46 protein-coding genes are annotated in these 51,456 nt (G+C 58.1%); 23 read left to right on the top strand and 23 right to left on the bottom strand.

What is annotated here, in order from left to right; translation table 11 throughout:
• Window positions 1-242: hypothetical protein (locus WKI89_RS13855; RefSeq protein WP_337870584.1), on the top strand; the 242-nt coding region annotated here is incomplete at its 5' end.
• Window positions 243-445: 203 nt separating this feature from the next.
• Here WKI89_RS13855 and WKI89_RS13850 read toward each other — a convergent pair.
• The 8 genes from WKI89_RS13850 to WKI89_RS13815 all read right to left on the bottom strand — a co-directional run bounded on the left by WKI89_RS13850 (window position 446) and on the right by WKI89_RS13815 (window position 11,448).
• The gene (locus WKI89_RS13850; RefSeq protein WP_337870583.1) at window positions 446-1,414 is read right to left on the bottom strand and encodes a response regulator; all 969 of its coding nucleotides are present in this window, start codon (window positions 1,412-1,414) and stop codon (window positions 446-448) included.
• A gap of 112 nt (window positions 1,415-1,526) precedes the next feature.
• The gene (locus WKI89_RS13845; protein WP_337870582.1) at window positions 1,527-2,264 is read right to left on the bottom strand and encodes a DUF4388 domain-containing protein; all 738 of its coding nucleotides are present in this window, start codon (window positions 2,262-2,264) and stop codon (window positions 1,527-1,529) included.
• A gap of 109 nt (window positions 2,265-2,373) precedes the next feature.
• Window positions 2,374-5,151, bottom strand: a complete 2,778-nt coding sequence (locus WKI89_RS13840) for a response regulator (protein WP_337870581.1) — start codon at window positions 5,149-5,151, stop codon at window positions 2,374-2,376.
• 8 nt (window positions 5,152-5,159) lie between these two features.
• Window positions 5,160-7,478, bottom strand: a complete 2,319-nt coding sequence (locus tag WKI89_RS13835) for a methyl-accepting chemotaxis protein (RefSeq protein WP_337870580.1) — start codon at window positions 7,476-7,478, stop codon at window positions 5,160-5,162.
• A 14-nt stretch (window positions 7,479-7,492) separates the two neighbouring features.
• Window positions 7,493-9,763, bottom strand: a complete 2,271-nt coding sequence (locus tag WKI89_RS13830) for a methyl-accepting chemotaxis protein (protein WP_337870578.1) — start codon at window positions 9,761-9,763, stop codon at window positions 7,493-7,495.
• Window positions 9,760-10,515, bottom strand: coding sequence for an MHYT domain-containing protein (locus WKI89_RS13825; RefSeq protein WP_337870576.1), 756 nt, complete (start codon window positions 10,513-10,515; stop codon window positions 9,760-9,762). Before WKI89_RS13825 ends, WKI89_RS13830 begins: the two co-directional genes overlap by 4 nt.
• Window positions 10,516-10,568: 53 nt before the next feature.
• Complete coding sequence (locus tag WKI89_RS13820; RefSeq protein ID WP_337870575.1) at window positions 10,569-11,039, bottom strand: chemotaxis protein CheW; 471 nt, start codon at window positions 11,037-11,039, stop codon at window positions 10,569-10,571.
• A gap of 46 nt (window positions 11,040-11,085) precedes the next feature.
• Window positions 11,086-11,448, bottom strand: a complete 363-nt coding sequence (locus WKI89_RS13815) for a response regulator (RefSeq protein ID WP_337870574.1) — start codon at window positions 11,446-11,448, stop codon at window positions 11,086-11,088.
• A gap of 327 nt (window positions 11,449-11,775) precedes the next feature.
• Between WKI89_RS13815 and WKI89_RS13810 the strand changes: the two genes are divergently transcribed.
• The 3 genes from WKI89_RS13810 to WKI89_RS13800 all read left to right on the top strand — a co-directional run bounded on the left by WKI89_RS13810 (window position 11,776) and on the right by WKI89_RS13800 (window position 13,453).
• Window positions 11,776-12,192: a universal stress protein gene (locus WKI89_RS13810; protein WP_337870572.1), complete on the top strand. Its 417-nt coding sequence runs from the start codon at window positions 11,776-11,778 to the stop codon at window positions 12,190-12,192.
• A 71-nt stretch (window positions 12,193-12,263) separates the two neighbouring features.
• A complete protein-coding gene (locus WKI89_RS13805; RefSeq protein WP_337870570.1) occupies window positions 12,264-12,638 on the top strand; it encodes a universal stress protein in 375 nt (124 codons plus the stop codon).
• 200 nt (window positions 12,639-12,838) lie between these two features.
• Window positions 12,839-13,453 carry an MFS transporter gene (locus WKI89_RS13800; RefSeq protein WP_337870568.1) on the top strand — a complete coding sequence of 205 codons (615 nt, stop codon included), beginning with the start codon at window positions 12,839-12,841 and terminating at the stop codon, window positions 13,451-13,453.
• Window positions 13,454-13,561: 108 nt separating this feature from the next.
• On the opposite strand, the gene WKI89_RS13795 is transcribed toward WKI89_RS13800, so the two are convergent.
• Complete coding sequence (locus tag WKI89_RS13795; RefSeq protein ID WP_337870566.1) at window positions 13,562-15,208, bottom strand: dynamin family protein; 1,647 nt, start codon at window positions 15,206-15,208, stop codon at window positions 13,562-13,564.
• 842 nt (window positions 15,209-16,050) lie between these two features.
• Here WKI89_RS13795 and WKI89_RS13790 point away from each other — a divergent pair.
• Entirely contained in the window at window positions 16,051-16,362 is a 312-nt protein-coding gene (locus tag WKI89_RS13790) for a hypothetical protein (RefSeq protein ID WP_337870565.1), read from the top strand.
• A gap of 228 nt (window positions 16,363-16,590) precedes the next feature.
• Here the strand turns inward: WKI89_RS13790 and WKI89_RS13785 are convergent, their stop codons facing one another.
• A complete protein-coding gene (locus WKI89_RS13785) occupies window positions 16,591-18,516 on the bottom strand; it encodes an AMP-binding protein (RefSeq protein WP_337870563.1) in 1,926 nt (641 codons plus the stop codon).
• A 241-nt stretch (window positions 18,517-18,757) separates the two neighbouring features.
• Here WKI89_RS13785 and WKI89_RS13780 point away from each other — a divergent pair, with 241 nt between their 5' ends.
• Both WKI89_RS13780 and WKI89_RS13775 read left to right on the top strand, forming a co-directional pair.
• Window positions 18,758-19,132 (top strand): hypothetical protein, encoded by a 375-nt coding sequence (locus WKI89_RS13780; protein WP_337870562.1) that lies wholly within the window; start codon window positions 18,758-18,760, stop codon window positions 19,130-19,132.
• A gap of 55 nt (window positions 19,133-19,187) precedes the next feature.
• Window positions 19,188-19,517 carry a hypothetical protein gene (locus tag WKI89_RS13775; protein ID WP_337870560.1) on the top strand — a complete coding sequence of 110 codons (330 nt, stop codon included), beginning with the start codon at window positions 19,188-19,190 and terminating at the stop codon, window positions 19,515-19,517.
• 10 nt (window positions 19,518-19,527) lie between these two features.
• Here WKI89_RS13775 and WKI89_RS13770 read toward each other — a convergent pair whose 3' ends face one another.
• The 4 genes from WKI89_RS13770 to WKI89_RS13755 all read right to left on the bottom strand — a co-directional run bounded on the left by WKI89_RS13770 (window position 19,528) and on the right by WKI89_RS13755 (window position 22,016).
• Window positions 19,528-20,385: a serine/threonine-protein kinase gene (locus WKI89_RS13770; RefSeq protein ID WP_337870558.1), complete on the bottom strand. Its 858-nt coding sequence runs from the start codon at window positions 20,383-20,385 to the stop codon at window positions 19,528-19,530.
• A 40-nt stretch (window positions 20,386-20,425) separates the two neighbouring features.
• Window positions 20,426-21,103, bottom strand: a complete 678-nt coding sequence (locus WKI89_RS13765; RefSeq protein ID WP_337870556.1) for a metal-dependent hydrolase — start codon at window positions 21,101-21,103, stop codon at window positions 20,426-20,428.
• A gap of 149 nt (window positions 21,104-21,252) precedes the next feature.
• Complete coding sequence (locus WKI89_RS13760) at window positions 21,253-21,684, bottom strand: DUF3809 family protein (protein ID WP_337870555.1); 432 nt, start codon at window positions 21,682-21,684, stop codon at window positions 21,253-21,255.
• Window positions 21,685-21,812: 128 nt separating this feature from the next.
• Window positions 21,813-22,016, bottom strand: coding sequence for a DUF3248 domain-containing protein (locus tag WKI89_RS13755; protein WP_337870553.1), 204 nt, complete (start codon window positions 22,014-22,016; stop codon window positions 21,813-21,815).
• Between the two features lie 62 nt (window positions 22,017-22,078).
• On the opposite strand from WKI89_RS13755, the gene WKI89_RS13750 reads away from it, so the two are divergent.
• The 12 genes from WKI89_RS13750 (at window position 22,079) to WKI89_RS13695 (ending at window position 36,356) form a co-directional block, all read left to right on the top strand.
• Window positions 22,079-22,792 carry an NTP transferase domain-containing protein gene (locus WKI89_RS13750; RefSeq protein ID WP_337870551.1) on the top strand — a complete coding sequence of 238 codons (714 nt, stop codon included), beginning with the start codon at window positions 22,079-22,081 and terminating at the stop codon, window positions 22,790-22,792.
• Window positions 22,793-22,951: 159 nt separating this feature from the next.
• Window positions 22,952-23,491: a hypothetical protein gene (locus WKI89_RS13745; RefSeq protein ID WP_337870549.1), complete on the top strand. Its 540-nt coding sequence runs from the start codon at window positions 22,952-22,954 to the stop codon at window positions 23,489-23,491.
• Between the two features lie 250 nt (window positions 23,492-23,741).
• Window positions 23,742-24,848 (top strand): type IV pilus twitching motility protein PilT, encoded by a 1,107-nt coding sequence (locus WKI89_RS13740; RefSeq protein ID WP_337870547.1) that lies wholly within the window; start codon window positions 23,742-23,744, stop codon window positions 24,846-24,848.
• A gap of 327 nt (window positions 24,849-25,175) precedes the next feature.
• Window positions 25,176-26,429 carry a flippase gene (locus WKI89_RS13735; RefSeq protein ID WP_337870545.1) on the top strand — a complete coding sequence of 418 codons (1,254 nt, stop codon included), beginning with the start codon at window positions 25,176-25,178 and terminating at the stop codon, window positions 26,427-26,429.
• Window positions 26,426-27,598, top strand: coding sequence for a glycosyltransferase (locus tag WKI89_RS13730; RefSeq protein ID WP_337870543.1), 1,173 nt, complete (start codon window positions 26,426-26,428; stop codon window positions 27,596-27,598). Before WKI89_RS13735 ends, WKI89_RS13730 begins: the two co-directional genes overlap by 4 nt.
• An 18-nt stretch (window positions 27,599-27,616) precedes the next feature.
• On the top strand, window positions 27,617-28,714 hold the full coding sequence (locus tag WKI89_RS13725) for a glycosyltransferase (RefSeq protein WP_337870541.1): 1,098 nt from the start codon (window positions 27,617-27,619) through the stop codon (window positions 28,712-28,714).
• Between the two features lies 1 nt (window position 28,715).
• Window positions 28,716-29,906 carry an O-antigen ligase family protein gene (locus WKI89_RS13720; RefSeq protein ID WP_337870540.1) on the top strand — a complete coding sequence of 397 codons (1,191 nt, stop codon included), beginning with the start codon at window positions 28,716-28,718 and terminating at the stop codon, window positions 29,904-29,906.
• 3 nt (window positions 29,907-29,909) lie between these two features.
• Window positions 29,910-31,064 (top strand): glycosyltransferase, encoded by a 1,155-nt coding sequence (locus WKI89_RS13715; RefSeq protein WP_337870538.1) that lies wholly within the window; start codon window positions 29,910-29,912, stop codon window positions 31,062-31,064.
• Complete coding sequence (locus WKI89_RS13710) at window positions 31,057-32,211, top strand: glycosyltransferase family 4 protein (RefSeq protein ID WP_337870536.1); 1,155 nt, start codon at window positions 31,057-31,059, stop codon at window positions 32,209-32,211. Before WKI89_RS13715 ends, WKI89_RS13710 begins: the two co-directional genes overlap by 8 nt.
• A 6-nt stretch (window positions 32,212-32,217) precedes the next feature.
• Window positions 32,218-33,168, top strand: a complete 951-nt coding sequence (locus WKI89_RS13705) for an MraY family glycosyltransferase (RefSeq protein WP_337870534.1) — start codon at window positions 32,218-32,220, stop codon at window positions 33,166-33,168.
• A 380-nt stretch (window positions 33,169-33,548) separates the two neighbouring features.
• Complete coding sequence (locus WKI89_RS13700; RefSeq protein ID WP_337870532.1) at window positions 33,549-34,739, top strand: DegT/DnrJ/EryC1/StrS aminotransferase family protein; 1,191 nt, start codon at window positions 33,549-33,551, stop codon at window positions 34,737-34,739.
• An 18-nt stretch (window positions 34,740-34,757) separates the two neighbouring features.
• Entirely contained in the window at window positions 34,758-36,356 is a 1,599-nt protein-coding gene (locus WKI89_RS13695) for an NAD(P)-dependent oxidoreductase (protein ID WP_337870530.1), read from the top strand.
• 401 nt (window positions 36,357-36,757) lie between these two features.
• Here WKI89_RS13695 and WKI89_RS13690 read toward each other — a convergent pair whose 3' ends face one another.
• The 5 genes from WKI89_RS13690 to WKI89_RS13670 all read right to left on the bottom strand — a co-directional run bounded on the left by WKI89_RS13690 (window position 36,758) and on the right by WKI89_RS13670 (window position 43,457).
• A complete protein-coding gene (locus tag WKI89_RS13690) occupies window positions 36,758-38,785 on the bottom strand; it encodes a M3 family metallopeptidase (protein WP_337870528.1) in 2,028 nt (675 codons plus the stop codon).
• Window positions 38,786-38,830: 45 nt separating this feature from the next.
• Window positions 38,831-39,967 carry a DegT/DnrJ/EryC1/StrS family aminotransferase gene (locus WKI89_RS13685; RefSeq protein WP_337870526.1) on the bottom strand — a complete coding sequence of 379 codons (1,137 nt, stop codon included), beginning with the start codon at window positions 39,965-39,967 and terminating at the stop codon, window positions 38,831-38,833.
• Between the two features lie 50 nt (window positions 39,968-40,017).
• Entirely contained in the window at window positions 40,018-41,151 is a 1,134-nt protein-coding gene (locus WKI89_RS13680; protein WP_337870525.1) for an LptF/LptG family permease, read from the bottom strand.
• A complete protein-coding gene (locus WKI89_RS13675) occupies window positions 41,148-42,740 on the bottom strand; it encodes a hypothetical protein (protein ID WP_337870523.1) in 1,593 nt (530 codons plus the stop codon). The genes WKI89_RS13680 and WKI89_RS13675 overlap by 4 nt, the downstream gene beginning before the upstream one ends.
• A 93-nt stretch (window positions 42,741-42,833) precedes the next feature.
• The gene (locus WKI89_RS13670; protein ID WP_337870521.1) at window positions 42,834-43,457 is read right to left on the bottom strand and encodes a hypothetical protein; all 624 of its coding nucleotides are present in this window, start codon (window positions 43,455-43,457) and stop codon (window positions 42,834-42,836) included.
• A gap of 303 nt (window positions 43,458-43,760) precedes the next feature.
• On the opposite strand from WKI89_RS13670, the gene WKI89_RS13665 reads away from it, so the two are divergent.
• Entirely contained in the window at window positions 43,761-44,849 is a 1,089-nt protein-coding gene (locus WKI89_RS13665) for an N-acetylmuramoyl-L-alanine amidase (protein WP_337870520.1), read from the top strand.
• Here WKI89_RS13665 and WKI89_RS13660 read toward each other — a convergent pair.
• Complete coding sequence (locus WKI89_RS13660; protein WP_337870518.1) at window positions 44,832-45,518, bottom strand: HAD family hydrolase; 687 nt, start codon at window positions 45,516-45,518, stop codon at window positions 44,832-44,834. The two genes, WKI89_RS13665 and WKI89_RS13660, sit on opposite strands and share 18 nt — an antisense overlap.
• Window positions 45,519-45,791: 273 nt before the next feature.
• Here WKI89_RS13660 and WKI89_RS13655 point away from each other — a divergent pair, with 273 nt between their 5' ends.
• The 3 genes from WKI89_RS13655 to phnE all read left to right on the top strand — a co-directional run bounded on the left by WKI89_RS13655 (window position 45,792) and on the right by phnE (window position 49,168).
• Window positions 45,792-46,667: a phosphate/phosphite/phosphonate ABC transporter substrate-binding protein gene (locus WKI89_RS13655; protein ID WP_337870516.1), complete on the top strand. Its 876-nt coding sequence runs from the start codon at window positions 45,792-45,794 to the stop codon at window positions 46,665-46,667.
• 120 nt (window positions 46,668-46,787) lie between these two features.
• A complete protein-coding gene (phnC, locus tag WKI89_RS13650; RefSeq protein ID WP_337870515.1) occupies window positions 46,788-47,546 on the top strand; it encodes a phosphonate ABC transporter ATP-binding protein in 759 nt (252 codons plus the stop codon).
• Window positions 47,543-49,168 (top strand): phosphonate ABC transporter, permease protein PhnE, encoded by a 1,626-nt coding sequence (gene phnE / locus WKI89_RS13645; protein ID WP_337870512.1) that lies wholly within the window; start codon window positions 47,543-47,545, stop codon window positions 49,166-49,168. The genes phnC and phnE overlap by 4 nt, the downstream gene beginning before the upstream one ends.
• A gap of 1 nt (window position 49,169) precedes the next feature.
• Here phnE and WKI89_RS13640 read toward each other — a convergent pair whose 3' ends face one another.
• From WKI89_RS13640 to WKI89_RS13630, 3 genes are all read right to left on the bottom strand, one after another.
• Window positions 49,170-49,889, bottom strand: coding sequence for an MBL fold metallo-hydrolase (locus WKI89_RS13640; RefSeq protein WP_337870510.1), 720 nt, complete (start codon window positions 49,887-49,889; stop codon window positions 49,170-49,172).
• An 81-nt stretch (window positions 49,890-49,970) separates the two neighbouring features.
• Window positions 49,971-50,450 (bottom strand): DUF4188 domain-containing protein, encoded by a 480-nt coding sequence (locus tag WKI89_RS13635; RefSeq protein WP_337870508.1) that lies wholly within the window; start codon window positions 50,448-50,450, stop codon window positions 49,971-49,973.
• A gap of 54 nt (window positions 50,451-50,504) precedes the next feature.
• A complete protein-coding gene (locus tag WKI89_RS13630) occupies window positions 50,505-51,164 on the bottom strand; it encodes a TetR/AcrR family transcriptional regulator (RefSeq protein WP_337870505.1) in 660 nt (219 codons plus the stop codon).
• Between the last annotated feature and the right edge of the window lie 292 nt (window positions 51,165-51,456).

Here is a 51,456-nt window from a genome sequence, read left to right as displayed (position 1 = left end):
ATTCGTACCACCCCACTACACCCCTACCGCTCACGCATATAGACGGCGTGCAGGATGGACTTCCTTCCTTCCTCTACTACCCCTTTTTCATGATCCTCGCGCCGGCCATTTTTATGGGGCGCAACGAAGAGAGTACCGAATACTCCTATTTCTGTCAACACCCCCGACTGCATAACTGCTGGGAAAATGAAGTGATACCGTTTCCGCTTGAATCCTTCACCGCCATGCGTAGTCAAAGGTGAAGGATTCAAGCCGACCGAAGGGAGTAGAAAAGCATTCCGGCAGTATCATTCACTCCGGCGAAGTCGCTTGCGCGATTCCGGCAGAGCCGGAACCTACACGTGCGGCAAGTAAGCATGATGCGCTGCTCACGTGCAGAGCATAGTTGGCGGGACAAAAAATATGCAGGAGGTTGGCAGCCTCCTGCGCATAGATGTTGTTTGAGCTATTCGCCTAACACAGCCTTGAGTTGTGGCATTTGTTTGAGTACCAGATAGCGAATAACGCCTGTTCCACCGGTACCACGCAGCATGAGTACCAGTGAAGACTTGTCGCTGATACGGTTCACCATGAGGGTTTTACCAAGATACTCGAGGCTCAGGCTTTGGACGGAGGAGAGGTGGTATTTTTCTCCCATGACGCTCGAGATGGAGAGCATGGTGTGAAGGTAGGTTGCCAGCAGGTCGGGTTCGTTAATGGTTTGGCCCACCCAGGCCAGCAATTGGCCCGTGTTGTTGATGACCAAAACGCTTTCGATCTCGGGTTTATCCAGGAAAGGCCGCAACTCTTGCAGGAGGGATTGGTTGTAATTCGGAGAGACGACCGTAGTTTGAGAGGTAGGTGGAATGGGGGCAGAAGCAGGTTGGGCAGGTTGAAAGGGTTCGGCGCGGCTGGGCGCAGCAGCGACTGGGGATGGCGGGCTAGAAGCAGGTGGAATGGGCGTTATGGGTGGAGTGGAGGTATAAGCGGGAACTGCGGTGGGAATGGGGGCTGGTGGTGGTGAGGCAGGCGCGGGTTCGCTGACAGCAGGGGTGACCTGTTTAGCTGCACTGAGTGCACGCTCGATTTTGGGGAAGAGATCGTCGGGGGTAAAGGGTTTGGAAACCACATCGAAGGCTCCCGCTTGTTGGGCTTGAGCGACCACCCCTTCATTGATGATGCCTGAAATCAGGATGACGGGCACGCTCTGGGTGGTTTTATTGAGTTTAAGCATCTGGCACAGTTCAAAGCCGCTCATGCCCGGCATTACCACATCGGCAATGACCAGGTTGGGTGTATTGTGCCTGACCGCCTCGAGGCCCTGTTCGGCTGTTTCGCTGGTTGTGACTACCAGACCGCGGGTGGACAGCAAGCGCTCCAACACCTTGCGCACGCTGGTGCTGTCGTCAACAACTAAAACTTTGGCTCCTTGCATAGTTACTCCAATGGTAGGGCTACAGACGGCTTTGTGCAGTGATGTGTGACCGTCAAAGCTTAATGAAGAGGAGCGAAGCGGGGACTAAAGACCCCCTCAGATTGTGTTTTGGTCAGTTGATACCGTGTTGCCGGTGATCCATCTCGACCGCCAGCGAGAGCAAGAGCTGATCGGTGCTTTTGCGGATGGTGACGGGTTCTAAGAAGAAATCGGCTTCGGTCAGGGGCTCGAAGTGAAAGTGGCCTTTTTGTTGATTTTCCGCCTGGAGCAGCAGATGTAGCACCGCATCCTCACCGCTCTTACCGGCGTACTCGGCGTGGATGAGCTGACCTTTGGTAAAGAGCCAACTGGCGCTACCCCCTTCAATTTCGACCCGCAAACGCCCGGTTTTGGCCGATTTGCCCAACCACTGGGCCAACTCGAACAAGCTCATATCGCCCAGTTGCCCCTGAATACCGTGTTGTGCGATGGGGTTAGCTGGCTCGGTGATATAGGTTTTGCGGGTGAGTTCGAGAATCAACTTATAAGCACTGCGTACCACCTCGGTTGCCGGGGTATCGAGGGGTAGGATCAGGTCGAGGTCGCCGGCATTGGGTGAAGAAACATCATCCAGCAGGACAAAAGGAACCAGGGCGAGCTGGGGGTCGGAGCGCACCATGTCGTAAAACTCCTTACCGCTCAGGTCGCTAAGGGAGGCTGTGCTCACGATCACCTCGGGGCGGCTACGCTCCAGCAGGGTCATGGCATAGAGGGCACTGTCCTCGACCTGGACTTCAAACCCCGACAGGGTAAAGCTGTCTTTGAGCGCGATACCCCGCTTGGGTTGACCGGTCAGAATCAGAGCCTTCATCGAAATATCTCCTTTACCAAGTTGCACTCCCGATAATACCTGTTCATTGCTTTGCCAAGGCAGATTTCTGTGGGGCGGCTGGACTGGGGATAATCACCCTTGGCACAAGCTATACTCCCTGCAAAAACTTGTCCAATTCTACCTCGTCGGCAGGCTTGGTCAGGTAGGCATTTGCACCAAGCTCGACGGCCAGGTCGCGGTGCTTGGCCGAAGCACGGGTGGTCAGAACAGCCACCGGCAAATGGGAGAGGTTAGGTCGGCGGCGCACTTCTTCCAGCAATTCGAAACCCGACATGCGGGGCATCTCGAGGTCGGTAACCACCGCCTGGAAAGCTTGCTGTTCCAAGAGCTCGAGGGCCTCCTGCCCATCTGCTGCCGTGACGACCTGGTGCCCGGCTTTGCGCAGCATCTGCGCTACCACCTTGCGCACCGAGAGCGAGTCGTCTACCAACAATACGGGGAACCGTTGGATGGTGGTGGTTTCGACGCGGGTCTGGATAGGCATGGCGCTATACAACGAGAGAAGGCCGTTGGGGCTCAGCACCAGAATAACCTCGCCCGTAGCCGAGACCGTCGCTCCGATTAGATGGGGCAGCTCGGAGAGGGGAGCGGTGAGGGGTTTGACCAGCGCTTGTTGAAGCCCTATAAAACGCTCGGCAGCCAGCGCGATCCACTCCCCGCCGCGCCCTTCAACCACCGCCAGGGCGTATTCGTCCTGTGCCACCTGGGGTAAGCCCAAAAGCGCGCTGAGTGGTTTGATGGGCAGGGTGTTGCCTTCATAGGTCACCTCCTGGCTGCCCGCAGGTGCAGCCAGGAGTGTAATGAGGCTTTCGCGCGGAAGAGCCACCACCTGGCCGCCGGTTTGTAGCAATAGGATATCCGAGACCACCAGGTTCTGGGGAATGCGCAGGCGTACGGTAGTACCCAGCCCACTCCGGGTTTCCACGGTCAGGTCGCCGCGTAGACGGCGAACCGTGGCAGCGACAGCGTCCATACCCACCCCACGCCCAGCCACATCCGAAACCACCGGAGCCGTCGAAAGACCGGAGAGAAAGATAAGCTGGATGGCTTCTTCTGGGCGCAGGGCATCTACCTGGGCCTGGGTTCGCAGGCCTTTTTCCACGGCCTTTTGCTTGACGGCTTCCAGGTCAATACCCTGTCCATCGTCGCTGATTTCCAGCACCAGCGTATTTCGCTGTTGCTGGGTGCGGATGGTCAGGGTGCCCTGGGCCTCCTTGCCTCTGGCAAGGCGCACCTCGGGGCTTTCCAGACCGTGGATGACGGCGTTGTTGACGATGTGTAACAAGGCCTCGGACAGGCCGTCAAGCAGTACCGAGTCAATTTCAATCTGCTCACCCTGGAACTTTAACTGGATGGGCTTTTCGCCGGCAATTTGCTGTACCTGGCGGGCCAGGCGCTGATAGAAACGGCCAATCGGGATCAGGCGGGCCCGGCCCACCTCGTTGCGCAAGTCCTGGGATAGCTTGCCGAAGAGCTCGGTTTCCTGGCGGAAGACCTTGAGTTGCTCGCTCAAGCTGTTGCGCACCTCGGCCAGATCGCTGGTCATCTCCTGGATGGAGCGTGCCAGGATGTTGAGGTCGTCATAGCGGTCGAACTCGAGCTCGGAGAATAGCTCTTGCACGGTTTTGCCCAGGGTGCTCTGGGTCTGGGGCGATTGCGCGGGGTTCTGGGCTTCCTGTGAAAGGGAGGGGCGCGGGTTGAGGTAGCGGGTCTCAAAATCGGCGGTGGTGCGCAGGAGGCGCTGGCGGGCACTCTCCAAGAGGTGGTCCATCTCCTCGAAGCGCTGGGCCAGGAGCTCTAAACGGGAACGGGTCACCAGAGTTTCGCCAGCGATATTGAGCAGGGCATCCAGGCGCTCGAGGCTCACCCGCACCGAGGCGGTGCTGCTGGACCGGGGGCGTTGAGGAGGGGAAGCCGGGGCAGCAGAGGGGTTGGATACGGCTGGGGTAGATGGGGCCACGGGCTGGGTGGGGGCTTCTTGCCCCAGCAAACCAGCCAGCCGGCTTTGTACATCCAACAGTTGGCCGGGCAGGTTTTGGGCTGCTTCGGGGTCTTTGCCTTCGGCCACCACGATCATCTTTCCCAGTACCCGGGACCCCTCCAGCACCACCTGGGCAATTTCGTGACTCCAGGCTTGACGGTCCTCGCGCACCTCCACCATCAGGTCTTCGAGCTGGTGCGCGAAGGCCCCAATGGGTTTGCAGCCCACCGAGTAGGCTGCCCCTTTGACCGTGTGCATGGCCCTGAACAGGGCCCGCAGGTGTTCGCCGGTCTCGTCGCCGGATTGTAGGCTCAGCAGCGCGTTGCCCACATGGTCGAGGTTTTCCAGGGTTTCGGGGGCGAAGAATTCCCAAAACTCTGCATTTTGCCGGTAGAACCCCTGCAGTTCCTCGACCACACCGGCCTGAGGGGTGGGTGGTTTGGGCAGGGTTTCATCGGGGCTGGGTTCAGGTGTTTTGCGGGCGAAGGCTTCGGGGTTGTCGGAGGCGAGTTCCTGGATGAGCTGGGCTGCGCCGAGACGGCCTAGCTCGAGGCCCACCCGGCCCTCCTTGCCGTGGATGGCAATGTTTTCCAGGGCGGTTATCAGCACGGCCGTAACCTGGCCCATAAACTCGACTACCTTGGCTTGCTGAACCTCGGTATAGTGTGGGGCGCCCTCCAGAATGCGCTCGGCCAAAGCCCCTAGGTTGGCGGTTTGGGGAAACCCGTACAACCCTGCCGAACCCTTGAGGCGGTGGGCCATCACAACCAAAGGTTCATGTCGCCCTATGGCTAGAAATTCGGGGGTCTGCTCAAAGACCACCACGGTTTCCCAGGCCTCGTCGAGAAAACTTTGTAGCAGATCGGGTATGGTCGTGGCGGACATGCGGGCTCCTAGTCGGGCAAGCGGAATCGGCCCAGGTTGCTCGAAAGCTGCTCGGCCAGATGACGCATGGCCTCGGCAGACAGACGGCCTTCCTGGCTCTCGCTCCCGGTTTGTTGCGCGGTGTGGGCGATTTTCTGCACGGCCTGATCTACCCGCTCCACCACCGACACCTGGTTATGGGCCAGGTTCGAGATTTCCTGGGCTAGGCTGGCAGACTGTGCGGCCAGTTGGGCGATTTCCTCGAGGCGGCTCCCTGCGGTAGTGGCAACGCTATAGCCGGTTTCTACCTCGCGTACCCCGTCTTGTACCAGGCCCACCACGCGGGCGATGTCGCTTTGCACCTGCTGCACCAGGCTGCTTACCCGGCTGGTCTCGTGGGCCGACTCCTCGGCCAGCTTGCGGATTTCATCGGCCACAATCGCGAAGCGGCGGCCTGCGGCGCCCGCACCCGCAGCCTCGAACGAGGCGTTGAGGGCCAGCAGGTTGGTCTGTGAGGCGAAGTCCTCGAGCACTTTGGTGATGGTCTCGATCTCGGCAGAACGTTGGGCCAGCGCGGTAATGTTCTCGGCGATAACCTGCATTTCCATGCGAATATCGCTCATGCCCGAAAGGGTCTGGGTTACGGCCTGGCGACCCAACTGGGCCGACTCGAGGGTCTGGCGTGCGGCCTGGGCGGTGATGCCGGCGCTCTGAGCCATCTGACGAATGCTACTGCTTACCAGTTGGGTCTGGTTTTGCACCTGGCTTACTTCCTGGGCTTGCGAGAGGGCCCCATCTGCGATCGAAGCAGTGAGTTGATCCATCTGGGCCGCGTTCTGGTTCACCGACTCGGCCGCTTGCCGAACTTCCTTGAGCAGGAGGGCAATCTCTTCAACGGTCAGGTTTACCGCATCTACCACGTTGCCCAGCGCATCATTGCTCACCTCGCCGCGCTTGGTGAGGTCGCCCTGGGCAATTTCGGTGGCGATTTCGAGGAAACGCCGCACGTTTTGCTGGAGTTGCAAGGCCCGCTGGCGCTCTTCCTCTTGCTGCTCGGCGAGGCTTCGTAGGGTAAGGATGGACTGGTTGAGCGTCTTGCTCACCAGGCCAAGCTCGTCGTTGGAGCGTAGCTTTACCAGGGAGGAAAGGTTCCCTTCCCCCAGAAGCCGGGCGGTTTTGGTGAGTTCCCGCACAGGCGCCAGGATGGAGTTGAGCACCCCTACGATCAGCCACAGGGCAAGAACGAGGGCCACGATCACGATGAACAAGCTGAGCACCTGATTGTTAACCAGTTGCCCCAAACGTTGATCGAGTACGGTATTGAGCTGAGATAAGCCTGCAATGTTGACGGCATGGTAGGCATCTATGGGGCGGCTGAGCTGTTCAAAATATATGACGGGTTCCAGCGCAAACTGTTTGCTCAGGACCTCCCGCCGGGTTAGGTCTACCGCCGACTCGGTAATGGCCCTGGCCGAGTTCACACGCTCGCTCAGGGTATCGCCAAGGATGGGGTTGGCGGCCAGGGCGTTTTCTACAGTCCGCCCTAAAGGAACTGTCAGCGAAGGAATCTCGCCTAAGTTGGTGCCTCGATTGGCAAGGGAGGCCAATAGACCGTTCAAGCGCTTTTCTTGTTCGGGGGAGAGCTTCTTCGACTGCAATATGATGGTGCCGAGACCCTGTAGCTGGCTTAGGCTTTCCATCACTGGAGGTAGGCGATATACCACCGCGTCTACCAGCCAGTAACTTTGCTTGGTTGGATCGAGGACGAGGTTGGAGCTCGAAGCGATCTTTTCGTTGATGGCATTAAGCTGCTGTATGAGGCGGGTGTGTCCGACAAAGCTTTGATTGGCACTGCTGTTCAAGGCCTGCAGGGTATTCCAGTTGACCTCGAGGGCCTTCAGGTCTTTTTCGAGACCAAAGGGATCGCCTTCGGAGCGGTTGATTTGCTGTAGGAGCAAAAGGTTTCGTTGTACTTCCTCGGCCTTTTTGCTCCGCTCCGTGGCCAGATCCTGATTGCCAGATAGCACTGCGGCGCTCATCCCACGGTACTCGGCAAGCGCCTTAATCAAGACGCTGGAGTGTTGCAAGAAAAGTACCCCCTGCTTTTCTGCTCTTACAAAGTTGATGTCGTTGCGCTGCTCGAAAACCAGCGAAAACAGCAGGTAAAAGATGGGAAAGAGCAGGGGAATAACCAGCAGGGCCAGTTTGTAGGGGATTCGGAGATTACCGAAAAAGCCGGTGTTGGGGGTCTCGAGAACTTCGGCATCCAGCCGTACCTTACGTGTTTGAGCGCCCAGGAGCCCCAACTGCTTGATCTCCACCTCTCGGAAGTCACGATGCAAAGCCATATGAGTTCCCTTGCTTACGCTGGCAGCCGGAAGCGGGTCAGGCTCTGGCTCAGTTGCTGGGCCAGAGCCCGCAGCTCCTCGGCGGTCTGCCGGCCGTTACGGCTTTCCTGGTCGGTTTGCAAGGCGGTGTTGTAGATGTCCTGCATCACATTGGTCACTTCTTCTACCCGGCCTACCTGCTCCTGCGCAGCCTGGGCCACGTAGCGGGCGGCATCGGCGGATTGCTGCGCGAGGATGGCAATTTGTTCCAGCTTGCTCCCGGCCTCGGTAGCGATGCGGTAGCCTTGCTCCACCTCGCGGGTACCGCCTTCTACCGAGATCACCACCCCTTGAATCTCAGTCTGAATACCCTTGACCAGCAAGCCTACCCGCTGGGCGGCGCGGGCCGAGTCCTCGGCCAGCTTGCGCACCTGGTCGGCCACCACCGCGAAACGGGCCCCGGCCTCACCCGCACCCGCCGCCTCGATGGCCGCGTTCAGGGCCAGCAGGTTGGTTTGCTTGGCGATGCGCGAGATGGTGTCCACCACTTCGGAAATCTCCAGGGATCGGTCAGAAAGGCCCTTGATGCTCTTGGAGATGCTCTGCACCTCGCGCCGAATGTTTTGCATGCCGCTGAGGGTGTTTTGTACCGCACCCTGGCCTTGTTCGGCGGCTTCACGGGCTTGCATCACCAGCTCGGAGCCCTGCACTACCTGGCTGGCCATGGTACGGATGGTTTCGGTGGCATCCAGGGCTTCGATGCGGGCTCGAGCCGAAAGCTCGGCCTGTGACTCGGCTTTTTCCTGCACAGCTCCCGAGCTTTGAGCCATCTGCGATGCACCCTGGTTGACCATCTCGGCAGCCGTCTGCACCTGCTTGAGCAGGTAAGCAATCTCCTCAACCGTCAGGTTCACCGCGTCTACCACGTTGCCCAGCACGTCCTCGGTCACGCGCCCGCGCTTGGTCAGGTCGCCCTGGGCGATGTCCATGGCCACGTTCAAGAAGGCCCCGATGTTTTCCTGCAAGAGCTGGCTCTGGCGAAGCTGCTCGGCGTCGGCCTCGGCTTTGGCTTTGAGCTGTACCACGGTATCGTTGAAGGTGCGGGCCAGCGAGCCCAACTCGTCGGAGGACACCACCTGCACCTGCACCCCCAGGTCGCCCTTGCGGAGGCGGTTGGAGGCTACAAACAACCGGTTTACCGGGCCGGTAATCGAGCGGGCTACCGCCCCAACCAGACCGAAGGTAAGGGCTAGAGCCAGGGCAAAGAGCACAAAGGTGATGAGCTGACCCCGTTGAAGGTAGAACATCCGCTCTTCCAGCAGGTTGTCGAGTTGCGCTAGCGAAGCGAACCCGTAGTTGGTAAGGCTGTCAATGGCTGTGCCAAAGGTGGTGTTGTAATCACGGGGCGAGAACGTGAGCTTGGTTGGGGCCACAATCTCGTTGATGGCCAGCACATACGCTTCACGAACAAGGCCCTGGGTCTGGTTCAGCGTCTCGGCTAGCGCAGCGCCCACCTTGGGGTTTTTCTGGGTGGCATACTCGAGATACTGCTTGAGCTCGGCAGAGCTTTGGCCGATTTTCACAGCCAGGGCGTTCACCTCGGCCCGCTCATAGGCGTTGGCCGAGCGCTTGTTGAGGAGGTTCGTTCCCAGGTTGTCCAGCCGGCTCATTTCCTCAAGCAAAATAGGAATGTTGAAAACTGTGGACTGCATCAGGTAATAGGTTTCAATCTCAGGGTCGTTCACCAACTGGGAGTTGTTGCCCACCTGCACAATCAGCTTTTGAATATCAAGCATCAAAGCGGCATGTTCCTCGAAGTTGCTGATGGAGTCCAGGCTTGCGGCCTGGGTTTTCAGCCGGTTCCAGTTTTGCCGCAGGGCAGCAATTTGCTCGCTGACGCCCATCTTGCCCTTGAGCCTCTGGTCGAAGGTTTGGAGGGCCTCGAGGGCGGCATCCACCTCGGCGGCTTTCTTCTGCACTTCTTCGCGGCTGCCCTGGCCGGTCAGCAAACGATCCGCACTGCGGCGGTGTTGCCCGACCTTTACCATGCTTTCGTAAATTTTGTTCAGGTACTGCGTTCCGCTGGCCTCGTTCCAGGCGAAGTTGATGCGGTATTGCTGGGTGTTGTACGTGGAGACCACCAAGAACAAAACCGGAATCAGAAAAGCAAGGCTAATCAGGAGCAGCTTCTGCCAGATTTTGAGCGATCCCAGCAGCCCACCGGCCTGCATCATCTGGGTGGGGGCCGCAGGGGTGGGGCGGCGTGCCGGGCGGGCTTGGAGGGGTTTGGGGCTGCGTCGGGTCATGCTTCCACCTCCTGGGGCTTTTCACCTGAGGTCTCGAGCAGCGAGGTCAGGAACATGGGTAGGCCCACCACCGCAATCGCCAGCAGCAGGAAGATGTTGAGTGAGAATAGGTTGCCAGCAGCGACCATGGTGTGGATTTCCTCACCACCGGTTGCGGTGAACTTTGCGGCCAACATCGCGGTGTAGTGCATGAACGGGATGGCCGAGCCGGTGATGATGGCGGTAACGAGGTAGCGAAAGGGAACTAAGTTAAACGCGGGACTGGTGAGGGTCCAGATCCCGAAAGTACCCAGCACCACTGCAACCAACACCGAGATGCCCACCATGACCAGATCGAACTCGAGCCTGGCATCCAGGCGCATGGCGAACATCCCCACGTAGTGCATCACACCGATACCAGCACCCAGAAAAAAACCAGCACCCAGCACTTGGGTTAAGCTTACCTGGGGTTTGCTAACCAACTGGAAAGCGGCCGCGGCGCCAAAGATGGCGAAGAAGACCGAAGCCAGGGTGATGAGGGGGTCGTAGGCTACCACCATATCGAGCTGAAGTGCGGTCATGGCGATGAAGTGCATGGCCCACACCCCCAGCCCGAAGGTAGCGGCGCCCAGCCAGAGCCAGCGCTTGCTGGCGTTGCCTTGCCGCGGATGGTTGATAGTAGCCAGCGCGGCATAAGCTGCGAAGATGGCTACCAGGAACGAAGCCCCCACCAACAGGGGATCGTGGTTCATGGTGAGATGTGTTTGTTCCATACTGACCGACTCCTTTGGGTGTGCGGGCCTTGGCGGCCCGTAAGAAGATCTATTCAGGCTTGTGGCACAGGTCTGTTGAGTACGCTGGGCGTTTGTGTGAGGGTAGACATTTGCTCGGAGAGGTGCGCAAAGAGGTGGCGCACCTCGAGGATTTGCACGGTCTTACCGCCTTCCTCGAGGACGGCGCTAAAAAGGGGGTTTTGGCTGGGGGTAATCCAGGCACCGCTCAGGTTGCTGTGCAGCCCGATCACCTCGTCCATCATGAAAGCCAGCGGCTGCCCCTCGAACTCGAGCAGGGCCGCAATGCCAGATCCGGCTGGAGGTATCTGCAAAACCTGACTCAAGTCGAACACCGGCACAATTTGGCCCTGGTTGCTCAAAAGCCCCAACAAAGGTTGGGGAGCCAGCGGGACAGGAGTGGGTTGGGTTACTTCCAAAACTTCTTTGAAAGCCCCTGGTTCCACCCCAAGAAAGGTGCTGCCCAAGCGCAGCACCCAGATTTTGCTGACAGTGGTATTGATCATGGATAAGCCCTAGTGCCGTGGGGTATGGTTCAACTGGTCGGTCTGATTACGCCCATAGTAGTTCTTGCACTGCCTTGCGCAGGGCTTCGGGGGTGTAGGGCTTGGTCAGATAGCCGTTGGCACCCTGGCGTTTGCCCCACTCGATGTCGGTGGGCTCGCTTTTGGAGCTAATGACCAGCACCGGGATGTTTTTGGTGGCTTGACTCCGGCGCAGTGAACGCAGCACCTCATAGCCGTTCCGGCCCGGCATCACCACATCCAGCAACACCGCATCCGGCTTTTCAGCTTCGATCCGCTGCTCAACATTCTCACTGCCCTGGTACAGCACCACCTGGTGGTACTGCGAGAGCGATTGTTCGATGAGCTTCAGGTCTGCCAAGGAGTCATCTACCGCGATTAGTTTTGCCATATTTTCCTCCAGGTGTGCGGGTGGAGGCACGGATGACTGCATAAAGGTATTTCCGCCCGCAATCTAACCTCAAGTTATGCGAAGCGTTACGTACCCCCTGTGATGGATGCACGGCTTAGGGGCATTTGGGCGTTACGTGTGAATACCCCCAAATGGGGGGTGGCGGGGTATAGGCCCTGAAGGGACGAAAGTCTCTGGTGCTAAGGCTGAAAAGGCTTATGATTTAATTGAAAGCAGGAGAAACGGCAACGGATTTCCTGCTTCCGGCCTCAGCAGCTTCATCCGAAAGGAAGGGTTGCTGAGGCTTTTTTTACCAAGGAGGTCGCCATGTTCAAAAACATCTTGCTGGCGTTTGATGGTTCTGCCCATGCCCAGGAAGCAGCCCGCCTTGCTGCCGACCTGGCACGGCAGTACGGGGCCAGCCTGTGTGTAGTGCATACCTACGACCCGGTTCCAGATTATCTGGGTGAACCTTTTTTGCAGGAGGTGATTTCGAGGCGAACCGAAGCGGCGGATCGGGTTATAGAGCAGGCTCGAGCCTTGCTTGGAGCGTTGCCGCAGGTAGAAACTGAGGTGCTGGAAGGGCCGGCGGCAGAAGCCATTCTGCGGGTAGCGGAAGTGCGCAAGGTGGACTTAATCGTTATGGGCACGAGGGGTTTGGGACAACTGAGCGGCTTGCTGCTGGGCAGCCAGAGCCAGAAGGTGCTGACCCATGCGCAGTGTCCGGTGCTGCTGGTGCGCTGAAGGGACACAAAGCCCAGAGGAGCGAGCTAGGCTAGGCATGGGGCTGCCGAAGCTGGTTTTGGAGGTGGGCTATGTTCAAAAGGGTGCTGGTCGCCACCGATTTTTCGCCCAGTGCGCAGCGTGCTTTGGAGCTGGCTCGCAAAGGCTTTCCACAAGCCGAACTGCGGGTACTGCACGTGGTGGCAGAGGATTCGCCCTTTACCGCTACCGAGGCTTTGCTCGAGCTAGAGATGCTGGTGTCCGAAGCCTGCAAAGGCGAAACCAACCTGCCTGGCCATGAAGTCGTGCAGGGAAGTCCCGTCCAGCAGGTGCTCGAGTCGGCCAAAGCCTGGGGAGCCGACCTGATTGTGGTGGGGGTGAGCGGTCAAGGGGGCCAGGGTCTGGGCTCGGTGGCTGAAGGGGTGGTGCGGGCCTCGGTGATTCCAGTGCTCACCGTAAGGGCGTAAGGGCCGGTGAAGTCGGTTTATGAGCACTGTTGGGAGTAAGCAGCAGAGATATAGAGCTCGAGGCTTCGGATTTTGTGATTTTTACGTGGGATTTTGACCGGATAAGTTTTGTCTTCTTCGTAATAAACGCAAAGTGGTATCAGACTGCTTCAGACTTTCCCGGTAAATCTGCTTATTTGGAATAAAGTCGGAGGTTCACCATGAAAGCCGGCGAGATGCCCTCGAGAGGCTTTCAAACGATTTATCTGGCCAATGCGCTGCTATCGCTGGCCGATGGGTTTTACTATCCGTTTTTGATTGCCTTTTTGTACGAGATGGAAGGCATAGTGGCGGCGGGGGTGGGGCTCGGTATCATCACCGCGATGGATTCGTTGGGTTCCTATTTTGTGGGTGGCCTGGTGGATCGCTACGGACGCAAACCCTTTTTGCTGGTTAGTGCTGGCCTGAGCGCGGCGGTCTATCTGGCTTATCCACTCAGCCAGCACCTGGGTGTTCCCTGGTTGTATGGCGTGTTGCTAATAGTGCTGATGCTGGACGGCCTGACCGATGGTTTTTGGGACACCATCGAGGCGGTGTATCTGGGTGACATCACCCGGCGGGCTTTTCGGGGCCGGAGCATGGGCAGCTACTGGGGGGTGGGTGGCATCCTGTTTGGGGTTGCCATGATGGCAGCGGGTTGGTTGGGGGTGCATCTGAGCTTCCTGGCGGTGGCCCTGGGGGTGGTGGTGGTGTATCTGTTGGGGATTTGGGTATTGCTGAACCTCGAGGAGTCGTTCCCGTCTGGAAGGAATCCCACCCAAGGCCAGCAGGGATGAAGGTAACGGCACTATCTACCCTTTTCCCCTCATCACCTAGGGCCCCACAGGAAGCGCAAATACGCGGTTTGCTGCTCCAGGCCAGGGGGCGAAGCTTCCCTTGGGTACTTAACCCAGGCGACGACGCAGCTCGAGGGCCTCGTCTCTCAGTTGCTCGGTTTGTCGAAGATGGGCCAGGGTGGTATCGCGGCTGTTCTCCAACCGGGTGCAGGGGGTGCGGTACAGGCTGTTGAAACGTTCGCGGGTGCGGTGCATCTCGGTGTCTAGGGTTTCGCTCAGGGCCCGCTCGAGGGTGCTCCGCAACTCGGCCAGCCGTTCGCGCAAGCGGGCTTTGGCAGTCTCTTTACGCCGCGGCAGGATAGAGGTGGCCAGGATCGCCCCAAACACCGTAGCAAAAATGCCCAGAATGTCGAAGGCAATTTTCTGCGCCACCAGCAGAATGGTCAGCCCCAGACCCATTACCCCTACCTCGGCCAGCGCGGTGCCGCGCAGGCTTTCCTGGATGAAGTCGCGCAACTGAATGGCTTCGGCTTCGGCATCGAACGAGCGTAAGGCATCTTCCAGGTTGCCCGCAATGGTGCGTTCTTCGGGGCCGACCTGTTCGGTCTGGCGCAGGCCGGGGGCTTCACGCAACAGCGAGAGGGCGTCTTCCAGCAGTTCGCGGTCACGCTTGGCCAGCCAGTTCATGGCTTCCAGTACCCGGCGCTCGATATCCTGGTTGGCCCCCTTGACCACATCATCAATAAAACTCTGTTTGAGCTTGCTGGACTGCAGGAGCTCGAGAAATTTGGAGAAGCGCACTTTTTCATCCAGCCAGCGCTCGCCTCTGCTCTTTACCTCGTCAATGGCTTGCAGCGCCAGTGCAACCTGCCCGCTAAAGTCGCGGCGGGTGCGTTCTTCGTGCCTGTTGACCAGATTGTCGAGCTCGCGGCAGGTGGCGAGCTGCTTCTCGGCTTCTTTGAGTCTGTTCTCCAGGGCCGGTTTGGCTTCCTCGGCCAGACGTGCCAGTACCCCTAGGGGTGAACCCAGCTTGAGAATGGCCGCCTCGAGGGTGAGCACCTGCCGGATGTGGGCTTCGAGCTCAGGAATATGACTCTGGGCTACCTCGCCCTGGCGGGCGCGACGGGCCGATACCGAAAAGATGGGAGGAACATGCCCCAGGGTTTGGTCGGCGCCTTTGCGCACGAACTCGAGCACCTGCTGCAACTCGGCCTCGGTTAGCAAGTCCATTTTGTTGAGGATCAGCACCACTTTCTTGCCCCAGGCCCGTATGAAACTGAGGAAGTCGGCCTCGGACTGGGTGAAGGGTCGGTCGGCGCTGGTCACGAACAGAATCAGGTCTGCGCGCGGCAGAAATTTCTGCGTCAAGACCTGGTGGTGCTGCAGGATGGCGTTGGTTCCGGGGGTGTCTACCAGCCGCACATCTTTGAGGAGGGCATGGGGAAGTTGGATCAACACCAGTTCGGGGGAGACTGGCTCGAGTTTGGGTTCGGGGCCGTAGCCGATCAGGTTGATGCGATCAGTGGTCGGTGTGACCCCCTCCTTCAAGGAATCCCCTCCCAACAGCGCGTTGAGCAGGGAAGATTTACCGCTATTGAATTCACCCGCTACCACCAATAAGAAAGGGCCATCCAGGTCCAGCAAGGCCTGCTTGAGCGCTTCGGTTTCGACCCCCACTCGAGCCAATGCATCCAGCCCCCTGGTCAGCAGCGCTCGCACGTCCTGGGCTAAGGCCAATGTCTTCGAATCCAACATGCTGAGTATTCTATCGCAGGGCAAATTTACCAAACGCCCCAAACGTTCAAGGCGGCTGTCACTGCCTCGAGCCAGTAGGTCAAAAGTCGGAGGAATCGCTCGCTATAAAAAAGACAAACACTTGGCTTCACACTAGGCCACCATAGGTGAGTCCCATGAATACCTGCAACATCAGAGCATGGCTGAACCAGTCAAAACACTTGTCCACAGTGGTAGGTGTTTGTGGTAACGCGACTGTTATCTATTCCATATACCCATTCACCTCTGCGTGGAATTACCTGATAAAAACAGGCTATTCTCAGTGTGATCCTTTTTGACAATAGGCCAATTCGGGTGTTGATTTTCAAGGTCTCCTGCCTAGATTTTTTTTGCATGGCCAGCTTTCCAACCCGGTACATGATGTAGATAGCTAACCAGGCGGAAATTGCAAAACGTGTTTTAACTCGATAAATACGGCATGAATCGCATACTGCAATTGAGAGGATTCTCGAGTGAAAAAGAACTAGCAACCATTTCACCCGATGCTGGCGCAATTGATTAAGATTTACTCGAGGGAAATTCCGACATCGAGAAAATGCGATGGCAAAGGCACAAAACATAGCTTTTCGATACGCATCGGACGAATTGAAAATTCACCAAGGGGTTGTACTTGACATACAAAAATTACACAACATGTAGTATAGTAATCTCCAGTGGAGAAACAATCTATCAGCAACACCCGTCCACAGTTCGCACAACGCCAAAAATCCGGTTCTGTGCACTGGGCGAATCATCCGCTGGATAGCGCATGATTCGAGGGTTATTGCTGAGATGGCTCCACTCTGATTTAAGGAGGAACATACATGACTGAACAACCAAAACCCGCACCCGCCAAGAAGCCCGCTGCCAAGAAAGCTGCTGCTAAACCTGCAACTAAGAAGCCTGCTGCGAAAGCCGCTGCCAAGCCTGCTGCGAAGAAGGCTGCTCCCAAAAAAGCGGCCGCTAAACCTGCAGCTAAGAAGCCTGCTGCGAAAGCTGCTGCCAAGCCTGCAGCTAAGGCCGCTGCGAAACCCGCTGCGAAGAAGGCTGCTCCTAAAAAAGCTGCTGCCAAGCCTGCAGCTAAGAAACCCGCTGCGAAAAAGGCTGCTCCCAAAAAAGCGGCTGCCAAGAAGTAAGACTCTGAATTTTAGTAACCGACTCCAACACGGAGTCGGTTGTTTTTTATGCTATCGATTATGGCGACTGCTGCAAAAGATCTACCGATTTACCGAACCAAGAGGCGGTACTAGTGCTCCGGTAACTTAATTCCTGGGATGGATTTGGCTCCCTTAATATTTGGGAGTTGCTTCGAGCGCTTCATTTTGGGAACTTCACTGCATATCAATTTTTAACTTACCAAACCACTAGCTTGATGAACTCTTAATGGCCTCTACTGCCTGGGGGTTCTCCAGTGCGGATAGGTCGCCCGGGTTTTGTCCCAGGAAGGCGGCTCGAATCACCCGACGCATCACCTTGGCATTGCGGGTTTTGGGTAGATCGGAGACAAAAAGAATTTTTTCGGGTTTGAGGGCTTTGCCTAGACGATGGGCGATGGTATCGCCGATGGCCTTCTCCAGTTCGCTGCTGGGGGTTTGACCGGTGCGCAATACCACAAACACCACGGCCGCCTCGCCCTTAACTTCGTGCGGAATTCCAATGGCAGCGGCTTCTTTCACGGCAGGATGCTCAACCGCAGCGCTCTCGTATTCAGCGGGTCCCACCCGCTTGCCGGCAATTTTGAGGGTGTCGTCGCTGCGACCCTGGATCATCCAGTGACCCTCGTGATCGAGCAGGGCCCAGTCGCCATGCACCCAGATATTCTCAAAGCGATTCCAGTAGGTATTCAAATAGCGTTCGGGTGCGTTCCAAAAGCCTTTGGTCTGCCCAGGCCACGGCCCCATCACGGCCAGCTCGCCCACTTCATCGCGCACCGGTTTGCCTGTGCTGTCCAGCACCTCGGCATGAATACCCGGTACAGCCGTATTGAAGCCCATGGGTTTGATGGGTCGCCAGGCCGTGCAACCCAGGATGCCACCGCCAATTTCTGTGCCGCCTGAATAGTTGATGATGGGCAAACGCCCCTGGCCCACGGTTTCGGCGAACCAGAGGTAGGGCTCCAGGTTCCAGGGCTCGCCGGTAGAACCCAGCATGCGAAGTTTGGACAGGTCGTGTTTGCGGATGGGTTCGTCGCCCAAGGGCATCAAGGCCCGTACCAGGGTGGGGGAGAGGCCCAGGTGGGTGACCCCGTGTTTCTCGCAGATGGCCCATAAGCGGTCTGCATCGGGATAGTCGGGACCGCCTTCGTAGAGCAGCACTGTGCCACCGATGGTCAGGGCCCCCAGAATCGCCCAAGGCCCCATCATCCAACCCATGTCGGTAAACCAAAACAAGGTCTCGTGCTGGCGTAGGTCGAACAGGTGGGCCATGTCCTGGGCGGCCTTGATGGGGAAGCCTGCATGGTAATGCACGGTTCCTTTGGGTTTACCGGTGGTGCCCGAGGTATAGATCAGCATGAAGGGATCCATGCTGCCCATGGGTTCATAAGGCGCAGTGGAAGGTTGTGGTGAAACCACTTGGTCCCAGGCCAACTCGTTTTCGGCCAGAGGTGCATCGCCAAAGCGGCGCACTACCAGCATCTTTTGCACGCTGGGCGAGAGGGTTGCGGAGGCGCGGGCACTGTCCAACAGCTTGACCCGGCTACCCCTACGGTAGAAGCCATCGGCGGTGATGATTAGTTTGGCTTTGGCATCATTGAGGCGGGTAGCAGCCGCATCAGCGGCATAGCCCGAAAAAATGGGCACAAAAATCGCCCCTACTTGGGCCAGTGCCAGTGCGCTGATGGCGGTCTCGGGCAGCATGGGCAGGAAGATGCCTACCCGGTCTCCCTTTTCGATGCCCAGGGACTTGAGGGCATGGGCGGTTCGCGCAACAGCGGCCTCGAGTTCACCATAACTCAGCCGGGCAACCGCCCCATCCTCGCCTTCCCAAATAAGGGCCGGGTCGTGGGGCCGGGTTCTCGCATGGCGGAGGGCATTATAGGCCAGGTTGAGCTGACCCCCCACAAACCACTGGGGCCACTGGGGGCCTTGGGAGGCGTCCAATACCTGCCGATAGGGGGTAAACCACTCGATACCCAGATGCTCGAGGGTTGCTGCCCAAAAAGCTTCGGGCTGGGTGATGCTGAACTGATAGAACGCTTCATAACTTTCTAGGTGCAGACGCTGCAGCATGGCTTCGATATGGCTGCCGCGTTGGTATGCTTCGGACGGGAACCAGATGGGTTCACTCATAGCTAGCCTCACTTTGCTCCCCTACAGTTTATCTGCCCAGGGCTACTCGTAGGTCAACTGGCTCAGGAGAATAGTTTGTTCGGAGGGCAGGTATTTAGCTGTAAAGCCTGGCCTCTAGAGATCCCATAAGAGGACATTTGTTGTGGCAAATGGGAAGATAATGATAGTAGCAATCTTTTAGTAGCTATTTTGGGAGGTGGTTTGTGTGAAACTGCCACTACGTTGGTATTGAGTAGGGTTTATGACCGGTGTTTTGCTGTTGGCGTTTTGGGCATGGAGGCAGGTTCCAATACGATTTCATGTAGATGGCACAGATGTTACCGATCAGGGGCAAGAGTCTGGGTACGCTGATCCCGACATCATTTCAACCAAGCTGTACAGTTGGCAGTTTTTGCTGCAAAGCCTAGCCTGGGAGAGTGGCGACACCTGCAAAGTGCTGATCGAAGCCACCGAGCAAGAGCAGATGGTTCTACATGCGTACAAGCAAGCAGAGGTGTTGCGTTTTGCAAAAGAAGAAAATTTGGACTGGCTAAGCTATGCCAGAGGGGTGGAGAATCTGGCCATTCGAATATTTGATCTTGGGGTGTTGATAAGTTTGATTTTGGCCGTGACATAGGGGGGGCAACAAACTTTTTGCGGCGAAGTATGGGTTTGCCGATACCCATGTCCTGGTGATGATGGAAACCCATGCCTATGCCACGGTCTGGGGTTATGACCAGAAAGGTAATCGTGTGTTGTTGGTCAACCGGGGAGGACTCCCGAACGAAACGAACATGGAAGTAGTACAGGCTGTTTATCGGGAAAGGTTTGGTGAAGGAGCAGGGATGGTGCTTTTTGACGCGCATCTAGCCCACCAAATGACGCATTGTCGGCAGATTAGGAACCAGCCTTTTTGTTATGTACCTACTCTCGAGGACTATCAGCCAAGTGGAATCGAAGCCTATGAAGCCTCGATCGCGATCAAGCAAACCGGTATGATTTTTTATAAGTGCTTGTTTTAGAGCGGCGAATCTAACGCTTGCGAAACAGGCCAAACAGCCCTTTACCCTTGGTGGGCTTGTCTTCCCCAGTGGTTTTGTTGGGTTCGGGCTCGGGTAGGTTACGCGCTATTCGCAGAAAAGCCTGGGGGGTCGCGCGGATGGCCGGGTCTTTGGTCAGGAGGTTGCGCACGATCCGATCTAGATGGGGTGGGAGGTTGGTGGGAGGGGGCATTTTGTGCAGGTGGGCGTAGGTGATTTCCTCCAGTGTTTCGCCGACAAAAGGCCGCTTGCCCACCAGCAACTCAAAGGCCATCACCCCAAACGAATAGGCATCCGAAGCTGGGGTGGCTGGCTCGCCCATAAATAGCTCGGGAGCCATATAAAAGGGGCTTCCGGCCCGCTCGAGGGGCTTGGGGTTTTCGCGGGTCTTGGCCACCCCAAAATCGCCCAGCTTGAACAACAGCCCATCAATAAAGATGTTGGAAGGCTTGACGTCCTGGTGGATGATGCCCCGGTCGTGGAGGTAGATGAGGGCCTGGGCAATCTGAGCCAAGCATTCGAGGGCCACTTCGCGGCTAAGGAGGCCTTTTTTGAGGCTGTCCTCGAGGGTTCCCTCCTCGAAATATTCCAGGGCTAAAAAAGCCCCTTCCCCTTCGGGGCGTCCCGAAAGACCCCGTACCAGATTGGCGTGATTGAGCGTAAGGGAAAGGGCTACTTCCTGGGCAAAGCGCTCGGTAAGGGCCCGGTCGTTGCGCACTTCCCGGCGTGGCACCTTGAGCGCCACTTTGGTGCCGTCGGGCGCGTGGGCTAGATATACCTGCGACGACCGTCCCAGGCCCAAGAGCATCTCGAGCCTGTAGTTTTGGCGGGTCAGTCGGCGATAATCCATGGGGTTCTCAAAACTTCCAACTATTCCAGCACAAGCTGCGTTACGAAAGAGTTAAATTTTCCCCTGGTTGCAGGGCCTGTCCCCCCACGCCCAAAAGACCTGCCCGGCGGATGAAGGCGGCGCCATCCTGGGTAATGGGGGGGAAGGTGTTGTAGTGCACGGGTAGGACCTGTTTGGCCTTGGTGAGCTCGAGGGCCTGGAGTGCGTCATCTGGCCCCATGGTGAAGTGGTCACCGATGGGCAGGACGGCGAGGTCTACATTATACGAGGCCACCATGGCCATATCGCTAAAGAGGGCGGTATCGCCTGCGTTGTAGATGCGCTTACCGCCCAGTTCCAGTACGAAGCCCTGGGCCAGCCCGCCGTAGGTTCCATCCGGGAAGGACGAGGAGTGCAGGGCTGGAAGCCACTTGAGCCAACCCCCTTTGAACCTGTAGGTGCCCCCCAGGTTCATCCCCACGCCTTGTCCCCCCTGCTTCTCGGCGTAGCTGACAATCTCGTAGTTGGATACGATGGGTGCTCCCGTACGCCTGGACAACGCCACGCTATCGCCATAGTGGTCGCCGTGGGCATGGGTCAGTACGATCAGATCGGCCTGGACTTGATCGGCGGGGAGGGCGGCTTTGGGGTTGCCGGTCAGGAAGGGGTCTACCACGATCCGGGTGGTGCCATCGCTGATCAAAAGCGCCGAATGTCCCAAAAAGCGTACTTCGACCACGGTTCTACCTCCATTCACTTCTAGTATATGCCTGCATCTGCTTTGGGGTTTACCGCTCGTGTTACCTTGGGCTTTTTGCAACGGCTATAGGAATTGAACTATTGATCTGGAGAAAATGCCGAAGGGGGTGGAAATTGGTTGGAGTTGGTTCAAGATTTGGCCAGCCGCTTGAGTACCCGCTCCACGTTGCGCTCGAAGGCCGCTTCGGCCAGCCGCCCCAAGGCCCGTCCGCCCCACTTCTCCCCCTGGGGCAAAGTGGCATGGATGCGGAGGGTAAGCTGGTAGTCAATCCCTCCCTCCACAACTTCCCCACGGCCCTCGAGCTCGGCCCAGAAAGCAGGGGGCTCTTCGAGTGGCAAGGCCTCCAGGCGGGCTATATTGCCCTGAGGATGAATGCGGCTGCGGAAGGGGAAATGGATCTCCCCAAACAGCGGCGCCTCGGCCACCAGGTAGCCCTCGAGGGTGGTGTCCTGACGGGTAAGTTCACCAAAGGGAGGCTTGCCGGCAAAAACCTGTTCGGGCTTTAGCAGGTGTTCGGGGGGTTCGGCAAGCCGTAGATTAAAAGACTTTTCTAACACCATAGGTTTTGAGTGCCCTAGCACTGACTTTCCATTATCCTGCGGCTTTTGTGGGAAGCGCAAATGGGTTTGCGAACAGGAAAACAACATTTGCGACGACAGGCCAAGGGGGCGGGGCTTCCCGTGGGTGCTTAGTTGACCCACTCCACCCGTACCTGTCCTGCCTGTGACAGTTGCTCAATTTCCTCGTCGGTTACGTTGCGCAGCCGCGAAAGATGGCCAAATTCGGGGGCTGCAGTTGCCAGCCCAACCCGCACCACCAGCACCTCCTCGCCTTCGGCCTTGCCAATGCGCCAGACCAAGTGATTGCCAAGCCGCTCGAGCAGATCGTTCATAAGTAACAGGGTATAGGTTGGTGGGGGCCTGGTAAAGAGAGCCAAGCAACCAAGGGTAGACTATGTCCGTGGAAGCTATTGTGTTGGCCGGAGGCAGAGCCGATGATCCCCTGGCACAGAAGTTTGGGGTAGCCAGCAAGACCTTAGTGCCGCACCGGGGGCGTCCCCTGGTGGAGTACACCCTGGAGGCCCTGGCCCAGGCGGGTCTGGATATTATTTTTGTGGGCCCACAAACCGCCTTGAACCCTCCTCCCAAGATATCCTTGCCCGACCGTGGCAGCTTAATTGCCAACCTCGAGGCCGGTATCAACGCGGCTCGAGGCGAGAAAGTCCTGGTCGCTACCGGCGATATGCCTTTTCTAAGCGTGGAAGCAGTGCGCTGGGTATTGCAGAACGCGCCCGAGGCAGGTTTTGTTTACTCGATTATCGCCAAAAAAACCATCGAAGAGCGCTTTCCAAAGATGCGCCGCACCTATGCCCGTATACGGGAGGGTTCTTTTACCGGCGGCAACATCGTCCTTATTGACAAAAAACTCTTTTTCACAGCCCTGCCCTTGCTCAAGCGAGCCCTGGAGCTGCGTAAAAACTCCCTGGCCCTGGCCCGGATGATCGGCTTCGGAACCCTGCTGCAGGTTCTGCTGGGTTGGGCCGATATAGCCGGTTTGGAAGCTAAGGTCTCGCAGATTATTGGGGTTCCGGCCAGAGCCCTCATTACCCCCTACGCTGAGGTGGGGGTGGATGTAGACAAGGAAGAAGATTTGCAGTGGCTCAGTTGAGCCAAAGCCTGACCCCTGCCGATGATCCTGCCTACCGAGAAGGTGATCCCTGCGGACTTGCTGGGTTCCAAGCCAGGGGGCTGCCTGACTGCATTTTTCAAATGGCCGCTGTGGTTGGTTTGGCTCCCCCCGCTTCCCCTGCTGTAAACTGAATACCGAATGCGAACGGTTCGTGACCTACGTCTTGCTGGCCTGATTGCCTATCTTGCGGCCCTCATTGCCGGGCTCATCGTCTCTGGAATCGTACACCTGGTGTTTGGACAGCGGGGTGTGTTCGGCTGGGAGGGGTTTAATTTTTTCGGCATCCTCGAGGGTGTTTTCTTTTTGCTGGTTTTTACCCTATCGCTGTGGATCGCCAAGCGAGCAGTCAAGGTGACCACCACCACCCTGCTCTCCGCCGGGATTTTTGCCCCCACTTCGGCCCGCAAGCTGGCCCGACCGGTGCCGGTCATCAATGCTCTGCAATCCTTCGAAGGTAACATTGCGGTACTGCTCGAAGCCGGGCAACCGGTGGGCGTTATCGGAATTGCCGATTCCCTGGTGCCCTGGGACGAGGCCCCGGTGGTTCCGGGCGATACGGCTGCCAGTGAACTGGGTTCTTTGTTCCGCCAACACCAGATTGTGTTTGTGGCCGACGGAGACACCATCCATGGAATGATTACCCGTGAACGTTACTTCAAGTATCTGGGCGCCAAATAATACCGGTTCCGCTTGAACCCTTCACCTCAAGCCGACCGAAGGGAGTAGACGTGCATTCCGGCAGTGTCGTTTAGACTTTCAAAAGTGAACGATACTGCCGGAATGCGTATAAAACCCCAAGTTGGGGGGCGGGGATCTGGACCCCTCATGAGCTAGCGCAGCACCGCAGGGTGGGTTCGTACTCCTAAGGTCAGATAAACCGACTTTGTCTTTGACATAACTTATCCTAGATAAAGAACTGGAGATGCACATGACCAAAGCACCCGATATCGTAGATTTGCTCAATCTGGCCGTAGATCGCAGCTCGAGCGACCTGGTCATCACCGTCGGTCTGCCTCCCATGATCAAAATTGATGGGGAGTTCCACCCTACGGAATACGAGCCCCTCACCCCTCAGGAAACCCGTCGTCTGACCTATGCGTTGATGGACGAAAAGCAGCAACGGGTTTTCGAAGAAGAAAAGGAGCTCGACTTCTCCTTCAGCCTGCCCGGTAAGGGTCGTTTCCGGGTCAACATCTTCTTGCAACGGGGCAGTGTGGGAGGTGTGCTGCGGGTGGTGCCCTCCAATGTCAAGAGCTTTGAGGAATTGGGCCTGCCCAAAAACGTGGCCGACATCGCCATGAACCCCCGTGGCTTGGTGTTGGTAACCGGCCCCACCGGCTCGGGCAAGTCCACCACCCTGGCCTCGATGATTGACTACATCAACGAGCGCAAACGCTGCCATATTGTCACCATCGAAGATCCCATCGAGTTCTTCCATCGCCATAAGTCCTCGATCATCAATCAACGGGAAATTGGCTCCGACACCCATGGCTTCGACAAGGCCCTACGTTCGGTGTTGCGCCAGGCCCCCGATGTAATTCTGGTGGGCGAGATGCGCGACTACGAGACCATCGCAGCCGCCATTACCGCCGCAGAAACCGGCCACCTGGTTTGTGGCACCTTGCACACCAACAGTGCGCCCGAGACCATTGACCGTATCATTGACGTTTTCCCTCAGGCCCAGCAAGAACAGGTGCGGGTACAGCTTTCCAATAACCTGGTTGCGGTCTTGACCCAGCAGCTTCTACCCAAAGCTTTTGGTGGGGGGCGTGTTCTGGCTTATGAGCTCATGATTGCTACACCCGCTGTGCGGGCGCTCATTCGTGAAGGCAAGAGCCACCAACTAGTTAGCGTAATTCAGACCGGCGGACAGCATGGCATGATTACCATGGATTCCTATCTAGCCGACCTCTTCAAGCGCAAGCTCATTACCTACGAAATGGGTCAATCGCGCTCCGTAGACCCCAAGGAGTTTGCTCGCCTAGCGGGTGCAGGCGGCCCGTCTCCCCAGACTGCTGGAATGCGCCGCCCGTAAACTTCTATATTGGCAGTATTGCTGTATGGGTGCCATTTACCTCTACTTCAGGGCCGATACTGGCTTGACAAAGAGACTCTTCAAACTCCTATAGGGAAACATCTTTGTGAAGCCTAGTGTTCTCCCTTCAGTCGGGGTGGACAGTCTCCTAAATGGAGACTGTCCACCCAAACTCGGTACGAGTGGCACTCGATACTTTGGCCGTAATCTGTGCGTTCCAGGCGTTAAGGTGTGAATAATTGGTTTCTCAGGTGTGCACTAGCGCGTAGTCTTGAGGTTGTATGATTGGACCATCAAAGAATTAACAGTTTGCAGGGAGCTGGGTGCATGGCTTTATCGAGGATTCACCGGATGTTTAGCAGCCGCATCGCACAGAATGCGGCGGCTTTGTATGCGGTGCAAGTTTTGTCCTATATCCTTCCACTAATTTCGCTGCCCTACCTGGCGCGGGTACTCGAGCCTCACAACTTTGGTCTGGTGGCTTTTGCCCAGAGTTTTGCCAACTGGCTGGCCGTGTTGGGTGAATACGGCTTCAACTACTCAGCAACCCGATCCATCGCTCGCCTGCGAGACCGAAAAGAAGCAGTGGCTGGCATCGTGATGTCCATCATGGGGGCCAAGTTATTGTTGGTAGTGGGCATGATCCTGATCACTTTCCTAGCCTGGTTGACCATCGAGAGTTTTCGCAACCAGGCGGCCCTGGCCTTTTGGGCCTTGATGATTGCTGTTGCTGCGGCCCTTAGTCCCCTGTGGTATTTCCAGGCCATCGAGCGCACCTGGGTGGTGGCAATTTTGGAGGGCTTTATTCGCCTGGGCCACCTGATCGGAATTTTTATCTTTGTACGCAGCCCCGAAGACACCTGGATAGCCCTGGCGGTACAAGCCATGGCCTACAGCCTGGCTACGGCCATCGAACTATGGCTGATGTACCGTGAAATCCCCTTCAAGGTACCCAATCTGAGCATGAGCTGGGTGGCCCTGCGTGTGAGTTGGAGCCTGTTTCTAGCCCGCGCTTCGGATAGTTTCTATACCTCAGCCAACGGGGTTATTCTGGGACTTCTAACTTCGCCGATCCAAGTGGGCTTTTTTGAAAACGGCAATCGGCTGGTGCGTCCAGGCCTTTCGATTTTGTGGCCGTTGGCCCAGGCTATCTATCCCCGTATCAACCACCTCATCAAGCGCGATGCCGATGCAGCCATGCGCCTGAGCCGGCTTGCTTTGTGGGCCACGGTGGGGATCGGGTTGATAGGAGGGGTGCTGTTGGCGGCTTTGGCTCCTATCCTGGTTATGTTGCTGTTTGGTGAGCAGTACAAAGCCTCAATTCCGGTGCTGCAAGTGATGGCCCTGCTGCTGCCTATTGTGGGCTTTGGGTATTCGCTTTCCATGCAGTACATGTTTCCTCGGCAGATGGACCGAGAGGTAATGTATTCGGTATTCAGTGCCAGTGTGCTTAACCTTGTGCTGGCCCTGATTCTGGCCCCGCGTATGGGGGCTTTGGGGATGGCCATTGCGGTGGTCTCGGCAGAGGCTTGGGCTGCCGGGTTTCGTTTTGTAGTGCTCAAGCTGCGGAAGATCTTATGAAGCCTCGAGTCCTTTTTTACCTTCCAGTTCTAGGTTACGGTGGAGTAGAGCGGGTGGTGCAGCATCTGTCGAGCGGTCTATCGTCTCACTATGACATCCTGATCGCGGCTCAGGGTTCCGAACCCGGCGATCTGCTCTCCCAGTCTAGGCTGCCGGCCAATGTGACTATTTTGCCTGCGCCCACTGCGCGCTCGGCCATGAAACACCGGGCTATTCCCCGGCAGGTGGGGCGTTTGCTGTCTATTCTGGCAGAATACCAGCCCGATTTGCTGCTCTCGGCCTGGCCTAGGGTTCACCTCACGGTGGCAATTGCCCTGGGGTTGCTGCCAAAGTCGCGACGACCCAAATGGGTCCTCACCGAACACAACGAGATTCAAGGTTACTTGGGGTTGGGTTTACGGAGCAACTTCAAAATGGCCCTAATACGTCTGTTGGTTCGCAATGCCGACGCCTATGTGGCGGTCTCAGAGAAGGTAGCCCGCCTTTCGGGGGCAGTATATCCTGGTTCCAACTTTCGGGTTATCTACAACCCGGTCATTGCCCCCGACCTCGAAAGCAAAGCCCAGGAATCGGTAGAACACGACTGGTTTAAAGGTCGTAACCCCATAGTTCTCTCGGTCGGGCGGATGGATACGATGAAGGATTTTCCCACCTTGCTGCGTGCCTTCAGACTGGTGTTGGAGCGCATTCCCCAGGCCCGGCTGGCGATCCTGGGCGAAGGTGAGCTGCGCCCTCAGTTGGAGTCTTTGGTTTCCGAACTGGAGATTGGTGAACAGGTCTGGATGCCTGGTTTCGAGCCTAACCCGTACAAGTACATGGCCAGGGCCACAGTATTCACCATGTCCTCAGCTTTTGGCGAGGCCTCGCCCCTGGTGCTTTCGGAGGCCATGTACCTGAGCAGGCCAGTGGTGTTGACACGCTTTGCTACCGCCCCAGAGTTCGTGGAATCAGGAAGGGATGGACTACTGGTAGACATCGGCAACCCCCAGGCTCTGGCCGATGGGCTGGTGCGGGTGTTGCAAGACCCGCAAATGCAATCGGAGTTCGGTGCAAGAGCCAGAACCAAGGTTAAGGAGCGTTTCTCGGTAGAGCAGGCGGTCGCCAACTATGCGAACCTATTCGAGAAAGTGCTGGGTCAGCCTACCCCAGCGGGGGTCGAAACTGTATGAGGCTCAGGGAGGCAAAAGGTGTCTAGGGAACGATTCGCGGTCTATCTGCCGGCTTTGCTGGGGGGCGGTGCAGAGCGCTCGATGCTCAACCTGGCCATTGGGATGGCGCAGCAAAATGTAGATGTAGACTTGGTGCTGGCCGCTGCCACTGGGCCTTACCTGAAGATGGTGCCTCCCGAGGTTCGGCTGGTGGACCTGAAAGCGGGGCGGGTTTTGTCCAGTTTGCCTGCGCTGGTTCGCTACCTTCGGGAAGAAAAGCCGGTGGGTGTGGTTTCAGCCCTCGATCACGCCAATGTGGTGGCTCTTTGGGCCTGGCGGCTGGCGGGTGGACAAAGCCGGATAGCGGTTTGTATGCAAAACACCCCTACCCAGGATGCCACTCATGCCACCTCTGTCTTGGGTCGTTTGACGCCGATGGCGATGCGCTTCTTCTACCCTTGGGCCACCGGCATCGTGGGTGTTTCGCAGGGTGTGGTGGACGACTTTGTTAAGATGACGGGGATTCGCCAAAAGGTAAGGGTCATTCACAACCCGGTCATTACCCCCAATCTGTTCAAGCGGGCCGAAGAACCTGTGGAGCATCCCTGGTTTCAACCCGGTGAGCCCGCGGTTTTGTTGGGGGTGGGTCGGCTGACTGCCCAGAAGAACTTTCCCAATCTGATCCGTGCCTTTGCCGAGGTGCGTGAGCAGCACCGTTGCCGACTGATGATTTTGGGTGAGGGGGAAGACCGCCCGGCGCTCGAGGCCCTGATTCGCGAACTGGGCCTTGAAGCCGAGGTGAGCTTACCTGGATTTGTGCAAAATCCCTACGCCTATATGAATAGAGCAGCTATGTTTGTTTTATCTTCCGACTGGGAGGGACTGCCAACGGTGCTGATTGAAGCCTTGGCGCTGGGAACTCCAGTGGTGGCGACCGACTGCCCCAGCGGGCCGATGGAAATTTTGCAAGGAGGAAAATTGGGTCGCCTGGTGCCTATGAAAAATGCTTCTGCCTTGGCTCAGGCCATCGTGGCCACCCTTTCCGAACCCCCCAAGCCCGTATCGGAAGAAGCCTATAGAGGCTATACCCAGCCGGTAGTGGTGGATCAATACCTGCGGTTGCTAAGGGGTAATTGACGTGAACCGACTGGCCTATCTAGCTTTGTGGCTGTATGTTTTCACCGTTCCCTGGGAAAATATCATCACCATTCCGGGTTTGGGCACCCTGAGCCGCTTTGTGGGTATAGGTGCAGTAGGCATTGGTTTGCTCTACGTGCTATTGTCCGGTTCGCTCCGGTTCCACCGAGCCCACATATGGGGTGTGCTATTTGTGCTGCTGGCTGCACTGAGCTATTTCTGGAGCATCGAGACAGCCGACACCCTCAACCGGGTTTTTCAGTATGGACTGTTGTTCGCGTTTTTCTGGGTCTTGTTCTCGGTGATAGACCACCCCGAGCAACTGCGCGGGATTCTAGTGGCGTATGTGCTGGGCTGCTATGTGGCGGGTTCTGACACCATCTCCAACTTCTTGAGTGGTTCCGAGGCCTACTACCAGCGCTTTGCAGCCGATGGTTTCGACCCGGGCGACCTTTCTTTCGTGCTTGCTCTGGGCATCCCGATGGCCTGGTATCTGGCGTTCAAGGAAAACTCCCGAATGGTTTGGCTCTACCGACTGTATCCACTTGTAGCCGTTATGGTCATCTTGCTAACTGCAGCCAGGGCGGGTTTGTTGGGAGTAGCGGTAGGGCTGTTGTTTGTTTTTTTCACCCTGCCTCGAGCTTCCTGGCGGGTTAAGGCCCTGGCTACAGTACTGGGGCTTGTTGCTTTATGGATAATCCCGGTACTGGTTCCCGCCGATAGTTTTTCGCGCCTGGCCACCCTCAGCGAAGAGCTGACCCAGGGCAGCCTCAACGACCGCACCAATATCTGGCTGGCCGGCTGGCAGAACTTCTCAGATAACCCCATCCTGGGGGTGGGAGCCGGAGCCTTTGGCGCCTCCCTGCGTGACCACGAGTTGTTTCGTGACTGGGTGGCTCCGCACAACCTTTTTGTCTCCATCGCTACCGAGATGGGTCTGCTGGGTTTAGGGCTATTTGTGTTGATGCTGGTAAGTGTGGTGGCGGTGCTTTGGCAGATGCCGGCGCTCGAGCGGGGCTTGTGGCTTACGGTGCTGGCTATTTTGTTCCTGGCTTTCATGGCCCAGAACTGGGAGTGGCGCAAACAGACCTGGTTTGTGCTGGGAATGATTATCACCCACTGGAAGATCCTCTATCCTGCCTGGATGCCCGTAAAGCAGCCGCTGCTGGTGTTACAAGCAGAAAAAAGATAAGCCATGACTGCAATTGTCCCGAAACGCATAGTTTTTGTGATCACCACCCTGGGTATGGGGGGAGCCGAGACCCAGTTGGTACGCTTGGCTACGGGTCTCAAAGGGCGCGGCTGGCAGGTTTCGGTGGTCTCGCTAATCCCTATGGAGTACATCGCCAAGAACCTGGAGCAGGCCCAAATCCCTGCTATCTCGCTGAGTATGAAGCCCGGTAGCCCCGACCCCAGAGCCGTGCTGGTCCTGGCCCGTTACCTACGCGAACAGAAGCCGCAAATTGTTCATACCCACATGGTGCATGCCAATTTGCTTGGGCGCGTCGCGCGGCTCTTGGTCCCGGTGCCGGTTTTGATTTCTACTGCCCACAACGTCAACGAAGGCTCGCGTTGGCGCGAGATTGCCTACCGCCTGACCGACCCTCTGTGTGACCTGACCACCCAGGTGAGCCAGGCCGGTCTGGAGCGCTACGTGGATGTTGGGGCTGTTCCCAAGGATAAAATTCGCTTCGTACCCAACGGTATTAATAGCCTCGAGTTTAGCCCTAACCCCCAACTCCGGGCCCGGCTACGAGGGGAACTGGGGTGGGAAGAGCAGTTTATTTGGCTGGCAGTGGGTCGGTTTGCGGAGGCCAAAGACTATCCCAATATGATGCAGGCTTTTGCTAGGGTACATGCGCTACGACCTGAAGCACGGCTGATGATTGCAGGTCTGGGGGAGCAAATGAAGGCCATCCAGCAGTTGGCCCAGACCCTGGGCCTAGACCAAGCAGTTCGCTTTCTGGGTCTGCGCAAAGATGTGGCGGCCCTGATGAATGCTGCTGATGGCTACGTGATGTCATCGGCTTGGGAGGGGTTGCCGATGGTTCTGCTGGAAGCCGCCTCCACCGGGCTGCCTATGGTGGTAACCGATGTAGGCGGCAACCGCGAAGTGGTGCAAGAAGGTCAGACCGGCTATTTGGTGCCTCCTGGTAACCCCGAATCCTTGAGTGCTGCGATGATCCGCCTTATGACCTTGCCGGAGATGCAAAGACAACGCATGGGGGAGGCTGCACAGGCATTTGTAGAGCAACGCTACAGCCTCGAGTCCGTCTTGACCCAGTGGGAAACCATCTACGCCGAGCAGCTTCGCCGCAAGGGCCTTGCGACGGAGGTGAAAGATGCCTAAAGTCCTGTTTCTCGCCAACATCGCCCGCTTTTTCACCGATTTTTTGCTGCCTTTCGCAGACCATTTTCGCGCTCAGGGTTGGCAAGTAGACGCTGCCGCATCGGAAATGCCCGATTGCAGGCGTTGTGTAGAGCACTTCGACCAAGTCTTCAATTTGCAGTGGACGCGCAATCCCCTCGATACAAGGAACTTTTTGCAGGGGCTACAGCAGGTGCGCGATCTGGTCAAGCGCGGTAGCTACGATATCGTGCATGTGCATACGCCCATTTCGGCGTTCATCGTCCGTCTGGCCCTACGAGCTGTGCCGCACCGTCCTAAAGTGATCTATACCGTACACGGCTTCCACTTTCACAAGCGTGGCCATCCACTGAAGAACTTGATTTTTCTCGGCATAGAAAAAATTGCCTCCCCCTGGACAGATTATTTGGTGGTCATCAACCGTGAGGACGAAGAAGCCAGTCGCCATTACCGGATCGTGCCCGAGGGCCGCTTGCGCTACATGCCCGGCATTGGAGTAGATCTGAACTACTACTCAGCAGATGTGGTAAGTGAGGAGGCGATTGCCAAAGTGCGGGATGAGCTGGGATTGCCGAAGGGCCAGCCTTTGTTCCTTATGATTGCCGAATACGCCCCGGAGAAGCGCCACCGGGACGCTATAAACGCCTTGGCTCAGTTGAATCGAAAAGACGTAGTGCTGGCCCTGGCGGGCATCGGCCCACTGATGGAGGACATCCGGGTTATGTCAAAAAACCTGGGTTTGGAGCATCAAGTTCGTATCCTGGGATGGAGGCGGGATATTCCCACCCTCATCTGCGCTTCCAACGCGACGATTCTGCCTTCCGAGCGCGAGGGTCTGCCCAGGGCAGTTCTGGAGTCGCTGGCGCTGGGCGTTCCGGTAATCGGGGCGGATATCCGGGGCGTGCGGGAGTTGTTGGTAGATGGTTGTGGATTCCTGACCGAGGTTGGAGATGTGCCAGCTATCGCAAAAGCCATGCAGAGGATTATCGAAAACCCAGAGGAAAGCCGGGAAATGGGCCGTAGGGGTCGCGAACGCATGAAAGCCTATGACCTGACAAACATAATCCGCTTGCACGAAGAGCTTTATGCAGAAGCACTTGGTGGTAAGCCGGCGCCGAACCCTGTCTAAGAGAGGATGTTTGTCTTGGAATGGTTGTTGCTCTTGCTCACCGCCATAACAGCAGTGGCTTTGGTTGGACTATCCATCCCCTTGGCTCGAGTACTGGGTATCGTGGACAAGCCCGGGGATATCAAGATTCATTCCTTGCCAACCCCACGCTTTGGTGGCATCGGTATTGTGGCCACTGTTACCATTTGGGGCTTGTACACCGGCACCTTATCTGGATGGGCTTTGCTGGGTTTGCTAATTATCGCCGCAACCGGTGCTCTCGATGACCGCTACAACCTCTCACCCAAGATGCGCTTAGTAGCCGAGCTGATAGCAGGGCTGGCGCTGGGTCTGCATTTTTGGAGCGGGTTGGGGTGGTTGGGCTTGGTCATGGGTATTGTGTTGGTTCCAGTGATGGCCAACGCCGTCAACCTGATTGATGGCATGAATGGGCTGGCCTCTGGCAACGCCATGATTTCGGCGGCGGGCTTGGCATTAATGCTATGGACCATGCAACTTGAAGCATTGTTGGCCATCATCGTGGTGGGTAGCCTAGTGGGCTTCCTGGTATGGAATTACCCCAAAGCCAAAACCTTCATGGGTGATAGTGGCAGTCTTTCTGTAGGGTACATGCTTGCCATGTTGTTGATGCTGGCGGCAACGCATGGCTGGATTACCTTCCTGGCAGCAGGCGTTATGGTTGGCTTCCCACTCTACGACATGGCCGCAGGCATTATCCGGCGCTGGCGACGTGGCAAGCCCATTTTCGACGGCGACCGTGACCACACCTACGATCGGCTGGATCAGCTATATGTACGCAACCCTACCAAAACCGTGCTGGTGGTCTGGATAATTACCGCTGTTCTGGTAAAAGTGGGGCTAGTTATCAGCCATGCCGTTTTATTGGTAGGAGCTTCACTGGTTTTGCTGGTATTGGTTTTCTTATTTTGGTCGGCCTATCGGTTGGGCGCACTTTAACATTGATGCCAAAACGCTACAAATACCAATTTGCCTGAGGTCTTGCAACCCAGGGGTAAATGACCCATTAATCTGTAACGCCAAGTTACGGATCAACCAAAACAGAATTGCTCCAGACCTTGTAATAAAAACCTTCTGAACGAGTTTTTGGGAGGCTCTCGAGGTCAGTCGTTGGAGAAGAGACCAGCAGGGGCTTCGTTATTAGGTACGTTACTGCTGTGTTGCAGCGTGAAAAAGGCTTGCGACCAAGCGTAACGGAAGCGACAATGCAGCTACGAATCGCACTTTTTAGCGAATAACGCAGCCATAACGCCACTTACCCTAACCTTTCTAGCATACCTCTGGAGATGAAGATCTCCGACTTTTGAAGGAGCGCGCTGATGCTGAAAAACCCCGTTGCCATAACGCCTTTTGCTCCCTGGCCGTACTTTGAACCCGACGAGATTGAAGCCTCGGTGAAGGTACTTCAGTCGGGGAAGGTAAATTACTGGACAGGCCAGGAAGGCCGTATTTTCGAGCGTGAGTTTGCAGAATATGTAGGAACCAAGCATGCGATTGCCTTACACAATGGCACGGTGGCGATTGAACTTGCGCTGTATGCGATGGGGGTGGGGGAAGGCGACGAAGTCATCACCACGCCCCGCACCTTTATTGCCTCGGCAAGTGCGGCTGTAATGCGGGGAGCCAGGCCGATCATGGCGGATGTAGACCGGGACAGCGGCCTGATTACTGCTGAGAGCATTGAGAAGGTCATCACCCCCCGTACCAAGGCCATCGTGGTGGTACACCTAGCAGGCTGGCCTGCCGACATGGACCCCATCATGGAACTGGCCCACAAGCACAACCTGTGGGTGATTGAAGACTGTGCCCAGGCGCATGGTGCTAAATACAAAGGCAAGAGCGTGGGCTCGATTGGCCACGCGGGGGCTTGGTCTTTTTGCCAGGACAAAATTCTGACCACTGGCGGGGAAGGCGGAATGCTCACCCTGAACGATGATGCGCTATGGAGCAAGGCCTGGAGCTTCAAGGATCACGGTAAGAGCTACGATGCGGTCTATAACCGCCAGCACCCGCCTGGCTTCCGCTGGCTGCACGAGGATTTCGGTACCAACTGGCGGATGCTCGAGGTGCAGTCGGCCATTGGCCGGGTCATTTTGCGCAAGCTGGATGGCTGGATTGAAAAGCGTCGGATGCACGCCCACTACCTCAGCGAGCGGTTCCGCCAAATACCGGCCCTGCGCGTACCAGAAGTGCCTGCCGATTTGTACCACGCTTATTACAAGTACTACGTCTATGTACGCCCCGAGATGCTCAAGCCGGGCTGGAGCCGGGATCGGATTATGCAAGTGGTGAGCGATATCGGTATTCCCTGCATGAGTGGGAGTTGTAGCGAGATTTACTTGGAGAAAGCCTTTACCCGCCGGGGCTGGCAGCCGACCGAGCGCTTGCCGGTAGCCCAGGAACTGGGGGAGACCTCGCTGATGTTCCTGGTACATCCCACCCTGAGCATGGAGCACATCAAGGCCACTGCCGATGTGGTCGAACAGGTAATGCAAGAGGCTTCGCGCTAGGATGCGAGAGGAGCGGGGATGATTCAGAATTTGAAGGAATTGCGTTTTAGTGCCGATGTGGTGTTGCGGGTTCTGGCCGACCAACTGATGGTTGCGGGCAGTTTCGCAGCAGCGATGGTGGTTCACCTGCTTCTGGCCTACAACGGTGTAGGAGCCAACCCCAGCCTGCTGGGTCAGTATGCACAGATCTATGCCCAGAATATCTGGATTCTGATGCTGGTCAGTTTTGCTGTTTTTGCGGCCAACGGCTTCTACACCAGAGGTCGAGCCTACCGGGGTCGCTACAAGATGCTGGTGGTAACCCAGGCGGTCGCCTTGGCCTATCTGGTGTACGGATTTACCGTCTTCATGATCCCGGCTGTCACCAATCCACCCAGCCTGGTGGTATTTTTGGGCTTTCTTTTCACGTTGGCGCTCACGTTGGGCTCCAGAGCCTGGGTACATTACTGGTCGATAATTGAGCTCGAGCGCAAAGCGAAGGCCGAAGCCAAAACCAGCCCTATCCCCAACCTTCACAGCAATGATCGCACCATCTTGGTGATTGGCGGTGCGGGCTATATTGGCTCAGGCCTGCTCCCCCGGCTGTTGGAGCGGGGCTACAAGGTTCGTTTGCTCGACCTGCTGATGTTTGGTAAGGAGCCCATCGCCCATGTACTGCATCATCCCAACCTGGAGATCATCCAGGCCGATTTCCGCCAAGTGGACAAAGTGGTGGAGGCCATGCGGGGGGTGGACACCGTGGTACACCTGGGTGGCTTGGTGGGGGATCCGGCCTGTGCCCTAGACGAAAACCTCACCACCGAAATCAACTTGGTTGCCACCCGCACCATCGCCGAGATTGCCAAGGGCATGCACGTCAAGCGCTTTATTTTTGCGAGCACCTGCTCGGTCTATGGGGCCAGCGACATGGTGCTCAACGAACGTAGCAGCCTCAACCCGGTTTCACTCTACGCCCGCAGCAAAATTGCTTCTGAACAAGTTCTGCATAAGCTCCAGAGCGACGATTTCTCGGTGGTGATTCTGCGCTTTGGTACCATTTATGGCCTCTCGGGCCGTACCCGTTTTGATCTGGTGGTCAACCTGCTCACCGCCAAGGCCATTGTGGATAAGAAGATCACCGTGTTTGGGGGTGATCAGTGGCGGCCCTTTGTTCACGTAGACGATGCCTCCCTGGCGGTGATGCTGGCGGTGGAGGCTCCCAAGGAGCGTGTTCACAACGAGACCTTCAATGTGGGGGGTAACGACGGCAATATGACCCTGGGCATGGTGGGTGAGCTGGTCAAGAAACTGGTACCCGATGCAGAGCTGATTGATTCGGGCCGCGATGGCGACCGGCGTAATTACCGGGTGGATTTCTCCAAGATTCGCAATATGTTGGGCTTTGTGCCACAGTGGACGGTAGAAAAAGGCATCCAGCAGGTGATTGATGCCCTACGCAGTGGCAAGGTGCGTGACTACCGTGCCTCCATGTACTCCAACGTCAAATACCTTACCGAGGACACCGCCTCCGAGACGGTCAAGCAGTACTACCTGGGCTGGGAAAAAGACCTGATCGAGCGGGCCCACATGCAAAATACCACCGAGGAAAAAGCCCCCTTTACCACTCCCCGGGCCTGAATCGTACTAAGTATTTCCATATAAGCATTGCGGGATGCCAACTACTTCTTCCCAGACGCCGTTAAGGCTACCGATAGTAACTCCTCCACGCACCCATCTCTACCCTAAAACTACTCCGAGCTGTCGAGATTGCGCGTTATACGCATTTCGGCAGTATCGTTCACTTCGGCAAGCCTAAACGATACTACCGAAAGGCTTTTCTACTCCCTTCGGTCGGCTTGAATCCTTCACCGTTGGACGGAGTCAGAGGTGAAGGATTCAAGCGGAAACGGTATTACTAGATGGAAATACTTAATTGCAGCTCCCAAAATTAGCCGCTCGCCTTGTGCTGTAATATACCCAGTACAACGCTTTTGTTGTACTGGGTATTGTTGTGAATTGGTTCTGGAAAAACCAAGTCCTTAATCCAACAGCCCAGACCGGATTAGCAAGGCTTTGGGGTCGGGGTCGCGCCCCAGGAAGCGGCGGAATAGCTCGGCGGGGTCAACCGCGTTACCTTTGCTCAGGATGTGGGTGATGAAGTCTTCGCCGGTCTGGCGGTTGAAGATGCCCTCGGCCTTGAAGCGCGAGAAGGCGTCGGCATCGAGCACCTCCGACCATTTGTAGGAGTAATAACCCGCGGCGTAGCCCACCGGGTGCCCGAACAGGTGGGCAAACCCGGCCACAAACGCATAGCTTTCGGGCAGCGGGGCCGGCATGAAGGGCTGCATGACCTGCCGGGCGTACGCGGTCACATCGCTGTCGGTTGGGGTGTAGTGAACGTGCAGGGCCAGATCCACCGTGCCGAAGGCCAGTTGGCGCATGCCCTGGTTGGCGGCCCAGTAGTTTTTAGCCTGCAGCATCTTCTCAAAAAGCTCGTTGGGGATGGGTTCGCCGGTCTGATAGTGGCGTGCGAACAAGTCCAGGGCTTCGCGTTCCCAGCACCAGTTTTCCATGATCTGGCTGGGCAGCTCGACAAAGTCGCGGGCTACCTGGGTGCCGACCAGGCTGCGGGCTTCCACGCTCGAGAGCGCCAGGTGCAACAGGTGCCCAAACTCGTGAAAGACGGTCTCGACCTCGCGGTGGGTGAGCAGGGCCGGCCGGTCGCCTACCGGTGGGGTGAGGTTGCCGCACATCAGGCCCAGGTGGGGTTCGGTGGTGCTTCCATTGCGCACGCCGCGGATGAGCGAGTTCATCCAGGCCCCGCCGCGCTTGTTCTCGCGGGGGTGCCAGTCGGTGAAGAAGCGGCAGATGCGCTTTCCTTCACGGTAGATTTCGTAGGCCTTGACCTCGGGGTGCCAGGTCTCCACGCCCACCACTTCCCGCACCTCGAGGCCGAAGACCCGCCGCACGATCTCGAAAAGCCCCTCGAGCACCTGCGGCAGGGCAAAGTAGGGCCGCAGCTCTTCTTCGTCGAAGTCGTAGAGGGCTTTGCGCTGCTTCTCGGCGTAGTAGGCGATGTCCCAGGGCTCCAGCGGGGGGGCCTGGGGGCTTTCTAGTTCAAGGCGGAAGGCCTCGAGGGCGGCCAGCTCCTTTTTGAAGTAGGGCTCGTAGGCAGCCTTGAGGTCTTGCTCGAAGCGCAGAGCGACCTCGGCCTTGCCGGCCATGCGGTTTTCCAGCACGTAGTCGGCAAAGTTGGCGTAGCCCAGCAACTCGGCTTTTTCGCGGCGCAGGGACAGAATTTCATCAATTAAGGGTCGGTTGTCGCGGTCTGGCTTGGTGGCCCGGTGGTGGTAGGCCAGGTAGACCCGCTTGCGGATCTCGGCGTCGTCCAGGTAGGTTTGCAGGGCCAGATAGCTGGGCTGCTGCAGGGTGAAGCGGTAGCCCTCGCGGCCTTTGGCGCGGGCGCTTTGCCGGGCGGCCTCGAGGGCGCTTGGGGGCAGGCCCGCCACCTGGCTTTCGTCCAGGTACAGCTCCCAGTCGGCGGTGGAGTCGGTGAGGTTCTGCTCGAACTGGGTGGTGATCTCCGAGAGCCGGGTGTTGAGGGCCTCGAGGCGGGCTTTCTTTTCGGGGGGCAGGTCGGCGCCCTGGCGGCGGAACTCGTCGAGGCGCAGCTTGAGGAAGCGGGCCCAGTCGGGGCTGAGCTGGCTCGCTTCGGGAGTGGCGGCAAAGTCCTTGAGGGCCTGGTACAGCTCGGCGGAAATTTGCACCTTGGTGCTGAAGGCGGTAATGGGTGGGATGATGGCCCGGTAGGCTGCGCGTAGCTCGGGGGTGGAAGCCACGCTCTCGAGGTGGGCCACCAGGGTAAAAGCGTAGCTTAGCCCCTCGCCCAGCCGGTCGAGGGGGAGCGGGGTGTTCTCAAAGGTGCGGGGGCCTTCCACCCGCAGGATGGCCTCTAGCTCGGCTTCGGCCTGGGCCAGGAGGGTCTGGATGGCCGGCTCGATGTGCTCGGGGCGGATCTGGCTAAAGGGAATATCGTAACGCACTTCCAGCAAAGGGTTCTCCGACATAGCACCCCAGTATAAATGGGGCCAGAGCCGGAGAATGTGCCCTGTTTAGGCGTAACTTTGTACGGCCCGGATGACCGCCTCGAGCTGGGCCTCCTCCAAAAAGGGGTGCATGGGCAGGCTCAGCACCTCGCGGGCAGCGGCCTCGGCAGCTGGAAGGGATCCTTCCGGGGCCAGCTCGCGGTAAGCCGGCTGGAGGTGGGCCGGCAGCGGGTAGTGCACGCTGCTGCCGATGCCCTGCTGTTTCAGGTGGGCGGCCAGCCGGTCGCGCGCAGGGTGGCGCACCGTGTACTGGTGGTAGACGTGCAGGGCGTAGGGCATCTCGCAGGGGGTCTGGAGGTGGTTTTTGAAGTGTTCGTTGTAGACCTGGGCAATCTGGCGGCGGCGGGCGTTCCAAGTTTTCAGGTAGGGGAGCTTGACCCGCAGAATGGCAGCCTGGAGTGCATCGAGCCTCGAGGTGTAGCCCGCCGGGCGCACATGGTGGTAGCGCTCCTTGGAGCCATGCACGGCCAGCAGGCGGGCCTCCTCAGCGATGTGCGGGTGATGTGTGGCGATAAAGCCTCCGTCGCCATATGCGCCCAGGTTTTTGGTGGGGTAAAGGCTAAAAGCCCCCGCATCGCCCAATGTGCCGGCCTGAGGATGCGGGCAGTCGCAGGCGTGCCCGCGCGGATGCTTGCAGCCAGGGGCACAGTAGCGCGCCCCGATGGCCTGGGCTGCGTCCTCCAGCACCTGCAAACCGTGTTTTTGCGCGAACTCCAGTATTTCGCCCATGGGGGCCACCTGGCCGTATAGATGAACCGGCAGGATGGCCTTGGTGCGCGGGGTGAGGGCGGCCTCGAGCAGGGCCGGATTGAGGTTGAAGTTGTGCGGGTCAATGTCCACCAACACGGGCCGGGCCCCGACGTGCTGGATGGCCTCGAGGGTGGCGATAAAGGTGAAAGGGCTGGTAATAACCTCGTCGTCTGGCCCAATTCCCAGGGCCCGCAGGGCGATAAAAAGTGCATCTGTACCAGAACCGCAAGTGATCACATAGGGCACCTTTAGATAAGCCGAAAGTTCGGCTTCCAGGGCCGAAACCTCGGGGCCGCCCACAAACCCGCCGGAAGCTAGTACACGCTCTACGGCGGCGTCAATCCCCGCTTTCAATTCGAGATACTCGCGTTTTAGGTCAAGAACTGGAATCATGCAAAACACCTGTTTTAGAGCTTAGTACATGGCCGGTTCTCTTTGCCAGGCTAGCGATAGACGCCCTTTCCCATCCAAAGGCCCACCGCCAAACCCAGCAGGTTCGCCCCCCAGGCCCCCACCTCGGGGGGAACCGGGCTCGAGAGCGCCATCACCTTGCCGGTGCTAAAGGCCACGTAGTAGGCAATGGTAAGCACCAGGGCCAGGCCCAGCGCCGTACCGGGGCTGGTGGCCCGGCGCACCGCCACCGGCAGGGCCAGCACCAGCACCATCAGGTTGGCCAGGGCCAGGGCGATGGTGGCGTGCCACTGGGCTCGGGCCTCGCGCAGCTCGCGGGGTGGGGTGCGGGGGTCTTGCAGCTTGCGCCACCACTCCGAGAGGGGCACCGGCACCTCGAAACCACCCCCGGCGTACTGGGCTTCCAGGTCTTCGCGGCTGCGCGAGAGCCGCACGGTGAGTTCGGCCCCTGGCTGGCCGATGTTTTGCGCCTTGAAGACGCCCTGCAAGCCCTCCTGGGCGGCCTCGAGGGTGGTAAACTCGGGCAGGGGAAGCTGGGCAAAATCCAGGGTAAAGACCCGGTAATCCCGCAGCACGATGCGCTGGCCTTGCAGGCGGGCGGTCTGGGCCAGAATCACGGTCATGGTCTGATCCTGCCAGCGCTCGAGGCGCACCCGCTGGAACTCGTCTTTGGCCGGGTCGAAGCCATCGTAGCGCAGGATGTACTCGCCCACCGTGAGCTCGCGCCCCACCAGGTTGAACTGGGGGGTGCGCTCGGGGATTAGCTCGTTCCAGTACACCACCGCCGTAGCCCGATTGGCCCAGGGCACCACCCACTCCGAGAGGGCCAGCGAGAAGCCGCTCAAAAGCAGGCCCCCCAGCAAAAACAGCCGGGCCGTGCGCAGCACCGAGATGCCCCCGGCCTGCATCACCAATAGCTCATTTTCCCGTGCCAGCCGCCCAAAAGCCAGCATCACTGCGAGCAGCCCGGCGATGGGCATGGCCTGCACGGTGGCATAGGGCAATTGCAGGGCCAGCCACTTCAGAATGCTGGTGAGTTCGGCCGTGCCCATCCACTGCGCTCTGGGCAGGATGTTGCTGATGAGCCCAAAGCTCACATAGAGCACCAGCCCGAACAAAAAGACCGGTAGGGCTTCGCGGAGAATGTAACGATCCAGATGGTTCATCGGATTTCAAGTCCAAACACCAGTTTGCCACTGGGTATCTCGCCCGGGTCTTGGGCGATACGAATTTCCTGGTAGCCCAGCCGCCAGATAAAACAACAGTCAGCGTAGCGCAGCTCCAACCCCCACCGGCTCACGCCCTGGCGCAGGAAATCATACCCGAGAAAGGGCGTCAGGTTGAGGTCGTAGGTACAGCTCAGGGGAACCGGGGTAAAGCCCACCACCAGCTCGCGGCGTTCCCAGTTGTCGCGCCCGTTGCTTAGGGTTTTGCCCACACAGTTCCAGCAGGTGTTGAGCCTGGCCCAGAGCTCGCCGTAGCTCTGGGTGTAGCCAAGGCGCAGGCTGGCCTGGGTCTGACTCAAAAGAAAATCGTGCGTGGCCTCGAGCTGGATGTTCTGATACCTCAAATTCCCGGAGAGCTTCTGGGTAGCCTCCCGGCGCTCGAGCCAGAAGCGCCCAGGGGTAGACTCGATGGCCCAGGCATAGCCCAGGCGCAAGGCAAACGCACCCTCGTAGCGGCCCTCAGCGTACCCCCCGTAGGCCAGGTACTGCTGGGGCTGGTTGTAGAAACCCAGCACCCCAAAGGGCTCGAGGCGGAAGCGAAAGGGGCCTTCCTGCACCTCGAAAAGGTAGCGCAGCTCGGCCCCGGCGGCCAGCCCCTGCACCTGGGAGGCCGGGGTGCCATCGGGCCAGTCCTGGGCCATCCAGCCGAAGGGGATAAGGGTGAAGCGATCCAGCGCAAAGGACTGCTTGAAGCCAAAGGCATAGCGCCCTTTCTCGCTGTCGTGGGTAAAGAATATGGGCCCGTCTGCCACCTCACCTCGGCTGGCAAAACCACTGGGTTTGCTGTCGAGCTGAAGACTGGCCTGGCGGTTTTTCCCCTGCGCCGCGAGGCCTACCCGCAACACCGGGTCGGGGCTGCCCAGGCGTAGGCCCAGCAAGGTTATGCGGGTGCTGAACTTGCCGGAAAAAGCCCCCGATGCGGGCAAGGGAAACTCGCTCAGACCCAGATTCAAACCCTGGTCGAAGTCGAAACGAAATGGCAGAACCAGGGGGGCTCCGCCGTCTCCAGCCGCCTGGGTGAGCCCCAGGTTCTCGCCGAGTGGTTGGTTGGGCTCGAGCCGTAACTCGCTAAAGCGGGCTAGGCCCAGTTGGTAGACCTCGAGCTGGCTCTCCTCCAGCACGATCTCTCCGGTCTGGGTATCCAGACGCAGGGTCTGCGACAAGAGCCGCAGGTCGTCGCCGCACTTGCAGGTGGTGGCCCGAATCCCGCTGGCCTGTAAAACCTGCCCCTTGACCTGGCCCGCTTCGGCCCAGAAGCGGTAGCGGGGGGTTTCCACCTCGATCTGCTGGGCGGAAAGTTGGCCGCTCTTTTGGTCGTAGCGCAGTTCGGGCGCTCGCAGGTATAGCCCTTGGGTCTGCAGGCAGGCCCCGTCGGCAAAAACTGCCAGATCCCCGTCGAACTCGAGGTTCCCCCCACCGGCCAGCCCTTCGGGGGTCTCGAGGGTGTAGGGCTGCTCGGCGCAGGGGGTTGGGTGGGTCGGTGAGGCCCAGGCTGGGCTGCTGAGCACCGAGAGCCAGAGGGGGAGCAAAACCCGCCGCCAGTTGATCCCAGGCCTTGGCTTCGTGTAGACCTCGAGTCCTGAACCCGGAGTCCTGTACCCTTTTCGTCTCACCTGCATGCCCTACAGTTTATCGGCGTAGGGGCGCAGGCGGTTCAAAATATCTACCGAAACACGGGTATTGGCCCGTACTTTTCCCTCGGCAAAGTTGAGCAATAAGGTGCTATCGGGCCGGTTGCCGCGCAGGGTGGTGGCCCCGTCGCGGAAGGTGAAAGCCCCCAGCACCAAAGCCAGGTCTTTGGCGGTGTCCACCACCAGCGTACTGGCTTCGAGCACCGGCTCGCTCGAGCGCACCTCGCCCTTGAGCACCAGCACGTCCTCTTTGAGCAGCAAACCCTGCTGGGCCGTAATCCCTTTGAGTTGTCCGGAACTAAAGCGCACGCCGTTCATCCGCAAGGTGTCGGGCTTCTGCTGATACTCGAGGCTGGCTGCACTAAAATCGCCCTCCTTGGACTTGAGGGTGGCTCCCTGGGCCCGGATAAACTCGCCGTCTTTGTACTGGATGTAGCGGGCTTCCAGCACCAGCCCGCTTTGATTATCGGTGATGGTGCCGCCGGTGGGCAGGGTGTAGACGCCGGTTCCTACGTCCAGTTCCGAGTTGCCCCTGGGCCGCACCTCAAAACCTGCAAACCTTGAAGCAAACACCACCAACGATAGAAGAGTGAGTAGAACCAACCAACGCTTCATCCTTTCAATCCTAGAGCCTCGGGCATGAACCGAATGAGCAAAACATCAATAGACCGGGACTCGAGGCAGCCGCCGATTTCCCTCCGCGCAGCGAGAGGTGCACCGAATGTTTAGAAACGCAACGGATTGCGGGGTTTTCTAGATCAAGTAACAGCATCAGCAGGAGTCAGAGCTGGGTTGCTCAGCATAAAAAACCCAGAATACCTGTAAAAACATACACCAACGCCCATCCAGCTATGAGTCCGAAGAATTAAGGTTGAATCCTCAGAAATGCCCATCTTTTTCGGCTATACTCCAAATCAGATGCGGTTATTGGCCTTCCTGATGGTAATTCTGGCTCCAGTCTTGGCCTTTCCTCGGCTGGGACTCCACGAAGGCTACACCCGCCTGGTCTTCGATTTAGACCCCACTGCGCTTTACCAGTTCTCCCAAACGCCCGATACCCTGACCATTCGTTTTAGCGGCGTCACAGTGGCTGCCAGCGATACAGAGGTGAGCTCCCCCCAGGTGGCTTCCTACCAAGTGGTGCCCTCCGCAGGTGGGGCTACGGTGTTTGTGCGATTGAGGCAGAATGTAGAAGTCAAGACCTCTTTATTAACCGATGCAAACCGGCGACGACTGGTAGTGGATGTGTTGAGCCTAGCCCGTCCCGGCTCAAATCCCCCCAGTGCTGGGGCACCCGCCCGCCCCCTGCCCCCCAAACCCCGTACCCAACCCAAGATTGTGGTGCTGGACGCGGGGCACGGGGGTATTGACCCCGGTGCGGTGGGTTTTGTGGTGGAAAAAGAAGTTACCCTGGATCTGGCTTTGCGATTGCAGCAACTGCTGCAAAACCAGGGTATCGAGGTGATCCTGACCCGAAACAGCGACGCCCACCTTTCGCGCGACAAGGCCACCGACCTGGGTATGCGGGCTGACATGGCCAATTCCAAGCGCAACCTGTTTATCTCTATCCATGTCAACAGTGCACCCAACACCGCTCAGGGCATCGAGGTTTATTATTTCGGCAACACTATTGATCCGAGCCTGCTGGCCCAAGTGATCCGTGAGAACGGTGGGGGAGAGTTGGGCCGCCGTCTGACCCGAGAGGCCCAGAGTGTGGGGGAGCGGTTGGTGAGTGATCTGATTGCCCAGTCCAATCTCAAGTTCTCGCGTCAACTGGCCCACTATGTACAGGCCTCCATGCTCCAAGCCACCGGGGCGGTGGATCGGGGGGTGCGCCAGGCGCCCTTCTATGTGATTCGCAATGCCCGCATCCCGGCCATTCTGGTGGAGGTAGGTTTTGCCAATCATCCCGTGGAGGGCCGCCGCCTCCAGACCGACGAATACCGCCAAACCCTAGCCGAGGCCCTGGCCCGCGGTATCCTGCGCTTCCTAAACAATGGTGGGTAGCTGGGGGTAGCCTCGCCCTCGAGCGATTTGCAACAACTCCCACAGCGGCAGGTCGCAAAGGCAAGCCAAGAGCAGATCGGCCTGACTTAAGTCCAGGTGTTTGGTGAGGGCGTTGGGAATCGCTACCGTGAAGGCCCCCGCCGACCGGGCCGCCCGCACGCCATTGAGTGAGTCCTCGAGGACGATGGCCTGGTCTGGGTGCACGCCCAGCCCTTCCGCTGCCTGCAAAAATAAGGCAGGGTCGGGTTTGGTGAGTGCGACATTTTCCTTGGTGCGAATGACCTGGAAATGCCCCAGAAGTCCCAGGCGGGCCAGATGCCCTTCCACCCAGTCCCGCCTCGAGCTGCTGGCCACGGCCATCTTGAGGCCTAGGGCCTCGGCGGCATCCAGGTAGTCCAGCACCCCTGGCAGGGGCTGTAGGGCTAGGTTGAGTTCTTGTTTGCGTTCCCAGACCCAGTTTTCTAGGCTGTGTTTGTCCAGCGGTTGGCCAACCTGCTTTTCGAGATGACCGGCTGGGTCGAAGGGCATAGAGTTGTTACCGATAAAAGGAAGCCAGTAGTCCAGCGTCAGTTCTACCCCATATCGCTGGTAGACCTCTTGCCAGGCCTGAAACTCGCTGCTTTCGGTATCCAGAATGGTGCCATCGAAGTCGAAGATGAGGGCTTGCATCGGTGAATTGTACTTGCTGTCGGGAGAGTGACGGGGTTCAAGAGCCCACAAAAGTATCTATGCCTCGATTTTAATGTTGTACCCAATCTACCCGTGAGGAACGCTAAACGAGCTTCTTGTTCTGGGTGGGAACGGCTTCCATTGCTTTAGAGGTCAGTTGAAATCGAGCCGGGTATTGCTTCAAAACTGACTCAACTTACAAACTTTATCCAGGCCACTTAAAACTTTGACCTGATTCAATTTTGACAATAGCTGGTGTAGGCTAAGCGGCGTATGAAACGTAGCTTGCTTCTCATTCTGGCTTTGTTGGCCTTTGGCTTGTCGGTTGCTTTCGCCCAGAATCCGGTTAAGGTGCGCATCGGGTTTAACCCCACCCAAAACTCCGACCAGCTCCGTCCGGCGGCCCAGGCCATTGCGGACTACCTCGAGCGCCGCTTCCAGGGGGCCATCGAGGTAGAGATCTTCATCCCTACCGAGTACCGTGGTCTGATCGAGGCCATGCGTGGGGGTAACCTCGACTTTGCCTTCTTCCCCCCGGACGGCTACGTGATCGCCAACGCCGACGTGGGCGCCCAGGTGCTGCTCAAGAGTGTGCGCGGCACCAGCCCCTTCTACTGGAGCGCCATCATCGTGCGCAAGGACTCGGGCATCAAGAACTTGCAGGGCCTCGAGGGCAAGACCATCGCCTGGGTAGACAAAAACTCCGCCGCTGGCTACGTGTTCCCGCGGGCCGCGCTGGTGGGCGAGAAGCTCGACCCCGACAAGCTGTTTGCTAAGCAAACCTTTGCCGGTCGGCACGACGCCGCGGTGCTGGCAGTGCTGAATAAGTCGGTGGATGCGGCGGCTACCTTTGCCAACGACAACCGCAACAAGAGCGGCGCCTGGACGCAGTTCCTCAAACCCGAGGAAGCCGCCCAGCTCACGGCCATTTTCTACTCCAGGCCCATCCCCGGCGATACCTTCTCGGTATCCAAGCAGTTCCTCACAAAATACCCCACCCTCTCGCGGGGCATTGCTGCGGCCTTGCAGGGCATCCGTACCCCTCAGAGCAACCTGCTCATGAACCTCTACCGCATTGACTACATGATTCCTGCGCAAGACTCTGACTACGACGTGGTGCGTCAGGCCCGTAAAGTGGCGGGGCAGTAAAGCCCGCAAGCCATTGGAGCACCGTGCCCCCAGGTAGTTGCTGGGGGCTTATGATTTGTCTACAACTGCCTGGAGGGTATATGACCTTTTGCGAAGCGATGTATACCGTGGAGGACTCACATGATTGAAGTCCGCAACCTCAACCAGACCTTCAATACCGCCAAGGGTCCCTTGCAGGTCTTGATGGATGTGAACCTGGATATTCCCAAAAATGATTTTGTGGCCATCATCGGGCGCTCGGGGGCGGGCAAGAGCACCTTCTTGCGCACCCTGAATGGACTGCTGATCCCCACCACCGGTTCGGTGGTGGTGGGCGGCACCGATATCACCAAGCTGCCCAAGCGTGAGTTGCAGAAATACCGCCGCACAGTGGGCTTCATTTTCCAGCAGTTCAACCTGGTCAACCGCCTGAGCACCCTCAACAATGTACTGCACGGTCGCTTGGGCTACCTTCCCACCTGGCGTGGGCTGTTGGGCTTGTACAACGAAGCGGACTATCAGATTGCACGGCAGCAGCTCGAGCGCGTAGATCTTGCGGCCAAGGAAAACGCTCGAGTGGACTCGCTATCAGGGGGGCAGCAACAGCGGGTGGCCATTGCCCGCGCGATGGCCCAGCAACCCACCCTGATGTTGGCTGATGAGCCCGCCGCCAACCTCGACCCGGTTTTGTCGGAGGAAGTGATGCGAACCCTCAAGCGCTTTAACGAGCAGGATGGGGTTACGGTGGTCATCAACATCCATGCCCTCGACCTGGCCCTGAAGTACGCGAAACGCATCATCGCTTTCAAGCGGGGGCGGCTGGTATATGACGGCCCGCCCGAACAACTGTCGGAGGACATGGTGGACGACCTCTACGAACGCAAGGAGATGCTGGCATGACCGTGCTATGGATCTATGCGCTGATCGGGGTGTTGCTGGCTGTCCTGGCCGGGATTGCCAAAGGTTCGATGCGACGCTGGGTGATTGGAACGGGCCTGGCCCTGTTGGTGGTATTTGCAGCTTTTCCCTTTAGCCGGGCCAGGGGCTTTTTGAGCCGCGATACCATAGACCCCACCTTACTGGCCCTGACCCCGGTTTTTCCCTTGCTTTTCCTAATTCCTTTGGGGGTGCTGGCGGCCTTGGTGCTGGCCCGTCGGGGGGCTGCCGGATGGGGTGGGGTACTGGGGGGCGTTGCGGGGCTGGTGGCTGCCGGGAGCTGGTACGTGCAGCCAGCCCAGTTGGTTCGCTTACAGCCTGTGAACGGCCTGATGGAGCTGCTAATTGCCGGGGTAGTGGCAGGCTCTATAGCCCTGCTCTCCTTTAGCCGAACCCGGCAACGCATTCCCATTCTGGTTGTGGCGGCTTTGGCGGGGGTGCTGGCCTTCTTCTGGTTTCACACGCCGCAAGGGGGCGGAGCCTACCTGCCCAAGAGCCTGGGTTATTACAAACTCTTCTTCCCCACACCCCCGGAAAGCCAGCGGGCCATGGTCGAGTCCTACAACCGGGCCCTGCCCGAACTCAACGCCATACGCAAGGAGCTGGGTCAGGACGAACTGAAGCCCATACAAAGCCTGGCCGACCTGCAAGGGGCCATTCCCCAACAGGCCTCGAGCGAAGGCTACCGACTGGTGCAACCGGCCACCACCCAGTACGGCGCATTTGGGGTTTTCTTCCTGGCCGGGCTGATGCTGGGGGCAGGGCTGATGCAACTGCGTAATGCCAGCTTGCAGGAACCCGACGATTTGCGGGCCGGTATTTTGATTGCGCTGGTGGCTAGCTTCCTGATTCCCGCTTTTGATGCCACCGAGTTCGATCTCAACAAGCTGGTGGTGGGCTGGCCCTTCTTGCAGCAATTTGCCGATAGAGCCTGGCCACCGCTGCTGGCCGATCCCAGCACCGAGCGCTATCCTTTGCAGGAGGTCTTGAGCCAGATTGCCGTCACGGTGCAGATGGCCCTGGTGGGCACCTTCCTGGCCGCGATCTTTGCCATGCCCATCTCGTTTCTGGCGGCCCGCAACGTGACCTCGGGCACACCTTTGATGCGCTCGGTGTTCTACCTGACCCGCCTGTTCCTGAACGTTTTGCGTGGGGTTCCCACCCTGATTATCGCTCTCATTTTGGTGGCGGCGGTGGGGCTGGGGCCTTTTGCCGGGGTGATGGCCATTGCCATCCACTCCCTAACCGAGCTGGGCAAGCTCTACTCGGAGGCCATTGAAAACGCCGACAAGGGGCCGGTAGAGGCTCTGGAATCCACCGGTGCCTCCGGCGTGAACGTGGTGCGCTGGGCCATTTTGCCCCAGGTGTTGCCGCTTTTTGTGTCGTACACGGTGTACAACTTCGAAATCAACTTCCGCTCCTCGCTGGTGCTGGGCCTGGTGGGGGCGGGCGGTATCGGCTACTTCATCAACGAGAAGATGGCCTCGGGGCAGTATGACCAGATGATTGTCGGCGTTATTGCAATCGTGATCGTGGTGAATATCATTGACTTTGCTTCTTCGTGGCTGCGCAGCCGATTGGTCTGATCTACCGATAGGGAGGGTGTTCCATCCGCTCCAGTATGCGCCCAGCCCGCCGGGCGATGCGGTGCAGGGCTTCTTCGGGGTTGTGGAGTGGGTTGCCGTGGCCCAGGGCCAGGATTTTGGGCTGGATGGTAGCCACCCGCAGGATACTCCGCCAGGCTTCGGTGGGGTCGGGCGTGAAGGCCGCCATCGGGAAGGTCAGGCCCGCCAGGTTCATCATCACATCGCCGCCAATAAGCCAACCCTCGCCCTTGTGATAGAAACCAAGCTGGCCGGGTGCATGGCCGGGCAGGTGGACGGTGCGTAGGTCGGGCAGGATATGCGAGAGGTGGGCATCGGCCTCGAGCACCCGCTCGACTTTGCCCGTGGCCTGGGTTTCGCGCATCAGCATCCCAACGCCGTCCGCCAGCCAGCGATCCGCGGCCCGTAAACCCTTGGGGGCGGGCCGCAGCACCGGCAGCTCGAGGCGGTGCGCCCAGACCTCGGCACCAGAGCGCCGCGCAATCTCGGGGAAGTTGCCCACGTGGTCGGGGTGGGCGTGGGTGATGAAAATGTGCGTAAGGTCGGTCCAGGCTAGCTTGGCTCGCCTTAGGCTTCGTTCAATCGTTGGAAGGGAGCGCTGGATGCCGGCATCTACCAACACCGCTGCGTTTTTGCCAAGGATTAGATAGGCGTTGGCGATGCCGAGGTCGAGCCAGTACAGGCTCTGGGCAATCTGTCTCATTCGCACTCCTACTCCCTTCGGTCGGCTTGAACCCTCCCCTTTGCTTGCACCCAAAGGTGAAGGGTTCAAGCGGAACTGGTATCACACGGATTCCTTCTCCAGCCGTTGGTGCATGGTCTCGAGCCTCCCCTTGACCGGCACCGCCTTGCTAACTTTGGCCAAGCCCATCAGCGGCATGTTGCCATAGATGGCTTCATGTTGCTCGACCTGGTAGGTCTCGTGCCAGATCCCCACCGCGCCGCCTTTGAACGACTGCCGGAAGAAGGCCCGCCAGGCCTCGGGGTGAAGGTTCGGGTCGGTGCGGGCGAAGCGCTCCAAATCGTTGGTACTGCGCCAGTACTGTACCAACAGCAAGCCGCGAAAGTCCATGCTCAGCCACTGGCCCCCCAGGCCCAAAAAGCCACTCTCGGGGTGCTGGTACAGATACGAAATCATCGGGCTCATGGCCCGCACCACTGGCAGCCACTCGCGCCAGCGCAGCCAGTTGTTGACGCGCACCCCGATCAGAAACACCACCAGCGGTCCTTCGTGTTGTGCCGTAAAGCGTCCAGTCTGAATCATAATTTTCTCCGTCACGTCACTTAACACCGTAAACTAAATCGCTAAAAAAAGAACCTATGGGCTTAGCCCGCGCTGAATCAGTTTCAGATAATCCTCTACCAGCCGCCGCACCTCCGCTTCTTCCCACTTGGGGACGATGCCCTTCATGCTTAGGGCCAGTGACACGATGCCGTGGATGCCTGACCAGATTAGGTTGGTGGTTTCGATGGGGTCGCCCATGCGGATGATCCCGGCCTTCATGGCCTCGATCACCGCGTTCATCTGGATGATGTAGGCATTGGAGCCCTCTACATCTCCCTTGGTCTGGGTGGTCTTCAAAACCCACTCACTGCGCTGCATGAACATCATCTGGTAGTGCAGGGGGCGCGAGAGACCAAACTCGAGGTAGGCCCGGCCCAATGCTTGCAGCCGCTCCAACGGGTCGGAATGGGTGGCGTAGGCGGTTTGCAGGGCTTGGTTAAACTCGGCAAAACCCTGCGAGCAGACTGCGAACAAGAGGTCGTTTTTGTCCTTGAAGTAGAGGTAGATGGTGGTGGGGGTGTAGCCGATGTTCTCGGCGACTTGGCGCAGGCTAAAGCCCTCGTAGCCCTCGCGCTCGAACATCCTGGTGGCTGCTTCCAGGATGGCCTGACGGGTCTCCTGGCGAGACCGTTCGCGGCGCTCGGCACTGCGCTGTTTAATACGGGCTTGGCGGGTCTGAGCTGCGGTACTCACAGCGTCAATGTACTTTACAGTGTTATTTTTGTCAAGTTGTTAAGACTTAGTGGGTGCCCTTAGCGGAGGGCTGTGAATTCGTTTCTTATTTGCTCATCGGCATTAACGAACCCGATAACGGGGCAAATGTCCCTGATGTGGCTATACTTGTATTAAGCATTCATTCCTTCGTGTGCTACTTGACCTACCCCAGGGGATGTAAAAAAGAGGGGGTGCTATGGAAACCCACAGAGAGCACCCCCTGTACTATCTTGACGCAGAAACCCTCCTGGTGGCTACCTACGTCTGGGTG

Origin of the sequence: Meiothermus sp. (assembly GCF_037443965.1) — a bacterium.
GTDB lineage: Bacteria > Deinococcota > Deinococci > Deinococcales > Thermaceae > Meiothermus.
Note: the sequence above shows the minus strand (reverse complement) of the source record. Positions and strands in the feature narration are given on the sequence as shown.

Coding starts and splice junctions, on each gene's coding strand:
- WKI89_RS13850 (WP_337870583.1), bottom strand. CDS start 1,414: ATGCAAGGAGCCAAAGTTTTAGTTGTTGACGACAGCACCAGCGTGCGC.
- WKI89_RS13845 (WP_337870582.1), bottom strand. CDS start 2,264: ATGAAGGCTCTGATTCTGACCGGTCAACCCAAGCGGGGTATCGCGCTC.
- WKI89_RS13840 (WP_337870581.1), bottom strand. CDS start 5,151: ATGTCCGCCACGACCATACCCGATCTGCTACAAAGTTTTCTCGACGAG.
- WKI89_RS13835 (WP_337870580.1), bottom strand. CDS start 7,478: ATGGCTTTGCATCGTGACTTCCGAGAGGTGGAGATCAAGCAGTTGGGG.
- WKI89_RS13830 (WP_337870578.1), bottom strand. CDS start 9,763: ATGACCCGACGCAGCCCCAAACCCCTCCAAGCCCGCCCGGCACGCCGC.
- WKI89_RS13825 (WP_337870576.1), bottom strand. CDS start 10,515: ATGGAACAAACACATCTCACCATGAACCACGATCCCCTGTTGGTGGGG.
- WKI89_RS13820 (WP_337870575.1), bottom strand. CDS start 11,039: ATGATCAATACCACTGTCAGCAAAATCTGGGTGCTGCGCTTGGGCAGC.
- WKI89_RS13815 (WP_337870574.1), bottom strand. CDS start 11,448: ATGGCAAAACTAATCGCGGTAGATGACTCCTTGGCAGACCTGAAGCTC.
- WKI89_RS13810 (WP_337870572.1), top strand. CDS start 11,776: ATGTTCAAAAACATCTTGCTGGCGTTTGATGGTTCTGCCCATGCCCAG.
- WKI89_RS13805 (WP_337870570.1), top strand. CDS start 12,264: ATGTTCAAAAGGGTGCTGGTCGCCACCGATTTTTCGCCCAGTGCGCAG.
- WKI89_RS13800 (WP_337870568.1), top strand. CDS start 12,839: ATGAAAGCCGGCGAGATGCCCTCGAGAGGCTTTCAAACGATTTATCTG.
- WKI89_RS13795 (WP_337870566.1), bottom strand. CDS start 15,208: ATGTTGGATTCGAAGACATTGGCCTTAGCCCAGGACGTGCGAGCGCTG.
- WKI89_RS13790 (WP_337870565.1), top strand. CDS start 16,051: ATGACTGAACAACCAAAACCCGCACCCGCCAAGAAGCCCGCTGCCAAG.
- WKI89_RS13785 (WP_337870563.1), bottom strand. CDS start 18,516: ATGAGTGAACCCATCTGGTTCCCGTCCGAAGCATACCAACGCGGCAGC.
- WKI89_RS13780 (WP_337870562.1), top strand. CDS start 18,758: ATGACCGGTGTTTTGCTGTTGGCGTTTTGGGCATGGAGGCAGGTTCCA.
- WKI89_RS13770 (WP_337870558.1), bottom strand. CDS start 20,385: ATGGATTATCGCCGACTGACCCGCCAAAACTACAGGCTCGAGATGCTC.
- WKI89_RS13760 (WP_337870555.1), bottom strand. CDS start 21,684: ATGGTGTTAGAAAAGTCTTTTAATCTACGGCTTGCCGAACCCCCCGAA.
- WKI89_RS13755 (WP_337870553.1), bottom strand. CDS start 22,016: ATGAACGATCTGCTCGAGCGGCTTGGCAATCACTTGGTCTGGCGCATT.
- WKI89_RS13750 (WP_337870551.1), top strand. CDS start 22,079: ATGTCCGTGGAAGCTATTGTGTTGGCCGGAGGCAGAGCCGATGATCCC.
- WKI89_RS13745 (WP_337870549.1), top strand. CDS start 22,952: ATGCGAACGGTTCGTGACCTACGTCTTGCTGGCCTGATTGCCTATCTT.
- WKI89_RS13740 (WP_337870547.1), top strand. CDS start 23,742: ATGACCAAAGCACCCGATATCGTAGATTTGCTCAATCTGGCCGTAGAT.
- WKI89_RS13735 (WP_337870545.1), top strand. CDS start 25,176: ATGGCTTTATCGAGGATTCACCGGATGTTTAGCAGCCGCATCGCACAG.
- WKI89_RS13730 (WP_337870543.1), top strand. CDS start 26,426: ATGAAGCCTCGAGTCCTTTTTTACCTTCCAGTTCTAGGTTACGGTGGA.
- WKI89_RS13715 (WP_337870538.1), top strand. CDS start 29,910: ATGACTGCAATTGTCCCGAAACGCATAGTTTTTGTGATCACCACCCTG.
- WKI89_RS13710 (WP_337870536.1), top strand. CDS start 31,057: ATGCCTAAAGTCCTGTTTCTCGCCAACATCGCCCGCTTTTTCACCGAT.
- WKI89_RS13705 (WP_337870534.1), top strand. CDS start 32,218: ATGTTTGTCTTGGAATGGTTGTTGCTCTTGCTCACCGCCATAACAGCA.
- WKI89_RS13700 (WP_337870532.1), top strand. CDS start 33,549: ATGCTGAAAAACCCCGTTGCCATAACGCCTTTTGCTCCCTGGCCGTAC.
- WKI89_RS13695 (WP_337870530.1), top strand. CDS start 34,758: ATGATTCAGAATTTGAAGGAATTGCGTTTTAGTGCCGATGTGGTGTTG.
- WKI89_RS13690 (WP_337870528.1), bottom strand. CDS start 38,785: ATGTCGGAGAACCCTTTGCTGGAAGTGCGTTACGATATTCCCTTTAGC.
- WKI89_RS13685 (WP_337870526.1), bottom strand. CDS start 39,967: ATGATTCCAGTTCTTGACCTAAAACGCGAGTATCTCGAATTGAAAGCG.
- WKI89_RS13680 (WP_337870525.1), bottom strand. CDS start 41,151: ATGAACCATCTGGATCGTTACATTCTCCGCGAAGCCCTACCGGTCTTT.
- WKI89_RS13670 (WP_337870521.1), bottom strand. CDS start 43,457: ATGAAGCGTTGGTTGGTTCTACTCACTCTTCTATCGTTGGTGGTGTTT.
- WKI89_RS13665 (WP_337870520.1), top strand. CDS start 43,761: ATGCGGTTATTGGCCTTCCTGATGGTAATTCTGGCTCCAGTCTTGGCC.
- WKI89_RS13660 (WP_337870518.1), bottom strand. CDS start 45,518: ATGCAAGCCCTCATCTTCGACTTCGATGGCACCATTCTGGATACCGAA.
- WKI89_RS13655 (WP_337870516.1), top strand. CDS start 45,792: ATGAAACGTAGCTTGCTTCTCATTCTGGCTTTGTTGGCCTTTGGCTTG.
- phnC (WP_337870515.1), top strand. CDS start 46,788: ATGATTGAAGTCCGCAACCTCAACCAGACCTTCAATACCGCCAAGGGT.
- phnE (WP_337870512.1), top strand. CDS start 47,543: ATGACCGTGCTATGGATCTATGCGCTGATCGGGGTGTTGCTGGCTGTC.
- WKI89_RS13640 (WP_337870510.1), bottom strand. CDS start 49,889: ATGAGACAGATTGCCCAGAGCCTGTACTGGCTCGACCTCGGCATCGCC.
- WKI89_RS13635 (WP_337870508.1), bottom strand. CDS start 50,450: ATGATTCAGACTGGACGCTTTACGGCACAACACGAAGGACCGCTGGTG.